Origin of the sequence: Curtobacterium sp. USHLN213, from assembly GCF_037144815.1 — a bacterium.
GTDB lineage: Bacteria > Actinomycetota > Actinomycetes > Actinomycetales > Microbacteriaceae > Curtobacterium.
On sequence record NZ_JBBCYQ010000010.1, the window covers coordinates 1 to 55,400 of the forward strand.

Sequence of the window (55,400 nt, forward strand, 5' to 3'; positions counted from 1 at the left end):
CCCCCCCCCCGCCGCCCCCCCCCCCCGCCGCCCGCCCCCCCGCCGCCCCGCGGCGGGGGCGGCCGCGCCCCGAGGTTTCGTGAGCAGAAATGGTCGGGTCATGTGCGCGCACCCGACCATTTCTGCTCACGAGATGCGTGGACGTCACGGCGCGCACGCGCGGACGGGAGGCGCGGTGCGGGCTGGCACCGTGCCTCCCGTCCGGCGGTGGTCGCGCCGCGCACTCGATGCGCCCGGTGTTCCTCGGGAACGACGAAACCCCGGTCCTGGAGGACCGGGGTTTCGTGTGCCGCGGAGACGGAGGGATTTGAACCCTCGGTCCCCTCAAAGGGGACTCCACCTTAGCAGGGTGGTGCACTCGGCCGGACTATGCGACGTCTCCAAGCACTCTCGCGAGCGCTCCCACCACCATACAGGAGGTCGAGCACTGTCTCGACACCGACCCTGCGTCGAGCGCACGGCAGGGTCCCCCGAAGTGGGGACAGTCGGGGGTTGTCCACCCGTACCCCGGTCAATAGCATCGTCGAGGCGCGGCCATCACATTCCGGGGTCTCACCCCGTCGCCGCGACACAGCACCGACGTCGCTCCTGGGCGGCGAGCCCGACGCGCGCCCGATCGCGCGAGGCTCAGACCGAGGAGTGACCAGGGGGCGCGGCCCACCACCGCGCCCCCGCTCTCGGTGGTTCGGGCGCGCGGGCTCGCGGGCGGTTCTTCGCGCTGGGCGACATCTCACGGGCCGGGGAGCGCGTGGAGTGTCGGTGGGCGCGAAACCTCGGGGACGGGGGTCAGGAGCCGAACGCCTTCGAGCAGGTCTGCTCGTCGGCGGACTGCCCCTGCAAGCCGTCGAGGGTCTCGGCCGGAGCCGTGGCCGCGGGGCTGCTCGCGGGCGCGGAGGCTCCACCGGCGGCACCGGCTGCACCTGCGCTCGCACCATCCGCACCAAGGCTCGCACCGACACCCGCCCCCGCGCCCGCGCCGCTCGCACCGGCACCCGTCCCCGTGCTCGCACCGGCACCCGCCCCCGCGCCCGCGCCGCTCACACCGGCACCCGACCCCGCGCCGGCAGCCGAGCCGCCGGCACCCGAAGCGGACCCGGCGCCCGCGGCCGCGCCAGCAGAGGCCCCCGCGGCCGACGACCCCGCGGCAGACCCCGCTCCCGCCGCGCGCTCCGCCCCGATCCCGGTGCTGTCCGCGCCGAGCGAGAACGACTGGTCCGCCCGGATCTTCGCGAACAACTGCGCCGCGAGCTCTGCCGACGGCTGCACCTTCCCCGAGTACACCCCCGTGCCACCGGTCGTCCCCGGGTACTGCACGAAGTTGACCTGCGCGAGCGGGAGGTCCTGGAGCGCCCGCCCCATCTCCACCATCGTGCCGGCATCGTTGAGGCTCTGCGACAGCTGCATGTTCGAGGCCGCTGCCCGGGCCAGCTTGTACAGGGTGGGCGGCGAGGTGAGGGTGTCGTTCGACTTCACCGTGCGGAGCAGCGAGGACAGGAAGGCCTGCTGGCTGGAGATCCGCCCGAGGTCCGAGCCGTCGCCCACACCGTGCCGGGAGCGGAGGAACGCCAGCGCCTGGTCGCCCTGCAACGTCGAGGTGCCCTGCGGCAGGTCGAGCCCCGTGTAGCGGTCGTGGATCGGCTGCGCGACGCACACCGGCACACCGCCGATCGCGTTCGACATCTCGATGACGCCCTGGAACGACACCGCCGCCGAGTACTGCACGTCGAGGCCGGTCAGTCCCTGCACGGTCTGCACGACGCAGTTCAGCCCGCCCTCGCCCCACGCGCTGTTGATCGGCTGCGCGGCCATGGCGGGGGTCGTCCCGGAGCCGTCCTGCTTGCGGCATGCAGGGATCGGCGTGACGAGGTCGCGCGGGATGCTCACCGCGGTGGCGTTGGTGTGGTCGGCCGAGACGTGCAGCAGGATGTTGACGTCGTTCAACGTGGCGTCGCGTTCGCCGTACGCCGTGCCCTGCTCGGGGTCGTTGTCCGTGCCGACGACGAGCATGTTGAAACCGCCCTGGTACGAACTCAGCGCTGCCGGTCCCGTCGCCGGCCGCGCTGGCTGCCCCTGGATCGCGACGCCGTCGCCGAAGTCGTCGGTGACCTGCTTGGCGGCGATCGCGGCGACCGACGCCGTACTCACGAGGGCGACCGTGGCCACGCCGGAGAGCACCTTCATCGCGGTGCCGACGGGGTTGCGGTGCCGGAGACGTCCGTGCCGTGCGATCCCGGTCGCTCGGTTCAGCCGGTGGGATCGGTCGCGGACGTCGTTCACGGGCACTCCTGTCGTGTGCGGACACGGTGCGTGCTCGAGCGGACGAGCACGCGGGCAGTGCCCTCCCTGTCGGGCACCGTGGGGTCCCGCGCTGGCCCGGTCGGTCCCGGTGCCGCGGGGACGGCAACCGGACCACCCTGCCATGCGTCCGCCTGTCGATTCAGTGCGAGCGGCCCCGGAATCCGCGGTGAGTGCTCAGGCGGCCGCCCGGAACCGTTCGGGCAGGCCGATCAGGGCATCGGCGAGCTCGACCAGTGCCACCGCGCACTCGTCGAGCGCGTCCCGCTCGGCCGCGGTGGTCGCGCGTTCGGCGATCTTCCGGCGTTCCCGACGAGCGACCACGGCGTCGATCCCGTTCGCCAGTGCCACGTCGTCCGTGAAGAACGCGTCGAGCACGGCACGCTGCGACAGGAGCCAGTCGGCGCTGACGGCCGCACCGCTCCGGCGGAGCCACCACGAGCCGAGCTCGACGAAGACCCCACCCTCGGTCACGCACTCGCGGAGCCAGGCGACGTCGAAGCGATCCGCGCACCGCACCGCGCCCGCCGAGGGCTCGGTGATCATCGTCCGCGCGATCCGGATCCGCTCGATCATGTGGTCGACGGTCCAGTGCGCGACGACCACCCCGACGTACCGCTGCACCGAGACGAGCCGCAGGTTCTCGAGCGGCACGAGCGCTTCGCGCACCGGGGTCCGGGACACCCGCATGTCCGCCGCGATCGTGTCGAGCCGGATCCGCTGGCCACGGCGGTAGACCCCGCGCAGCACGTTGTCGAGGAGCCGCGCGAAGACCGCGTCCCGCAGCAGACTGCGTCGGATGCCGTGCGGGTCGTCGTCGTCGCGACCCGGTCGGTGCTGTGCTCGCTCCATGCCGCCAGGATCACGCACGGCCCACGCCGCCGGCTTCGCGAGTGGTCGGCCCGTGGACCGTGCAGGACACTGTCGTGCTGTGGAGGACTGCCATGCGAGGACGATGACAGACCCCGGAGCGCGGCGCTAAACACTCCGCATACGGAATACTACTTCCGCGCCGCGTCCGCCTCCTTGGTCAGGACGGACAGGGGTTGCGTGACGTCCTCGAGCCCCTTCCGGGCCGCGTCGACGCCGAAGATCAGCGCCACGACACCGCCCGCGATCATCACCGCGGACCCGAGCAGGTACCCCCAGAACAGCGGCTCGCGGGACGACCCGTCGCCGATGAGCGCGCCGTAGATGAGCGGAGCGACGGCACCGAAGATCTGCGCCAGCGCGAAGAAGTACGAGATCGCCTGCGACCGGAGCTCGAGCGGGAAGATCTCGCTCACGGTCAGGTAGGCGCTGGACGCACCCGCCGAGGCGAAGAAGAACGAGATGCACCAGAAGACGACCTGCACCGGCGCGCTGATCGCGTCCGCCTGGAACAGGAACGCCGAGGTGGCGAGCACGAGTCCGGACACCAGGTACGTCGAGAAGATCATCTGCCGACGACCCCAGGTGTCGAAGAACCGACCGAGGATGATCGGTCCGAGCAGGTTGCCGATCGCGAACGGGAAGAAGTACACGCTCGTCTCGGCGGTCTTCAGGCCGAAGAAGTTCGTGAGCACCAGGGCGTAGGTGAAGAAGATCGCGTTGTAGAGGAACGCCTGCGTGATCATCATCGTCGCGCCGACCAGGGTGCGGGTCGGGTACTGCCGGAACAGCACCTTCACGATCGTCCGGAACTTCACGTTCTCCGTCGGCGTGACGGTCATCGCCTTGGACTCGTCGACCTCCGGAAGCCGGTGCCCGGTGGACTTCTCGACCGACTCCTCGATCTGCGTGACCGTCGCCTCGGCTTCCTCTTCGCGTCCGTGCGTCATGAGCCACCGCGGACTCTCCGGGATGTGCCGCCGCAGGAAGATGATCGCGATGCCGAGCACCGGGCCGAGGAAGAAGCCGATGCGCCAGCCGATGTTCTCGGCGAAGTTGGCCGTGTCGAGCAGGTAGATGTTCGCGAACGCGCCGAGTGCCGCGCCGCCCCAGTAGGTGCCGTTGATCGCGATGTCGACGTGCCCGCGGTACTTCGCGGGGATGAGCTCGTCGATCGCCGAGTTGATCGCGGCGTACTCGCCGCCGATGCCGAGCCCGGCGACGAACCGGAAGGCTGCGAGGAACCAGAAGTCCTGCGCGAGCCCCGCGATGCCGGAGCCGATCAGGTAGATGGCCAGCGTGAGGATGAAGAGCTTCCGACGCCCCAGCCGGTCGGACATCCGACCGAAGACGATCGCGCCGACGACCTGCCCGACGAGGTAGATGGTGCCGAGCGAGGTCACCTGCTGCGTCGACAGGTCCAGGTCGGCTTGGAACCCGGCGTTCGACACGATCTGGATCTCGAGGCCGTCGAGGACCCACGAGACACCGAGTCCCACCACGACACTCCAGTGGAACCGTGTCCACGGCAGTCTGTCCATCCTGGCGGGGACCAGGCTCTTGATCGCCCCGTTCGTCGTGCTGCTCACGAGAGGGGAACGTACGCCCAGATCGACGAGATGGTTCAGATCCGGAAACGAACGGGTTCCGGGCTCGGAGCCGGATCCCCCTAATCGAATCCGGCTCCGATGCCGGAACCCCAATCATTGCAATTGCTATGAAAACTCACAAGCAGGTGGCCTGGAGGCGCGGTGCCAGCCCGCACCGCGCCTCCAGGCCCGAACGGCGTAACGTCGAAGAGGTGACCCGACCCGACATCCGAACGGTCGGCGAGCTCCGCACCTCTGGCCACCTCCAGAAGACGGTCCGCGCCGAGATCCGCGACAACCTGCTCAGCGCCCTCCGCGAGGGCCGCGACCCCTGGCCCGGCCTCCACGGCTTCGCCACCACCGTCGTCCCGCAGCTTGAACGCGCCCTGATCGCCGGGCACGACGTCGTCCTGCTCGGCGAACGCGGACAGGGCAAGACCCGACTCCTCCGCACCCTGCAGGGCCTGCTCGACGAGTGGACGCCCGTCATCACCGGCTCCGAACTCGGCGAGCACCCCTACGAACCGATCACGACGGCGAGCATCCGCCGGGCCGCGGACCTCGGCGACGCCCTGCCCATCAGTTGGCGGCACCGCGACGACCGCTACGTCGAGAAGCTCGCGACGCCGGACACGAGCGTCGCGGACCTCATCGGCGACGTCGACCCGATGAAGGTCGCCGAGGGCCGCAGCCTGGGTGACCCCGAGACGATCCACTTCGGCCTCGTCCCCCGGGGCCACCGCGGCATCGTCGCCATCAACGAGCTCCCCGACCTCGCCGAGCGCATCCAGGTCGCGATGCTCAACGTGATGGAGGAGCGCGACGTCCAGATCCGCGGCTACGTCCTGCGGCTGCCGCTCGACGTGCTCGTGGTCGCCAGCGCGAACCCCGAGGACTACACGAACCGCGGTCGGATCATCACCCCGCTGAAGGACCGCTTCGGCGCCGAGATCCGCACCCACTACCCGATCGAGCTCGAGGACGAGATCGCCGTGATCCGCCAGGAGGCGCGGCTCACCGCCGACGTGCCGGACGCGCTGGTCGAGATCCTCGCCCGGTTCACGCGTGCCCTGCGCGGATCGAGTGCGGTCGACCAGCGCAGCGGCGTCAGCGCCCGCTTCGCGATCGCCGGCGCGGAGACGATCTCCGCCGCCGCGGTGCACCGCGCTGCGCGGCAGGGCGAGGAGCACGCGGTCGCGCGGCCGATCGACCTCGAGACCGCGATCGACGTCCTCGGCGGGAAGATCGAGTTCGAGAACGGCGAGGAGGACCGCGCCGACGAGGTGCTCGAGCACCTGCTCCGGACCGCGACCGCCGAGACCGTCCGGGCGCGCTTCCGTGGGCTCGACTTCGCGGTCCTCGTCGAGGCGCTCGACGGGGGCACGATGGTGACCACGGGTGAGCAGGTCAGCGCCCGCGCCTTCCTCGAGGGCCTGCCGTCGATCGGCGAGTCCGACCTGTACGACCAGATCTGCGAACGGCTCGGAGCGACCGACGACGGCGAGCGTGCCGGCGCCATCGAACTCGCGCTCGAGGGGCTCTTCCTCGCCCGGCGGATCAGCAAGGAGTCCGGCGGGGGCGAAGCCGTCTATGGCTAGGGCGAACCGACGCCTGGCGCGGGACGCGCGCTACGGGAAGTACGAGGACGGCCCGGACCCGCTCGCTCCCCCGGTCGACCTGGCCGAGGCGCTCGACGCCATCGGCGAGGACGTCATGGGCGGGACCTCGCCCGAGCGTGCCATCCGGGAGTACCTGCGCCGCGGCGGTCAGGACCAGCGCGGCCTCGACGACCTGGCCCGCCGCGTGGCCGAGCGACGTCGCGAGCTGACGGCGAAGAACAACCTCGACGGCACCCTGCAGCAGGTCAAGCAGCTGCTCGACGAGGCCGTGCTCGCGGAACGCGGACAACTCGCCCGCGACACCGAGATCGACGACGGCGACCGAGCCCTCGCCGAGATGCAGCTCGACAGCCTGTCACCGTCGCCCGCCACCGCGGTGCAGGAGCTGAGCGGATACGACTGGACGAGCCCGACCGCGCGCCAGAAGTACGAGGAGATCAAGGACCTGCTCGGCCGCGAGGTGCTCGACCAGCGGTTCGCCGGCATGAAGCAGGCGCTCGAGGGTGCCACCGACCAGGACCGCGAGGACGTCGCCGCGATGATGCGCGACCTCAACACCCTGCTTGAGGACCATCGTGCGGGGACGGACACGCAGGAGCAGTTCGACGCGTTCATGGCCGAGCACGGGCAGTACTTCCCGTCGGACCCGCAGAACGTCGAGGAACTGCTCGACGACCTCGCTGCCCGGGCGGCCGCGGCGCAGCGCATGCGCAACTCGATGACCCAGGAGCAGCGCGACGAGCTCGACGCCCTCGCCCAGCAGGCGTTCGGCTCCCCCGACCTGATGGGTCAGCTCGCCCAGCTCGACGACACCCTCCGCTCGCTCCGGCCGGGCGAGGACTGGGGCGGCTCCGAGCGGATGGAGGGCGAGCAGGGACTCGGCCTCGGCGACGGGACCGGGGTGTTCCAGGACATCGCCGACCTCGACGCCCTCGCCGACCAGATCGCGCAGGCCGGACCGGGCTCCGACCTCGACGACCTCGACCTCGACGCCCTCGGCCGCCAGCTCGGGAACGACGCCGTCGTCGACGCGAGGACCCTGCAGCAGCTCGAGAAGGCCCTGCGCAACTCCGGTGCGATGCGCCGCGGTGCCGACGGGCAGCTCCGGCTCACCCCGAAGGCGATGCGGCAGCTCGGGAAGAGCCTGCTCCGGGACGTCGCCGAGCGCATGTCCGGCCGCCAGGGCGCCCGAGACCTCCGCCGCTCCGGTGCGTCCGGCGAACCCTCCGGTGCGACCCGGCAGTGGCAGTACGGCGACACCGAGCCGTGGGACGTCACGCGGTCGATCACGAACGCGCTCACCCGCACCGCTGCCTCGGGACGGATGGGCCCGGGCGTCCGCCTGGAGATCGACGACGTCGAGGTGCAGGAGACCGAGGCACGGACGCAGGCCTGTGTCGCCCTGCTCGTCGACACCTCGTTCTCGATGGCGATGGAGGACCGGTGGGTGCCGATGAAGCGCACCGCGCTGGCACTCCACACCCTCGTGTCCACACGGTTCCGCGGCGACGACCTGCAGCTCATCGCCTTCGGCCGCGAAGCCGAGGTGATGGAGATCGAGCAACTCGTCGGCCTCGACGCGATGTGGGACAAGGGCACCAACCTCCACCACGCCCTGCTGCTCGCGAACCGGCACTTCCGGAAGCACCCGACCGCCCAGCCCGTGCTGCTCATCGTCACCGACGGCGAGCCCACCTCGCACCTCGAACCGAACGGCCAGGTGTGGTTCGGGTACCCGCCGGACCCGATCACGATCGCGCTGTCCGTCCGGGAGCTCGAGAACGCCGGACGGCTCGGCGCGCAGACGACGTTCTTCCGGCTCGGCGACGACCCGGGGCTGGCGCGCTTCATCGACGCGATGGCGAAGCGGGTGGACGGCAAGGTCGTCGCGCCCGAGAACGACGACCTCGGCGTCGCGGTGGTCGGGTCGTACCTGGGATCGCGCCGCGGTGGAGCGCTCTTCCGGGACGACTGGACAATCTGACGGCAGGGTCTGTTCCTCGGGCGATCTCGGTCGTATGCTGACGCCACAGCTGCCCCAGACCCCGGCCGCGATCACCGCTCCACCTGACCGACCTCGTCGGTGTACCGACCACGTCGGTGAACCGACGCTGTCGGGACACCGACAGCGTCGGTGAGGTGGTGATGACCGACCGATGGCACCTGATCCGTCCTCGGCCGGTCGACCCCCGTGGGGTCCCGGAGGACAACGGCGCCCTCCGTCCGACCGCCACGGGTCACCGCGACCCGGCAGGCGGGACGCGGTACGGGTCGGTGGGTTCCGCACCCGACGGAACCTGCCGACCCGATCTCCGCGCCGGAGGCCGAGCGGGTCGCTAGAAGAGCGGCCAGGGCACGGCGGGCCCGTGTCCCGGTGGCGGCGGGAACAGGCCGACCGCCCGCAGCGCCGCGCACCGAGCGCGCAGGGTGTCGACCTCCGCCACCGTGAGGTGTTCGTCGAGTGCGGCACCGAGATCGCCGTGCAGGGCCTCGGTCACCCGATCGATGCCCTCGAGCTCGTCCGCGTCGAGCGGTTCGCCGATCCACCCCCACAACACCGAGCGCAGCTTGTGCTCGACGTGGAAGGTCAGCCCGTGGTCGACACCGAAGCGATGCCCGTCCGGCATCGCGAGGACGTGCCCGCCCTTGCGGTCGGCGTTGTTCACGACGACGTCGAACACCGCCATCCGCCGCAGGGCGGTCGTGTCCTCGTGCACGAGGGTCACCGGACGGTCCGCTTCGTCGATCGCCTCGAGCACCGGCCGCCAGCGGGGTGCTCCGTCGCCGGACAGCTCGGCCTCGGCGTCCTCGGTGGGGACGAGGTCGACCGCGTCCTGCTCGGGATCGACGTCCTGCCACCGCTGGACCATGCCGCGGCCGAACGGCCCCTCGCCCATCCACGTCGGGGGGACGACGTCCCAGCCGAACGCCTCGGACACGAGGTACGCCGCGACCTCTCGATCGGCGAGGGTGCCGTCCGGGAAGTCCCAGAGCGGTCGCTCCCCCTCGATCGGCTTGTAGACGACCGCCTCGCCGTCGAGGTCGGCGAGGAAGGTGGCGTTCGAGGCTTCCCGGATGCGTGCCCGGATGGACAGCGACCCGTCGCTCATGCGGCCCCTGGCGGACGGCCGGCGGCCACGATCTCCCGCGTGCGCTCGACGAACGCGCGAGCGGTGCCGACCGGGATCTTCACCTGGAACAGCTCGGCGGGCTCGGGGATCTCGACCACGGCCTCGATCTCCTCGCCGTCCTCGGTCGTCTCGGCGACGATCTCGAGCTCGTCGTCGATGGGGTACGCCTCGATCACCACCTGGGCGGTGGCGGGGTCGAACCCGAGGCTCAGGGCGCCGGCACGGAACTCGGCCTCGACCGGCTGGTCGAGCGGTTCACCGTCACGGAGTTCTGCGGGCGCGGACGGCGGGACGCTGAACCGGTTGTCCTCGACGGTCGCGACCTCGTCCAGGAGCTCGTCGATCTTGTCCGCGAGGACGGCCGACTGCTCCTTCTCGAGCGCGACGCTCGTGACACGGCGGCCGTCACGCGCCTGGATGTAGAAGGACCGCTCGCCCGGACGGCCGACGGTCCCGACGACGAGACGGTCCGGCCAGTCGAAGCCGTGCACGATGGTGGGCATACCCCGCATTGTAGGAGCGCCGGGCGACAGTCGTTCAGGCTCCGGCAGGAGCCGGCCCGGTGGCGGGGTCGTCGTGGCCGGCGCCGCCCCCGACCGCGGCGTCCGCGCTCGGCGCCGGTGCGGCCGCGAGCCACGTCAGGTCACCCGACTCGGTGTTCGAGGCGACGACCTCGGGACGGTGCTCGCCGTAGCGCACGATGGACACCGACGCCGGTCCGACCGCGATGCGCTGGAACAGGTCGAGGTGCATGCCGAGGGCGTCGGCGAGCACGGACTTGATCACGTCGCCGTGGCTCACCGCGACCCAGACGGCGCCCGGACCGTGGGCGGCCTCGACCTCGGCGTCGATCCGGCGGACGGCGGCGACGGCGCGCGACTGCATCCCCTGCATGGACTCCCCGCCGGGGAACACGACGGCGCTCGGGTTCGCCTGGACCGTCCGCCAGAGCGGCTCCTTCGCGAGGTCCGCGAGCTTCCGGCCCTGCCAGTCGCCGTAGTCGCACTCCGTGATCGCCCGCTCGATGCGGGTCTCCGGCTCGCCGGGCTGGCGTCCGAGCAGCGCGCGGGCGGTCTGCCGACACCGTTCGAGCGGGCTGGACACGACCACGGCGAACGGGACCGCGGCGAGTCGTCCGGCCGTCCGTGCGGCCTGTTCGCGGCCGACGGCGTCGAGCGCCACCCCTGCCGTCCGTCCGGCGAGGACGCCGGTCGCGTTCGCGGTGGTGCGTCCGTGCCGGACGAGGAGGACGGTCGCCATGTGCCCGATCCTAGGCCGCGATGCGCCCGTCGCCCGTCGCCGCGTCGGACACCACCCGTCCGTCGACGACGGTCACGAGCGAGTCGAGCGCGCCCCGGTGCACGAGGTCGTGCGTCACGAGCATCGTCGCGGTGCCGCGCTCGTGGGTCAGCTGCGCGATGAGCGACATGATCGCCGCGCCGCGCTCCTGGTCGAGTGCGCTCGTGGGTTCGTCGACGAGCAGGACCTCCGGCTCGTGCACGAGTGCGCGGGCGATCGCGATCCGCTGCCGTTGCCCACCGGACAGCTGGGCCGGTCGCTTGTCGGCGTGCCCGGACAGCCCGACCGCGTCGATCAGGTCGTCGGCCCGATCGCGGACCGCCGCACCCCGCCGCCCGGCCCGCGGGCCCCCGAGGTGCGCCATGACGAGGAGCTGCTCGCGGGCGGTCAGCGACGGCAACAGGTTCGACTGCTGGAACACGATGCCGATGCGTTCCCGTCGGAGCGCGGTGGCCTCGTCCCGCGACAGCGCGGCGGCGTCGACCGCGTCGCCCCGCGCACCGGTGATGACGACGCGGCCGGAGTTCGGCCGGATGAGCGTCGCCGCGACGGCCAGGATCGAGGACTTGCCGGAGCCGGAGGGGCCGGTGATCCCGGTGACCTCGCCGGTGCGTGCCGTCAGCGAGACGTGGTCGACCGCGGTGACGCGGCGGTCGCCGTCGGGGAAGGTGAGGGTGACGTCGTCGAGGGTGATCATCGGTTGCTCCCGAGTGCGGTGAGGGGGTCGGCGGCGGTGACGGTGCGGAGGGCGACCGCGGCTCCGGCGAGCCCGAGGGCCGCCATCGCGATCGCCGGGACCAGCGTGGTGAGCGGGCTGAGCAGGAACGGCAGCGCACCGCCGGCGAGCGCCCCGAGACCCACGACCGCGGCGGTCCCGACGCCGATGCCGACGACGAGCACGACGAGCGCCTGGCCGAGGGCGTCCCGGACGAGCGACCGGGTACTCGCACCGAGTGCCTTCAGGACGGCGACGTCGCCCGCGCGCTGCATGGTCCACACCGTGAAGAAGGCGCCGACGACGAGGGCGGAGACGCCGAACAGCATCGCGATCATCAGGGCGAGCGAACCGACCTCCGACCGGAACGTCTCGAGGGCGGTGAGCGAGCCGAGGTGCGACGAGGCCGACGTGTGGGTCGCGGTGGCGACGGCGTCCCAGTCGGGCGACCCGCTCACGGCGAGGACGGTGGGGTCGCCGTCGCCGCCGAGCCGCCGATCGGCCGCGGACCAGGCGTCCGGGGTCATCGCGAGGACCGGCGTGTGGCTGTAACAGGCGTCGCCGCCGACGGAGGCGACCCGGTAGGTGGTGCCCGTGATCGTCACGTGGTCGCCGACGTCGACCCCGAGGTCGGCGGCCGCGCCGGCGGACAGGCCGACCTCGTCGTCCCGCGTCGGCGCGAGCGAGGCGACCGAGCCACGCGCGTCGGCCGAGCCGCCGTGGTCGGCGGCCAGCCCGAACAGGGCGACCCCGACCGCCGACCCGTCGTCGTGACCCGAGGTCGCCCGCCCCTGGACGATCCCGACCGGGACCACCTCGTCGACGCCGGCCGCCGTCTGCCAGCCGACCCGCGCCTCCTGGCCGATGGTCGACTCGCCGAAGGACGGCTGCCCGTCGGACGGTTGCTGCAGGACCAGTCGGTCACCCGGCAGGTCGAGCACGGCCGAGACGTTCTGGGCGGCGAGTCCGCCGGTGAGGCCCGCGAGGAACCCCACGAGCAGGGTGATGAGCGCGACGACGGAGCCGATGAGCACGAAGCGTCCGCGAGCGAACCGGAGGTCGCGCCAGGCGACGAACACGATGGTCCCTTCCCGGGTCACGGACCCTCCGCGACCACGACGGTCACGGACCCTCCGCGACCACGTCGGTCACGGACCCTCCGCGACCACGCCTCCAGCCTCGCCGCGCCGGTCCCTCCGGACATCGTCGACCGGACTGGTCCCCCGATCGAACTTTCGGTTGATCCGGTCCCGCACCCGGCTCCGTACGCTGGGACCGTCATGGCGCACAGCACGCTCACCCCGGTCTTCGTCGGTCTCCGGACCGGCCTGCACGTGCTGTCCGCCGCGCTCCTGGCCCTCGTCGTCATCCGTGTCCTGGTGAGCGACGACCCGAGGCCCTGGGTGCCCCTCGGGCTGAGCGTCGTCTTCGCCGGCGTCTACCTGCTCGGCGCCGTCGCCGCCCGCACCGCCGAGCGCCGTCGTGCGATCGCCGGCGCGGTCTGGCTCGTCGCGCTGAGCCTCGTCTGGATCGCCCTGCTGGTGCTCGTGCCCGAGGCCGCGTACCTCGTCTTCCCGCTGTTCTTCCTGTACCTGCACGTCCTCCCCCGCGTGGTCGGTCCGGTCGCCGTCGTGGTCGCCACCCTCGTCGCGGTCGTCGCGCTCGGTCTGCACGGCGGGTTCACGGTCGGCGGGGTCGTCGGCCCGCTCGTCGGCGCCGGTGTGGCGCTGCTCATCGGGCTCGGGTACCGCGCCCTCGCGCGCGAGGCCACGGAGCGCGAGGCGCTCGTCGCCGAACTCATCGCGACCCGTGACCGCCTGGCCGCGACCGAGCGTGAACAAGGGGTCCTCGCCGAGCGGGCTCGCCTCGCCCGCGAGATCCACGACACCGTCGCGCAGGGCCTGTCGAGCATCCAGATGCTCCTGCACGCCGCGGAACGCGCGGACGGCGAGCGCCCCGGGCTGGAGCACATCCGGCTCGCACGTGACACCGCGGCGGACGGACTCGCCGACACCCGGCGGTTCATCCGTGAGCTCACGCCGCCGTCGCTCGACCAGGGGCTCCCGGCGGCGCTCGGGCGGCTCGCCGAGCAGCAGTGGTCCGGCGACGGCCTGACCGTGACCGTCGACGTGCCCGACGTGGTGCTGCCGATGGACGTCCAGACGGCGCTGCTGCGCATCGCCCAGGGCGCGGTCGCGAACGTGGTGCAGCACGCGCACGCCACGCACGTCGCGCTGTCACTCGCGGTCGACGGCCAGGAGGCGCGGCTGACGGTCTCGGACGACGGCGTCGGTTTCGACCCGGTCACCGCGCTGTCGCGAGCGGTCGCGTCCGACTCGTTCGGCCTGCGCGCGGCCCGGGACCGCGTCGGCCAGTTCGGCGGACGGCTGGAGATCGACTCGGCGCCCGGACGCGGCACCACCCTCGTCGCCGTCCTGGAGGTGCCGTGATCCGGATCCTGATCGCCGACGACCACCCGGTCGTGCGGGCCGGCCTGCGCGCGCTGCTCGACGCGGAGGACGACCTCGAGGTCGTCGGCGAGGCCGCGACACCGGGGACCGCGGTCGAGCTCGCCGCCGACCTCTCGCCGGAACTCGTCCTGATGGACCTGCAGTTCGGCCAGGACACCTCCGGTGCCGAAGCCACCCGGCGGATCCGTGCGCTCGACGCCGCGCCGTACGTCCTCGTGCTCACGAACTACGACTCCGACGGCGACATCCTCGGCGCGGTGGAGGCCGGCGCGAGCGGGTACCTCCTCAAGGACGCGCCGCCGCACGACCTGATCGCGGCCGTCCGGGCGGCGGCGTCCGGCCAGAGCGCGCTCGCGCCCGCGATCGCCGGCCGGCTGATGGCCCGGATGCGGACCCCGCAGGTGTCGCTCTCGGCGCGGGAGATCGAGGTCCTCGAGCTCGTCGCCGCCGGCGCTGCGAACGGCGAGGTCGCGGCGCGGCTCCACATCAGCGAGGCGACGGTCAAGTCGCACCTCGTGCACGTGTTCTCGAAGCTCGGGGTCGCCTCGCGGACGGCTGCGGTGTCCACGGCGCGCTCGCTCGGCATGCTGCGCTGACCTCGCACCGGCGGTCTGCGCCGTTCCCTTGACTCGACCACGGTGGGACGTTCTGATGGACCCATGATCGAGCGCCACTGCGCGGCACTCTTCGCCACGTCGACGATGACCGGGTTCGGGATCGCCTCGTGGATCACGCGCACGCCCGCGATCCGCGACGCGCTCGGGGCCTCGATCGAGGCGATGGGCATCGTCATCCTCGGGCTCTCGATCGGCTCGATGATCGGGATCCTCGGCGCCGGTGTGCTCGTCCGGCGCCTCGGGACCCGGCCGCTCATCGTCCTCGGCGGGGTCCTGCCCGTCGTCGGCATGCTCCTCGTCGCCCTGTCCGCCCCCGCGCAGCTCGCCGCCGGGGTGTGGGGCGGGCTGTTCCTCATCGGCTTCGGGTCCGGCGTCGCCGAGATCGGCCTGAACGTCGAGGCGGCCGCGGTCGAGCGGCGGATCGGTCGGCCGGTCGTCCCGCTGCTCCACGCCTGCTTCAGTCTCGGCACGGTCCTCGGCGGGGTGGCGGGCATCGCGGTGACCGCTGCCCGGACGCCGGTCCTCACGCACCTGCTCGGCGCCACCGTCGTCATGGCCGCACTCGCCGCGTTCGCCGCCGTGAACCTCCGTCCGGTCCCCCGCGCTGCGCCCGAGGCGTCGTCCGCGGCCGCACCGGCTCCGCGGCTCCGGGCCGTGCTCACGGTGCAGGTGCTGCTCATCGCCGTGATCACCCTGGCGATGGCGTTCGCCGAGGGTGCCGCGAGCGACTGGCTCCCGCTGCTCATGACGACCGACCACGGCGCTCCCGAGGCCGTCGGGTCCCTCGTCTTCACCGGCTTCGCCCTCGCGATGTTCGTCGGGCGGACGGCCGGCACGCCCCTCGTCGCCCGGTTCGGTCGCGCACCGGTCGTTCGGGTGTGCGCGGCGGTCGGCACCGTCGGCGTGCTGCTCGTCGTGGTGTCGCCGAGCCCCGTGCTGACCGCGGCCGCCGCCGGGGTGTGGGGTCTCGGCATCGCCCTCGGCTTCCCGCTCGCGATCTCGGCCGCCGGCGACCACCCGACCGATGGTGACCGACGGGTGTCCGTCGTCGCGACCGCGGGCTACATCGCGTTCCTGGCGGGTCCTCCGGCACTCGGGTTCCTCGGCGATCACCTCGGCCTGCAGGCGGCGATGCTCGTCCCCGCCGGACTCCTCGTCGTGGCGCTGCTCGCCGCCCCGGCGACCCGGAACCGCACCACGCTCGACGTGCGGGAGCCCCCGGTCGGCGCACCGGCCCCGTCCGCGGACTGACGGGACTACGTCTAGCGGACACCATTTCGTGTCGACGGCGGCCCGCGCCAAGATGGAGCCGTGCTCGTCTCCATCGTCTACATGAGCCGGGCGGCCACCCCCTTCGACGACGCCGCCCTGACCGAGCTCCTGCGTGGGTCGCGGCTCCGGAACGAGGCGCTGGGGGTCTCCGGCATCCTGCTGGCGAAGGACGGCCGCTTCATGCAGCTGCTCGAGGGCCCGGCGTGGAGCGTGGACGACCGGTTCGCCGCGATCGCGCGCGACCCCCGCCACGGCGAGGTGAAGTCCCTCGTGCGCGAGGACATCGAACGCCGTCGGTTCGACGGCTGGTCGATGGCCTACCGGTCGCTCGACGACTCCGACATCGCCGCCGAGGAGGGCTTCAGCCCGTTCCTCACCGACGGCGTCGACTTCCCGCGGTCCTTCGACCGCACGAGCGCGGCCTGGCTGCTGAAGTGGTTCCGCGACCGCGAGCTCCACGACCGCTGACCCGCAGCGACCCGGCCCCCGGGCCGTCCCGCGTCAGTGCGCTCGTCGGCGTCGGACACGGGTGACCGCGGCCGCACTGCCCGCAGCGGCGAGCACGACCAGCCCGAGCGCACCGACGCCCAGGCCGAACACCCCGAGGATCCCGGCGCCGATGTTCGCGCCGCCACCGTCGTCGACCGTGACGAACAGGGACCAGAGCGTCACCGCGACGGCGACGAACCCGACCGCGAGCAGCACGGTCGCGACGACGTGCAGCGCGACGACGCTCGCGGACCACCCCACCCGCTCGACCCCGGACGTCGCGAGCGCGGGGTCGCCGTACGGAGGGGTGCCGTGCTCGCTGGTGTCCACGGCGTCAGTCTGCCGTGCCGAACGCGTCCGCCACGACCCCCAGCAAGCGGGGCCGGTGCCGAGGGTCCGCGACGGCGGTGAGCACCATCCGCCACATCGTCGCGACCGCGGGGAAGAGGTCCTGCCGGCCGGTCCGCACCGCCGAGACGAGCTGGACCCCGGTGAACATCGGGACGACGGTCGCGCCGAGCTGCTCGGGTGTGAGGTCCGTCCGGAGTTCACCGCTCGCGATCGCGAGGCGGAACAGGTCGCTGATCCCACCGATCCACTGGTCGTAGAAGGCGGCGGTCGCGGCACCGAACTCGCCGCGTTCGAGCGAGAGCCGGATGCCGGCGCTCACGACGGGGTCGGTCAGCAGCATGCCGGCGATGCCCCGGGAGGCCCGGACGAGCGCCTCGGCGGGCGACGCGTCGTGGTGGCTCACGACGTCGAACGTCCGCACGTTCTGTTCGTCGATGACCCCGAGCGCGAGGGACAGCTTGGTGGGGAAGTGGAAGTGCAGGGCGCCCTGCGAGACGCCCGCCTCGCGGGCGACGGCCGCGATCGTCGTGGCGGCGAAGCCGACACGCTCGAACTGACGGGCGGCGGCCTCCAGGATCAGTGCGCGTCGTTCCACGCTTCCAGTGTCACGGACTGGAGGCGCGGGGGGGGGCCCCCCCCCCCCCCCCAGCCCGAGGGGGGGTCACCGTCGGACCGCTCGCTCACCCGTGCAGCGAGTCGGTTCGTTCCTGCCGCTCCTCCGGACGTAGCCAGACCTTCACGACCGGGCCGGAATCGGGATCGGTACCGGTCGGCACCACGACCTCGAGCGCCGTGGGGGTCTGCGTCCACTGCACCTCGCCGCCGGCGCCGAGCACCTCGACGCTGCGGATCGGCCGTCCGAGCAGGTTCGTCCCGCTGCCGAACGAGCGGATGCGCGCGACGCCGTCCGTCGGGTCGGCGAGCAGGACCGCGTAGACGTACTCGCCGGTGACGTCGTGGCGGGTGGTGAACCGGACGTCCTCGGACGTGTGGGCCGGAGCGGCGCCGTCGACGAACGACCCCGCCTGGACGTGCGTCGGACCCTCGCCGAAGACGCGCCAGGGACGGGTGCCGTAGATCGCCTCGCCGTTGACGGTCAACCACCGGCCGATGCCCTCCAGCAGCCGCTGCTCGGGCTCGGCGATCGTGCCGTCCGGCTTCGGGCCGACGTTGAGCAGGAGGACGCCGTTCTTCGCGACGACGTCGACGAGCTCGGCGACGAGGTCGCGCGCGGTCTTGTAGTCGTGCCCCTCGATCCAGCACCAGGCGGACTTGGACACCGAGGTGTCGTTCTGCCAGACGACCGGCGGGATGTCCCCCATCGCACCGCGCTCGATGTCGTAGACCGCGGAGCCGTCCGCGAACGCCTGCCACTTGTAGTTGATGACGACCTCGCGCCCCCACTCGGCGGCACGGTTGTAGTAGTACGCGGCGAGGGTGCGCAGCCACGGCTCGAACGCTGGCTGCTCGATCCACCAGTCGAACCAGAGCACCTGCGGCCGGTACTTGTCGATGACCTCGACGGTCCGGAGCAGCCAGTCCTCGAGGTGTCGCTCGTTCGGCGCGGTCTCCTCGCGCTGGGCCGGGCCGTAGAAGTCGATGAACCGCGGGTCGAGCACGTCCGAGTCGAACCGGGCGCCCCCGTTCATGAAGAACCAGTGCTCGGCCCGGTGCGAGGAAGCGCCGCGGACCATGAACGCGTCGTCGACCGCCTGGAGCAGGTCGCCGAACACGTCGCGCTCCGGCCCCATCCGCGCCGCGCTCCACCGGGAGCGGTCGGTGTCGTACATCGCGAAGCCGTCGTGGTGCTCGGCGACGGGGACGACGAACTGCGCCCCCGCGCGACGGAACAGGGTCGCCCAGTCCTGCGGGTCGAAGTGCTCCATCGTGAACGACGGGATGAAGTCCTTGTAGCCGAACTGCGACTGCGGTCCGTAGGTGGCCACGTGGTGCTCGAACTCGGGGGTGCCCGCGCGGTACATGTCCCGCGAGTACCACTCGTTCCGGAAGGCCGGCACCGAGTAGACGCCCCAGTGCAGGAAGACCCCGAACTTGGCGTCCTCGTACCAGCGCGGTGGCGTGTACCCGCGGAGCGACTCCCAGGTCGCCTCGTACGGGCCGGCGGCGACGACCTCGGCGACGGCGGCGAGCGCCACCGAGTTGTCGCTGACGTCGACCGGCTCCGGCAGCGCCGCCGGGTCGATCCGTGGCAGGTCGTGGGGTTCGGGCATGACTCCTCCTCGAGTCGAGCGAAACGTTTCGTCCTGGAGACGGTTCTACGGTAGCGTGCATTGCACCCGCATGGGTGAAACGTTGAGTGATGCGCGACGACGCGCAGGAAGCAGGCCACCGTGGACGTCCCGACGAGCCGACCCCTGCGGACCGGCGCACGCATCCCGACGATCGGGCTCGGCACGTTCGGCTCCGACCGGTACGGCCCGGACGAGGTGGCGGCGGCGGTCCGCGGCGGCCTCGGCGCCGGCTACCGGTTGGTCGACTGCGCCTCGGTCTACGGCAACGAGCCCGAGGTCGGCGCAGCGATCGCGGCGAGCGGTGTCCCGCGCGAGGACCTCTTCGTGATGTCGAAGGTCTGGAACGACGCGCACGACCCGGCCGATGCGGTCGCGTCGGTCGAGCGATCGCTCCGGGACCTGCGGGTCGACCACCTCGACGCGGTGTTCGTGCACTGGCCGTTCCCGAACCACCACGCGCCGCACGCCTCGGTCGAGGACCGCGACCGATCGGCCCGCCCCTACGACCACGCCGCGTACCTCGCGCTCTGGCGGTCGCTCGAGGGGCTCGTCGACGCCGGAATGGTCCGGCACCTCGGCACGTCGAACACGACGGTCCCGAAGCTGCGGCTGCTGCTCCGCGACGCCCGGGTCCCCCCGGCGCTCAACGAGATGGAGCTGCACCCGACGTTCCAGCAACCGGAGCTGTTCGACTTCTGCCGCGCGAACGACATCCAGCCCGTGGGCTACTCGCCGCTCGGGTCACCGTCCCGCCCGGAGCGCGACCGCGAGGACGACGACCACGTGGACGTCGACCACCCCGTCGTCCGGCGGATCGCCGAGGCGCACGGCGTGCACCCCGCCGTGGTCTGCCTCAAGTGGGCGGTCGCGCGCGGGCAGGTCCCGATCCCGTTCTCGGTGAAGCCCGAGCAGTACCGCGCGAACCTCGACGGCGCGCTGACGGACCCGCTCACCGACGAGGAACTCGGGGCGATGCAGGACGTCGACCGCGGCGTCCGGCTCATCAAGGGGCAGGTGTTCCTGTGGTCGGGCGCCGCAAGCTGGCACGACCTGTGGGACGAGGACGGCACGATCCCCGGGGGCGTCGGGTGACGGCGACCTACAAGGACCTGCAGCGGGCGACGGGGCTCTCGCTCGCGACGATCTCGAAGTTCTACAACGGCGGCACCGTCCGCGACGAGAACGCACAGGCGATCGAACGGGCCGCGGCGACGCTCGGGTTCCGGCCCAACGGGTTCGCCCGGAGCCTGCGCTCCCGGCGGTCCGGCACGATCGGCGTCCTGCTGCCGGCGCTCGACAACGACTTCCACCTCACCGTGATCGCCGGGGTCGAGAGCGCACTCCGGGCGCACGGGACGAGCGTCATCGTCTCGTCGAGCCCGGACGCGGCCGCGGGCGCGGTCGACCTGCTCCTCAGCCGAATGGTGGACGGCATCATCGCGGTGCCGTCGGACCACGACGTCGAGGCCCTGGCGCGTGCGGCCGAGCGGGTGCCGGTCGTGCAGATCGACTGGCGTGCGGACGCCCTCGCCACCGACGGCGTCTTCCTCGACAACCGCGGCGCCGGCGCCCTCGCCGCCCGCCACCTGCTCGACCACGGACACCGCCGGGTCGGGGTCGTCGCGGGTGACCCCGCGGTCTCCACCATGCGGGAGCGCACCGCGGGCTTCCGTGCGTTGGTCGAACGGGAGGGCGGTGTCCTCGGACCGGACTCGGTCGTCGAGGGGCCCCTCACGGTGCAGTACGGGCAGGCGGCGATGCAGCGGCTCCTCGTGCAGCAGGACCGACCGACAGCGGTCTTCTGCGCGAACTACGAACTCACCCTCGGAGCCGTCATCGCGCTGAACGAGTCCGGGCTGACCCTCGGCCGGGAGCTCTCCGTGCTCGGGTTCGACGGCCTCGAACTCGCCCAGGCCACCGTCCCGAAGCTCACCGTCATCGTGCAGCCCACGCACGAGCTCGCCGTCCGCGCCGCCGACCTGATCCACGCGCGCCTGACGGACCCCGACGCCGACCCGGCTCCCGTCGACGTCGTCGTCGCACCCCGTCTGGTCGCCGGTGGATCGGTCGCCCGACTCGTCACCCCCACGGAGGCATGATGCTGCGCTACACCCTCACCCACCAACCGACGCTGAGCGCGCTCGCGTCGCTCGGGCACGGCTCCAAGGTGCTGGTCGCCGACGGGAACTACCCGTTCGCGACGGCGATGCGTCCCGGCGCCGCGCTCGTGCACCTCAACTTCCGCCCCGGACTGCTCGACGTCGACGAGGTCCTGACGACCCTGCTCGACGCGGTCCCGGTCGAGGCGGCGACGGTCATGCAGGCTCCGGCGGACACCGTCGTCGCGGCGCACGAGGGCTACCGGCGCATCCTCGGGCCGGACGTGCCGCTCGGTGCGCTCGACCGGTTCGCGTTCTACGACGCGGTCCGGGCGCCCGAGACCGGGTTGGTCATCGCGACTGGCGACCAGCGCTCGCACGCGAACCTGCTGCTCGAGATCGGGTTCCAGCGCGCGCCGGAGCGGTAGGGCGCGCGGGCGCGGGCGGCGGGGCGGGCGCGGTCGGGCGGGCGCGGTCGGGCGGGCGCGGGGCGCGCGGGCGGGCGCGGTCGGGCGCGGGGCGCGCGGGCGGGCGCGAGCGTGAGTGCGCGCGCTGACGACCACTGCGCGCGTTCCACCACGCGCAGTCGTCGTCAGGGTGCGCAGTCCGCGCATCGGCGTGCGCGTCCCAACGGGCGGACTGGAGGCGCGGTGCGGGCCGGACCCGCGCCTCCAGTCCCCCACGTGCGGACCGGAGGCGCGGTGCGGGCCCGACCCGCGCCTCCAGTCGGTCGACCGACGGCGGCTCAGGTGAGGGCGAGGAGGTTGTTGACCTGCTCGTTCACGTCCGTCAGCGTGCTGATCGGCTTGCCGTTCGCGTAGATGTCGTCGAACGCCGGTTGCACGAGGGCCTGCACGTCGGCCGGGTTCCGGGTCACGGGGAACAGGAACGTCGTGCCGTCCTCGACCTGCTCGGTGAAGGCCGTCACGTCGAGGCCCCGCTTCGCGTACGCCGCCACCGCTGCGTCGGTCCCCGATCGGCGTGCCGGGAAGACGATGCCCGCACGGCCGACGATCTCCTGGGCGGCAGCGCTGCCGAGGAACGCGACCCACTTCGCCGCTGCCTCCGGGTTCCGCGCCTGCTTCGTGATCGAGTCGCCGAGACCGTTGAACATCGACGCGCGGTGTCCGATCGGCCCGGTCGGCGTCGGCGCGATGCCGACGTCGATGCCCGGGAGGTTCGCGTACGTCCCGATCATCCACGAGCCGTTGAACGAGAGCGCGACCTTCTTCGAGCCGAGCTGGACGTCCGGTCCGGTCGTCGTGGAGAAGACCCCGTACTTCGGCATGTAGCCCTTCTCGGCGAGCCCGAAGTACCACGAGATCGTCTTCTGGAACCCGGCGTCGTCGTAGCGGAACCGGTTCCCCCACGGGTTCTTGTTCGTGTAGAACCAGTCGATCGACCCGGTGAACGGCGACCACTGGGTCTGCCCGAACCCGTCGCCCCCGCTGCCGTTGGCGCTCATCCCGTAGACGGCGACGTCCGTCTTGTCGAAACCCGGCTCGTCCCCGCGGCGCCCCTTGCCGTCGATCGTGAGGTGCGCGACGGCGCGCTCGAAGGTGCCACCGTCATCGGGGTTCCAGGACAGGGCGGCCAGGTCGTCGGCGGTGTACCCGGCCTTCGCGATGACCTTCTGGTCGTAGAACATCGCGACCGTGTCCCAGTCCTTCGGCGAGCCGTACCGGTGGCCGTCCCGCCCCTTCCAGAGCTGGGCGAGCCCGGACTGGTAGTCGTCGTCACGGATCCCCGACGTCGCCTCGAGCTCGTCGAGCTTGTACAGCACGTCGAGGTCGGCGAACTGCGGGAACTTCGACAGGTGGTCCGTGAACACGTCCGGCGCGGTGCCGGCGATGAACCCGGCGGTGAGCTTCGTCCAGTAGTCGGCCCACCCGAGCTGGGTGATCCTGATCGTGATGCCGGGGTTCTCGCGCTCGAAGGCCTTGGCGACGGCCTGGTACGCCGGCAGCTGGTTCGAGTCCCAGAGCCAGTAGGACACCGTGCCGGTCGCACCGCTCCGCGGGTTCGGGGTGCCCGTGGTGGAGCAGGCGGCGAGCGCACCGAGCGCCAGGGCGGACGCTCCGCCGGCGAAGAGGGCGCGGCGGGTGATGGAGTTCGTCATGTGCGGATCCCTACTTGATGCCGGAGAAGCCGATGGAGTTGACGATCCGCTTGGCGAAGACGCCGAAGAGCACGATCATCGGGAGCGCCGCCACGAGCGTCGCGGCCATGAGCCCGGCCCAGTCGGTGCCGGACTGCGGCGACTGCGACTTGAAGACCCCGAGCGCCACCGTGAGCACGCGGGAGCTGTCGGTGTACGAGACCATCAGCGGCCAGAAGTAGTCGTTCCACGCCGTGATGTACGTCAGGACGGCAAGCGTCGCGATCGGGGCGGAGGCCATCGGGAGGATGAGCCGGAAGAAGACCCGGACCTTACCGGCGCCGTCGATGAGGGCCGCCTCCTCGACCTCGCGGGAGATCCCGAGGAAGAACTGCCGGAGGAAGAACACCGCGAACGGCGTCATGAGCATCGACGGCAGGGCGATCCCGAACAGCGTGTCGACCAGGCCGAGGGACTTGATCAGCGTGAAGTTCGGCAGGAGCGTGAAGATCGTCGGCACCATCAGCCCGGCGAGGAAGACCGCGAAGACGCGGTCGCGCCCGGGCCACCGCAACCGCGCGAACGCGTAGGCCGCCCCGGCGGAGAAGAACACCTGGCCGACGGTGATCATCGTCGCGGTGAGCACCGAGTTCAGCAGGTACTGCCAGAAGTTGATGGCAGCGCCGGACCCGCCCTGGGCGAGCGCCTCCTTCGTGGACTGCAGGCCGAACACGCGCTCGAAGCCACCGAGGCTGAAGCCCGTGGGAAGGAGCGAGGTGGGGTCGGCCGAGATCGCACCGTTCGAGGACAGGGCGGTGCGGAGGATCCAGTAGAACGGGAACAGGGTCACGACGATGACGGCGATCATCGCGATCCAGGCGATGACCCGTCCGACGGAGGTCTTCCGACGAGGCGGTCGGGGGCCGCCGCGGGTGGTGATCGCGCGGGTGGTCTGCGGTTCGACCACCGGGGGCAGGGTGCTGGTCATCTTCGACTCGCTTCCGTGTGCTGTGGCCATCAGTCCAGGTCGCTCTCGCCGGAACGCGAGAGGCGGTACTGGATGATCGTGATGATGCTGAGGACGATGAGGAGGGCCACCGAGACGGCGGACGCGTAGCCGAACTGGAACCGGCCAAACGCCAGGTTGTAGATGTAGTTCTGCACGACGTTCGTGGCGTTCGCGGGCCCGCCCTGGGTGGCGATGGCGACGGTGTCGAACACCTGGAACGACCCGATGATCGTGATGATGAGCACGAGCGAGAGGATCGGTCGGAGCAGCGGCACGGTGATGCGCCAGAACATCTTCCACTCGCTGGCGCCGTCGATGCGGCCGGCTTCGTAGACCTGCTCCGGCAGCGCCTGCAGGCCCGCGAAGATGAGGAGGGCCGTGTAGCCGACGTTCCGCCAGACGTTGATGAACGCGATGGTCGGGATGCCCCAGAAGTCGCTCTGCAGGAACGGGATGCGGCCCACACCGATCGCCGACAGGATCTCGTTGCCGATGCCGAGCTGCGTGTCGAGGATCCACAGCCAGATGAGCGCCGCGACGACGTTCGACACGAGGTACGGCGCGAGGACGATGCCCCGGACGAAGGTCGACTTGGTGAGGCGGTGCATCATCACGGCGATGAACAGCGCGAGGATCGTCTGGAACCCGATGTTCAGCAGGACGTACTCGACCGTCACCGCCATCGAGTGCCAGAAGATCGAGTCCTGCACCAGGCGCTCGTAGTTCTGCAGGCCGGTGAACACCGGGGGCGTGAGCAGGTTGAACGACGTGAAGCTGAGGTAGATACCCCGGACGGTGGGCCATGCGAGGAACACGGCGAAGCCGACCGATGCCGGGGCGATGAAGATCAGCGCCAGCCAGAGGTCGTTCCTGGGCCGGCGTCGCGGGGAGGTGGTGCCGGCACGGGCGCGGTCGGTCGCCCGACTCCTCCGTCTCGTGCTGGTCGTCGTCAAGGGTGACGACACAGGGCTCTCGGTGGCCATCGCGACTCCTTCGTCTGCGGTGGACTGACGTGCAGCAGTCCGTGAGCCGGGAATCTACACGTGGGGACAGCGGGTGGCAAGAGGCTTTTTCTTCGTTTGAATCAGGGGTTGTCACGTGTAGACATCGGTGTCAGGATGGCCCTCGATCGCATCGGAGCGACCTGCCCGGCGACGCATCCCCCACCTGGAAAGGTCACTGATGATCTCTGTCGGAATGGTCGGCGCGGGCCAGTTCGCCCCCCAGTTCGCCAAGCTGTTCAAGCTGCACCCGGACGTCGACCGCGTCTTCGTCACCGACCTCGTCGACGACCGGGCATCCGAGCTCGTCGAGTCGCAGCACCTCGACGGCACGTTCCCGGACTTCGACGCCGTGCTCGCCTCGGACGTCGACGCCGTCGCGATCTTCACGCAGCGCTGGACGCACGGCCCACTCGTCGTGAAGGCCCTCCGCGCCGGCAAGCACGTCTACTCGGCCGTGCCGATGGCGATCTCGGTCGAGGAGATCCAGGCCATCATCGAGGCCGTCCGCGAGACCGGGCTCACCTACATGATGGGCGAGACGAGCTACTACAACCCCGCGACGGTGTTCGCCCGCTCGAAGGTCGCCGAGGGCGCCTTCGGCCGCGTCTTCTACGCCGAGGGCGACTACGTGCACGACATGGACCTCGGCTTCTACGCCGCGTACCAGTTCAGCGGCGGCGAGGACTGGAAGCGCACCGCCAGCTACCCGCCCATGCTCTACCCGACGCACTCGGTCGGCGGGGTCCTCGGTGCGATCCCGGGGCACGCGGTCAGCGTCAGCTGCATCGGCGTCAAGGACGACCGCGGCGACGGGGTCTTCGACAAGGACGTCAGCCAGTTCGACAACGACTTCTCGAACGCCACCGCGCTGTTCGAGCTCGACAACGGCGGGGTCATGCGGATCAACGAGATGCGCCGCGTCGGCTACCCGTCGCACATCCGCGAGTCCCGCTTCCGCTACTTCGGCACCGAGGCGAGCTTCGAGCAGCTCGCCAAGGTCAGCGTCTGGCAGGACAAGGAGGACTCGCACGACATCAGCGACCAGATCGACACCCAGGCGACGATGGAGCTCGACGACCCCCGCCTCGCCGGCGTCGACCCCTCGCTCCGCGACGCGTTCGTCTCCGGCTACGCGGCCGTGCACGACACGTCGCGCCTGCCGGCCGAGTACGCCGGGGTCCCGACCGGACACGAGGGCAGCCACCAGTTCCTCGCCGACGACTTCGTCCGCGCCGTCGTCGACCGGACCCTGCCGCCGGTGAACGCCTGGACCGCCGCCCGGTTCACACTGCCCGGCATCATCGCCCACCAGTCCGCACTGCAGGGCGGCGTCCGCCTCGAGGTGCCGGACTTCGGCGACGCCCCGGAGACGGTCGAGGCGGTGGGCTCGTCTAGTATCGCCAGCGACTAGCAAGTGGTGTTCGGGTGTCGGTCCGCACGGGCCGGCACCCGAACGCGACTTCCGACCCGACGAAGGTGGCACCCGTGACCGTCCCGACGACCCCGAGGGCGGTCACCCGCGCCGACGTCGCCCGGTACGCCGGCGTGAGCACCTCCGTCGTGAGCTACGTCGTGCACGACGGACCCCGTCCGGTCGCAGCGGCCACCGCGGCACGCGTCCGCGAGGCGATCCGCGTCCTCGGCTACCGCCCGAACGCGAGCGCGCAGGCCCTCCGCACCGGGTCCTCGAAGATGCTCGGACTCATCGTCCCCGAGCTCGACAACCCGTTCTGGTCCGAGCTCGGCGTCGCGGTCACGCACGCCGCCGCCGCGCGCGGGTACGACGTCCTGCTCGCCAACAGCGACGGCGACGCCGCGCAGGAACGGGAGCGCCTGCGCAGCCTCTCCGCCCGGCAGGTCGACGGCATCATCGTCACGAGCATCATGACGCGGCCGGACCTGTCCACCGTGACGGACCCCGGCATCCCGATGGTCCTGCTCAACACCTTCTTCGAGGTCCCCGACTACGCGAGCATCGGCGTCGACGCCCTCCGTGGCGCGTACGACGGCACGCAGCACCTCGTCGAGCACGGGTACCGCTCGATCGGCCTGGTCATGGGGCACGCCGGCTCGATGGAGCTCCGCGAGCAGGGCTGGATGCGGGCGCTCCGCGACGCCGGGCTGCCCGACGGCCCGATCGTCCGCTGCGACTTCACCCGACGGGGCGGCTACGAGGCCGGTCTCCGCATGTTCGGCGAGGGCTCCGGCCCCCGAGCGGTCTTCGTCAGCTCCGACATGCAGGCGGTCGGGCTCCTGCGCGCCCTCTTCGAGCTCGGACTGTCCGCGCCCGACGACGTCGCGATCGTCTCCTTCGACGGCGCGGTCGAGGCCGACTACACGAACCCGCAGCTCACCACGGTCCGGCAGCCGATCGAGACGATGGCGACCGCCGCCGTCGACCGGGTGCTCGGCCTCGACGCGGACAACCAGTGGCACCGGGACCTCGTCCCCGCCGAGTTGGTGCTCGGCGCCAGTTGCGGGTGCGGCGTGCGTCGCTGACGCACCCGCCTGCGGTCCAGGAGGCGCGGTGCGGGGCCGACCCGCGCCTCCCGTCCGACGCTGGTCACGCCAGCCCGCCTGCTCGCGCGAGTGCGCGCGCTGACGACGACTGCGCGCGGTCCACCGTGCTCAGTCGTCGTCCGGCCGCGCACCGTCAGTCCTCCATGACCGCCTCGAGCGCGTCGAGCGCGACGCGGCGGTGCCCGCTGCGCGTCACGGCGACCGCCTCGACCGGCTCGCCGGTGGTGGCCTCGACGAAGCGGAGGTCGGACGTGCGCTCGGACGGCCGGTGCCGGTCCGCCCACCCGCCCAGTGCGAGCAGCACGAGCGAGAGGTCGCGGCCGGCCTCGGTGAGGACGTACTCGTCCCGGACGCGTCCACCGTCCGGCTTGTAGGCGTGGCGTTCGAGGACGCCGCCCTCGACGAGGGAGCCGAGGCGTGCCGTGAGGACCTCCCGCGGGACCCCGAGGCTCTGCTGGAACTGGCTGAAGCGGGTCGACCCCGCGAGGGCGTCGCGGACGATCATGAGCGTCCACTTCTCGCCGAGGACGTCGAGGGACCGCGCGATGGGGCAGCGCTCGTCGCCGCCGAGGATGCCGAGCATGTGTTCATCCTACCTGGGTTCGGAATCCAGACACACCATGCTAGGTTCACTTCCCGTACCCAACCTCTTCGACAGGAGCACACCATGACCACCCTCACCGACGCGACCGTCCTCGTCACCGGAGCGAACGGCGGCCTCGGCGCCGCGTTCGTCCAGCAGGCCCTCGACCGCGGCGCCGCCAAGGTCTACGCCACGGCCCGGACCCCGCGCACCTGGGACGACGAGCGCATCGTGCCGCTCGCCCTCGACGTCACCGACCAGGCGAGCGTCGACGCCGCCGCCCGTGCAGCAGCCGATGCCACGATCGTCGTGAACAACGCCGGCATCGGTGGCTCCGCGCCGCTCCTCGAGACCTCGGTCGACGAGGTCGAGCACGTCTTCGCCACGAACGTCTTCGGTGCGCTCCGGGTCGCCAAGGCCTTCGCGCCGTCGCTGGCCGGAGGCACGCTCGTCGACGTGCACTCGGTGCTCAGCTGGATCGCGCTGGCCGGGGGCTACTCCGCCTCGAAGGCCGCGTTCTGGTCGATCACGAACTCCCTGCGCCTCGAGCTCGCACCCCAGGGGACCCAGGTCCTCGGAGCGCACCTCGGTTACACCGACACCGGCATGACGGCCGACCTCGACGTCGAGAAGGCCGACCCGGCGGACATCGTGGCGGCGATCTACGAGGCCCTCGAGGCCGGCGAGCACGAGGTCCTCGCCGACCAGGTCAGCCGCGACGTCCGCGCCGGACTGAGCGCCCCGCTGACCGCGCTCTACCCGGCGCTGGCGTCGGCCTGACGCCTCCGCCGTCGATGGCCTCGGCGGCGCTCGCGACCCGGCCCGCTGTTCCGCGCGACGGCGAGGCGTCGGGACGCGCGGCGGCGAGGCGTCGGGACGCGCGACGGCGAGGCGTCGGGACGCGCGGCGGCGAGGCGTCGGGACGCGCGGCGGCGAGGCGTCGGGCCGCGCGGCGGCGAGGCGTCGGGCCGCGCGGCGAGGCGTCGGGACGCGGCGGGACCGCCGGTTCCGCGGGGCGCGTGACCGTTCCGGTTCGCGAATCCCGTGATCCGCGAACCGGAACGGTCACGACGGCGGGCCGACACGCGCACGACCGCCGCGAGTCGGCCGATCGCAGCCGGTCGGGTCACACCCGCGCGTCGGGGGTCAGCCGTGGGCGCCTCGGCCGGTGATGCCCGCGGTGGCATCGGCGATCGACGCGCGCTCGGAGTCGGTGAGACCCGCCGCGCGCAACACCCGGTCGAGCACCGCGGTCTTGCGCACGAGGTAGTCGTCGATGTCCAGCGCTTCGGCGGCAGCCCGACGCTTCACGGCGGCGTACTCCTCGCGGAGTGCGTCGTCCGCGCGCAGGACATCGCGCACGCCGAGGTGGTTGCGGAGCGCGAGCGATCCCTCGACCACGACGTAGGTGTTGCTCGGGGCGAAGCGCTCGGGCGTGCGGAACGCCTGCCGCCCCGGGATGCCGAGGTCGCCGCGCGGCACGAAGCCGATCGCAGCGAGGGCCTCGACGGCCGCGTGCACGTCCGCCGCCCCGACGACCACGTCGACGTCGATGACGGGCTTCGCCGCGAGGCCGGGCACCGCCGTGCTCCCGACGTGCTCGATGCGGTGCGGGACCCCGGCGGCGAGGAGCGCCGCGCCGTACGCCGTCCGCAGCACCGCGAAGCGCCGCGGCCACTCCGCCCGGTACTCGACGACCTCGACCACACCGCCCCCTGGATCTCCTCGCGCACGGTGCACGGTACGCGTCCCGGTGTCCCGACGGTCGGCGGCCCGTGCGATCATCGATCAGTGCAACTCCCTCCCCCGATCGCGGTCGTCATCGCCGCCATGAGCGAAGAGGTGTCCGCGTTCGCCGGGCTCCTCGGCGGTGTCCCGATCCTCGACGGTCCGGTCGGCGGTCACGACGAACACCACCTGCTCGACGTCGGTGGCGCCACGGTCGCCGTGCGCCGCAGCGGCATCGGGTTCACGAACGCCACGGCAGCGGTCGCCCACGCCTTCCACGACTTCGGCTCCGGCATCCCGGTGATCAGCGTCGGGACGGCCGGTGGGCTGATGCACGGCGTCGAGATCGGCGACGTCGTCGTCGGGGACCGCTACGTCAACCTCAACGCCGACGCGACGGCCTTCGGGTACGCGCTCGGCCAGGTCCCGGGCATGCCCACCGGGTACGAGCCCGACGACCGGCTCGTCGAGCTGGCACTCGCCTCGGACGCCGGGTACCGCCTCCGCTCGGCCACGATCGGCTCGAGCGAGATCTTCGTCACCGAGGGTCGAGCGCGTCTGCTCCGGACGGCGTTCCCCACGGTCGCGGCGGTCGACATGGAGTCGGCGGCGATCGCGCAGTTCGCGCACGTCCACGCCATGCCGTTCGTCTCCGTCCGGTGCATCAGCGACCTGTGCGCGCCGGACGGCGACGAGTTCAAGGAGCACCTCGACGATGCGGCCGCGCGTGCCGCCCGGGTGGTGCACGACGTGGTGACGGGGCTCGTCAGCTGAACCGGGGGCTCACCGGTCGGTCGGAGCGAGGAGCTGGAACATGACGTGGTCGCGCCACGCCCCGGCGATCCTGAGGTACTCGGGCGCCAGGCCGTAGCGCGTGAACCCCGCTGCCTGCAGTGCACGCTGCGAGCCCACGTTCTCGGGCAGGGTCTCCGCCTGGACACGGTGGAGCCGCAGCACGTCGAACGCGTGGGCCGCAGCCGCCCGGACCGCCCGGGAGGCATGTCCCTGCCGGACCCGGTCGGAGCGATCCAGTACCCCATCGCACACGACTGCAGGGCACCGCGGGTGATGCCGCTCAGCGTGATCCGGCCGAGCAGTTCACCGTCGACCGACTCGATCACGAACGGGACGGACGTGCCGGCACGCTCGGCCGCGAGGGCCTGGACGATGACGTCGTGCTGCCCCGCCTCGGTGAAGTAGGCGGGCGAACGGGTCGGTTCCCACGGCCGCAGGTGGTCGGCGCTCGCACTGACGACGGCCGCGAGCGTCGAGGCGTCGTCGACGCGGATCAGGCGCAGGCGTGTGTCCATGGCGGAGGGTGTGGGATTCGAACCCACGAGCCTGACGTTTTTCGGGACACTTGTGCCTACTTTCGGGTGACCACCAGCCCAAACGGTCACCGTCCGGTTCGTAGGCAGTGGCATCGTGCCACAGTCTGGCACACAAGAAGAACGCCCCCACTCGCTCAGGTGGGGGCGTTCGTCGTCCCGCGCTTGATTCCCGTCCGGTAGATGGACAGCGGGGACGGGGTGAGCGTACCTGGTCGCAAGTGTGGCGGTGGTCACGACGGTTGAGGTAAACTGTTGCTATGAGCGAGACAGATGAGGCGCGCTGATGGGCATGTTCGACAGCATGATCGATGCCGACGGGCGCGAGTGGCAGACCAAGGCGTTTGGGCGCGCACTTGAACGGTGGCGCGTAGGCGACCAGGTTCCGGCAGACGACAGCGACTTCCAAGCAAGGGTGCTCGGTGACGAAGCGTTCGGCTACAAGTACGCGCTCGCGACAGTCCGTGACGGCGTGCTCACCGAAGTACCCGCCGAACGTGATCCGCTGCTGCTGCTGGTCGACTATCAGGGCGGCTACCTCGAATCACCGGCACCGATGAACGCCCCCACCCCGGAGCAGATGCGCGCGCTGGCGGATGAGCACGACGAGGAAGCTGGCGAGTACGTGCTCGACAAGGCCGAAAAGGAAGGCCAGCCCGAGTACGGGGATCTGTACGAGTACGAAGACCGAATCGTCTGGCACCGAAACACTGCGACCGCTCTCCGTGCCGCCGCTAACGAGGTGGACCGGCTGCGTGACCGCAATTCGATGGACTGGTACCAGGCAGGTCGGGATGCTGATGCGGAGAACGAGCGCCTACGTGCCCTGATCGAGAACGCCCCGCATCAACTGGATTGCAACACGGAACCGGGCGGCATCGGCGACCCAAACATCTGCACCTGCTGGAAGGCGGACGCGCTGTGACCGACTACGACGAATGGCTGGGCCAGGACGACCCCCGGTACGTGTGCATCGAAGACTGTCCACGGATCCACATCGGACGGCTGCTCGTGCACTCCGCAGAGTGCCGTGACTCAAATCTGAAGGCGGATGCGCTGTGAGCACTGTTGAGCGGCACGAACGTTGGGTAACTGATGTGCCGACCATGCATGATGCGTTCGCGTTCATCATGGAACACGTTGACAAGTACGCCGACCCGGAAGTGACCATCAAGCCTCGACGCTGGTACGACGGCGACCTGACAGGGCCGGACATGTCGCAGCCGGGTGAGCTCACCTTCGAAGTCACCGTCAGCGGATTCGAGACGATCACATGACCATGCACGTAGTGCCTAGGGGCGACCTCATCGAACACGACACAGACGACGAGTGCGTGTGCCGCCCAACGCCACGTTTCGAGGAAGGCGGGATCGTGTACGTGCACCACTCGCTCGACGGACGGGAGCTTGAAGAGTGACCACCCCCGCTACAGTTCCTCGTGTGGGTAACCCGAAGCGTGTCCTGACCGCGGAGGACGAGCAGGCGATCCGGGACGCGATGCGAGCCGCACAGTCCGCCGACACGGCCGTCCGTGAAGCCGTCCTCAGCGCTCACGGCCACGGCGCGTCGATCCGCGTCCTGTCCGAGTTCACCGGGATGAGCACCAACACGATCATGCGATGGAAGAAGGACGGACGATGAGCGAACGGCGTGGATGGCAGGTCGCGTGTGGGCTGTTCGTACTGTCGGGCGTACTACTTGTCGCCAGTGCTGTTCTCAAGGCATTCGGCCTCTGACGCAACACGTTCCGCCGACTGACTGTCGCCGGCTACTCGTACTGTGCCGCTCATGGGTGTTCGTCGCCGTGATCGTTGGTTGCCGCCTGACGCGTTCAGTCTGAGCGAGGAAGCACGTGGGGTGGTGCGGGCAGAGTTCGACCCGCCACGACCCTGCTACGCCTGGTTGCAGACGACTGACCGGCTGATCCGTGTCGACGCGATGGCACTCGCAGCGACGGATGACGCGGTGCTCGTCGAGTGGGGATCCGGGCAAGCGAAGACGAGCGCGTGGGTGTGGAGGGCTGCGGTTCGGCATCGCAGGGACGACGAAAGCCGCCCGCCCACCATGTAGGTGGGCGGGCGGCTCGTTTACTGCGTAGGGACGCATCCTGTCTGCACGCGTCCGATCTCTGCGCCGTTCTGGTCGTAGAAGACCACGTACGACGTCAAGCCATCCATGACGCACTGCACGGACGACACGGAACGACCGTCAGCGCCAGGCTTACCGTCCGCGCCATCCTGTCCTGCAGGTCCGGTAGCACCAGTCGCACCCGTGTCGCCCTTGGGGCCTTGCGGGCCTGTCGCGCCAGTCGCACCGTCAGCGCCATCCGCGCCGGGTTCACCCTGCGCTCCAGACGCACCCGCATCACCTGTGGGACCAGACTTACCAGCCGAACCGGTGCTACCAGTGTCGCCCTTCGGACCAGGTGAACCAGTAGCGCCCGTCTGACCGCGCTCACCCATGTCACCCTGCGGTCCCTGCGGCCCTGGTTCGCCACGTTCACCGCGCTCGCCAGTTGCACCCGCAGCACCTGCCTGCCCCTGCACCACCTCGTTCGGTGAGTTCACAACCGGCTTCTCGCCTGTGCTCTTCACCTGGTCGATGAGCGCCTGGTTCGTCTTGATCAGCTCATGCCGGTCGTTGTACAGCACCATAAACCCGGCGAACACGGTAGCGACGACAAGAGCGATGACCACCCACAACGTGACCAGCGACCACGCCACCTTGCCCGCACTACGGCGGACCTTCGCGAACAGCATCATCAGCCACCAGCTCCCGGGATGAAGAAGTCACGGAGGACACCGAGCAGGACAGCGAACACTGCCAAACCGATCGACGTGTACGTGGACCGTGCGGCTGCTTTGCGCTTCTCTTCCGCTTCGTCCTGCGCTCGTTTCTGGTCGCGGACTTCCTTGCGTAGGTCCACGACTTCCTGGTGCATTGCAGCAGCGGCAGTGTCTCGTGCAGCATCCAAACGGACGTGCTCCTTACCTGCTGCTTCAGCTCGCTCAGCAAGATCCTTCTGCTGTGCGATCTGCCGTTCCTCGAGGTTCTGCACGACCACGGTGAACTCCTGACGGGAAACCATGTTGCGGAGCTCTTGGCGCAGGTCCAGTACGGCTCGGTAGACCTCACCGAGTGTCACTTGCTGCTGATCGCCGTCAGCCATACCGTCCCCCTTCCGTGGGATGACGTGCGATCAGAGCGCTGCGATGACCCGGTCCGCTTCCGCGGTGACGTGTGTTTTCATCTGGTCACGCATCATGACGACGTTGCCGTTGATGGTGTTCGTCTGCTGCCCGAAGCCGATGAGCAGCTGCTGCATGATGCTGGTGATGAAGTCTTCCGACGCGCCCTGCACGGTGAGGGGGATGTCGGAGGCGGGGTAGAACCGTGTCCAGACGCTGCCCTGCGTGAGCGGGAGAACGTCGGGGTCCCATCCGTTGTGCTTGAGGACGGTGCGGCACACAGCATCCGTGACGGACGTGACTGCGTAGCCGGCGGTCGACATGTGCTGCGTTTGCGTGCCCGTCACCCAGCCGAGGATCGCGGGACTGATCGACCAGACGATGCCGGTGTCCGTGTTCCGGATCAGTTTCTGCGTCATGCGGAGTGTTCCGGGCCGCCGAGGCCGTCACCCTTGACCAGTGCGTCGTTGGGGCCGGGTGCGGGGACGACGGCCGGCTGCGACGGGAACCATGCGCCGAAGAACGCGAGGACGAACCCGCCACCCACGGACGCGATGATGCCGCCGACCTCGGGGCCGTCGATCTTCCCGTCAGCGAAGATACCTGCGAGGGAGATGGAACCGAAGCCTGCGATCGCACCGGCAACACCAGCCGTGTACGCCTTCTTGGCGCGGGCGAGCGAGAACTGGTCCTTGAGGGTGGTGCCGACGCTGGGGTCGATGATCTGAGTCATGGGTGCTCCTAGCTGATCTTCTTGAGGGCGACGCGGATGACCTCGAACTCGAGGTCGTTGAACGTGGCGCGTGCAGTGGGGACGGACGCTTCGACGCGTTCGAGCAGTTCAGCGACCTGGCTGCCGGTGAACGGCTGGCCTGCGACGGTGAGCTTGCTGATCTTCCACGTGTTGCGTGCGCCGATGGCGACCTTGTATGAGCCGGCCTGGATGACCTTCATGTCTGCCTCCTTGGGTGCCGGCCTCGTGCCGGGGACGTTGTTCGCGGTTTCGCCCATGAGGGGCGCGCCTGCGATGGGCGCTCGGGTGGCGGCGTAGATGCCGTTGCAGTGCCACGCTTCGGGTACGCGGAAGGTTGCTCCGGTGTGCACGACGCCGCGGCGGTTGAGGATCACGTACAGCTGCTGGAACTCGCTGTCGGTGAGTGCACGATTGCTGCCGTCGAGCCGGGTGACACCGAAGTCGACTGCGGTGCCGATCTGCGGCCCGTGCGTGGACGTTCCGGGGTAAGCGGCGAGCGAACCTTCGCCAGCCAGGTAAAGGTTGTAAAGGTCCCACTGCCGGTCGAGCTCGCGGACACCTTCGTTGGGGGTGAGGTGTTCGCCGTTGCTGCGGAGGACGTCGCGGTCGAACTCGAATGCTGCGGATCGGAGCTGTTGTGCGAGGTACGCGTCGGTGACGGTCTGCAGTTTGCCGCGTGGTGTTGATGCGGTGCCGTCGTGATACGACGACACCCCGATTGGGTACCGGTCGGCCATGCCGCCTCCTAGAACGACGAAAAGCCGCCCCGGATGGGACGGCTTGATGATGTGGCTGCGGTGTCAGACGTGGATTCCGTAGACGGTGAGCACAGCGGTTGAGCCGAGTGCGATACCGAGGGTGCGGACGCTGATTTTGCAACCTGTGGTGGTGATGCTGCCGGGGACGACTGCCGCGATTGCACCGAGTGCTGCACCGGATGATGTGACGGTTGCGGCGACCGCGTAGTTCGTGTCGGCCATTGCCGTGTCCCAGGCGATCATGTACGTCTGTTCGGCGTTGATGCCGAGCGGTGTCATGCCGGTGACGGTTTTGACGCGGACGACTGCGGAGTCTTTCTGCGAATGCCACGCAATGTGCCAAGCCTTGTACTGCTTCACATTTGCGATGCGTGAGAAGCAGAGTTGGCAGGTGAGGGCGGGCACGACGTAGACGTTTGCGTCTCCGGGTGCCCACCCGTTTGGTGCTGGTACTCCGTTGGCGTCGAGTGCGTATTCGTAGTCGACTTGCTGAAAGACGTCCACTGATCCCCCGTTGGTTAGTCGGTGAGGTAGGTGATGCCGTCGAGGATCGCGTAGGTGGTGGTGCCGTTTGCGATGTCTCGAATGTCGATCTGCCCGTTGGTGTTGAAGTTGAAGCGGAACGCGGTGCCGGCGGTTCCTGTTGCTGAGAAGATCCGAGTGGTGCCCCCCGAGGGGACAGAGGGTGCATATGCGGCGGGAACGGTGATGACGTTCGTTTGCGAAGCCATGTTCGCGTTCCGGTTTAGCTGCCCCGTCCATTCCACGCGGTTACCGATCTTCCGATAGCGGAGGGTGTTGACGCTATAGCCGGAGCCAGTTGCAACCGTTGGTGACAACCATTTCGAGTCCGCAGTGATCGATGTGCCGTCGAGCAGCTGGAAGTCTCCCGCTGTAACAATCACTTTCGAAAGCGGCACAACCCCATTGGAATCTGCGTAGGCCGGCTTCACGATGTCAACGACATCGCCTCCATATGGATTGATCCAAGAGAAGCGATTCCCGAAAAAGCGTGTCCCTGCTGCAGTCGTGCCTGTGGTTCCGTTGGAATCCGTTTCAATGATCGGCAGCTTTGGCACATCAGTTGCCGACGACTGCCCGGCGAAGACTCTCCGTACAACGAAGTCCGCAGTCGCCAAGCCACTCGGGATGCTTGCGGAAACCTTCACGGTGCCCGTCCACGATCCGGTCAGCGATGTATTGACGGGCGTGTAAATATTGCACGTTCCCGCACCGTTCGGCCCGTTAGCTTTCAGTTGCAAACCCGCATATGCGGATGAGCTGTAGATGATGCCTTCGATGCTGGCAGCGGAGGCCGTGGCATCGCTATAGACGTCGAGTCGCGTGTTCAGCAATTCGATTCGCTTGCCAGTTGCGGCTGAACGAATTGTCGCGCCTGTGATGGTCTGCCCGTCGACCGCTCCAGCTTTCACCGTGTCAGCGATTACGTTCCGGAGTGCCGCCCCGTCGATCGGCGTGAGCGTCCACTGCGAGTTCGATGCGGACCACCGGTACTGGGCGGTCGCGTTGCCGCCCGTGCCGTTGGTGACGTACCAGACGTCGCCTTCCGTGGTGCCGGGGTTGGCAGTGTTGTCCGGAACCGCCGTCGACCACGTGGTCTTCGTCTTCGCCGCTGCCGCCTGCTGAGCCGCCTGCGCCTGCTGCTGGGCAGTCTGAGCCGCGGTGCTGGCGTTAGCAGCGTCGTACGATGCGCCCTGCGCAACACCAAGAGCGCCAGAGGCAGTCGTCTGCGCACCGTCAGCTGTGGCCTGAGCGGTTACCGCCTTGTTCTGTGCCGTGTTTGCCGTCGACTGCGCCGAACGAGCCGACTGGTTAGCCGACGCGAACAACTCCCGCACCTGACGCTGCAGCTCCTGCACCCGAGCCGGAGTCTCCGCCTTATTCGGCATCCGAACCATCAGTCACCCGGCCCTTCCAAAACAGGAGTCACCTGCTCCAGACCATCAAGATCCAGAACCCAACCCAAAGCACGAACAACACCCGACAAGCCGCCAGGGAACGACCGCACACCAGTCACCACGTAACCGATGTCGTCACCCTCAACCCAGTCGACGCCGAGCCGTGGCGCGTCCTCCACAGCCGCCTTCAACGCCAACGTCCGTGTCCCCTCAGCCGCCTCAGCAGCACGAGCACGGGCGAACGAATCCAACCGGTCGTCCACGTCGTCAACGTTCGTGTCAGGCGTGAACCGGAGCTCGAACGTGGGCCGGTTCAGGTCCGGCGTCACCACATGGTTCGACTGCGGACGGGCAGTACCCGACGCGTTTGACGTCGCCATGACATCGTTCGCGCCGTTCCCTTCCGTGTAGTCCCGGTCCATCGACACCGACGACACAGGGCCGGGGATCTCGAACGTTGCCGGCGCGGACAGGCCAGCCGGGACACGGTTGCCGAGCTTCGTGCCCGACACGCGAAACACGGGCGTGTACGTGCGGCCCGAGTCGAGTGTTTCCCACCCGATCGTCCACTCCGGCCCGCCATCGAGCGCGGACAGGGTTTGGAGCGCCGACAGAACCGTCTTGTCGTCCGTGTCCTGATACGACTGGTCCGTCAGCACACCACGCGACGACCCCTCGACGACCACCCGCATGGGGATGCCGCCGTTTGAGCCGGTCAGCACGAACCGGTTCAGAAGGTCGATGATGATATCCACCGCACCGACCTGCGAGTAATCCACATCGCCCACGAACCGCCGCGACAGGTACCCCGTCTCATACGTCGCCAACGACACCGGCACCTTGTCCGACTCGTCCGGGATCGTGTGCGTCACCATGCCGCCCCACACAGGCACACCCGACGCATCATCCACGAGGACCAGCGCGGAACCGCCCTCGAGGATCGCACGACGCCAGTTCTCCGGCGTCTTATGCGTCAACGGCAACGTCCCCGAAGCGGTCGACCCGTCGCCAACTTCCTTTGATACGGTGCCGCACTCGAACTCCGGAAGCTCAGCAACCAGCAGTCCGGTGCGGCTCTCCACTGCCAGCCATGAGTACGTCACACGACCGCCTGCCAATAGACACCGCTGCCAACAAGGCCCGACTGCGATGCCCAGACCGACCCGTTGTAGTAGATGCGAAGAGTCACGTTCGTCGCGGTCATGCCTGCGACGCGCACGGTGAACTCACTTCCGCCAGCAGTTCCGTACCATTGGGGGAAGAACTGCGACGGAACAACCCCAAGCGAGTGCGGCACCGACACGTCACCGTTCGCGTTGCTGCCAGTGATCGCCTGCGTACCGAACTGCTGCAGCAGCGGCGAGATCCGCACCCAAGCCGTGCCCGTCCACGAGTAGACGCCGTTGTTGGTCGCAGTCGAATCACCGACGACGGTTGCGAGCTGACCCGCGTACCCGCCCGTGATGCCAGTCAGCACCGACAGGGCGTTGAACGGCAGCGTGCCGCCAGCGGCAGTCAGCGTTCGAGCAACCCACGTCACAGTCGGCGTGCCACCGCCCGACTTCGGTACGTTGATGCGCGCCAGAACCAGCGAACGGGCCGGAGTTGCCGGCGCGCTCGGAGATGCTGCAGCAGTTCCAGCCAGGTAGCCGATCGTCGCACCCGGCGTTGACGAACCATCCGACTCGGCCGGATCGTTCACCTGCACGTACACGATGTCCACACGCGGATTCGACGCATCAGCAGCCGTCAAACTCCCCGACACGGTCCCATCGTTCGAGAACGTGTACGGGCCAGCCTCAGCAGCCGCCTGAGCATCAACCACACCCGCAACCGGAGCACACGACCACGTAGTCGACGTCGCCGTCACAGTCGCAGTAGACGTACCCGGACGCACACCCGACGTCGCCCCCAACGGACGCGCTGCAGTCGCACCAGACACAAACGGCGCATTCGTCGTCTGCCGCAACTGACGGCCCGCATACGTCGGATTGTTCGAAACAGCATTCACAGGCCACACGTTGATCGCCATGCTCTACCTCCAAGCGGGGACCGCAGTGACGGTCAGTTGAGAAGATGCGTTGTACTGCGCAGCCGTAAACGACCACGTGTTCGCGCCAGGACGGAACGACGACCAACCACGCGACGTGATGTAGCCGGCACGGTTCGCCTGCCCGTTCGCGAGTGCGGTCCGGGCGTCCATGTCGATCAGCAGGTATTCGCCCGCCTGCAACGCCAGCGAGCTCGAAAACGCCAACACACGACCGGACGGCTGATGCGTGACGATCGGACCAGTGCACGGACCGTCGATCCGCAGCACCACGGTTCCGGACTCGTTGCCCGTGTTCGTCAGGCTCACCTGACCAGTCACCGTCGTCGCGTTGATGCTGAACGGCACAGTGAACGAAACCGTCAAACCGCCAGTAGTCGACGGCAGCTTCGTGGAACCGGACAGGCTCTCACCGAACTTCCGCCAGTCCGTCGCCTCCACCTGAATCGACCACGTGCCGATGTTCGTCATCAGCCAGTTCGTCAGCACATCGTCCGACTGCTGCACGTTCACCCAACGAGTACCCGCAGCATCAGTCACCGCGAACTGGCGGTCCACGCCAGCCGGGATTGCAGCGTTCAACCTGTCGAACGCGGCAGACAGTGACGCGGCGTCCGGGGCATAAATCTTTCCCGAAGCGGAGATCGACCGGGCACCCGAATACCCAGTCGACCTCCACCCGCCAGACTGACGCGGCTTCTGCGTGATCTCCGACGTTGAACGAGTGGAACCAGTCCACCCCTCCAACTGCTCAATCGACCAATCAACACCGAACTCGTCAACCTGACCGAACGGGATACCACCAAGCGTGAACGACACCTGATCGGTTTCAAGAAGCATCAGGCGTACTCCGATCGTTCACGACGTTCAACTGCCTGCACAAACGGTTCAGGATCGAGCGTGGTCAGGTGGTAATGGCGATCCCCAGTGCGGACCGGGGATGCCGGGGCAGCGGACTGCGCTCTCATCGGAGTGGCGTCCATGTACCGGACCGAAACGCCCGAGTTGATCGCCTCGAGCCAGCCACGGTTCTGAGCAGTCGCAGCAGCGTTCACCACGAACTCACGCCCATGAACAAGGCCCGCAACCTGCCCGGTGCCGTAATCGCCCGTGTACCCACCAACCGAGTACCCAGGCACGCCGAGCGCCTTACCAATCAGTCGCTGCAGCTTCTTCGACTCGGTGCTGATCGCCTTCGAGATCCCAGCCGCGTTCGCCTTCGCATCCCGCAACTGACGCTCCGCCGCGTCAATCAGCTTCCCGAAGTTCGCATCCGCCACCTGCGACCCAATCGCCGCAGACGTCGACTGAACAGCCCCATACTGCGTGTTGATCGCAGACAGTTGCCCCTTCGACATCGCCGCCAACGACTTCGCCAACGGCATGCCCTCATCGACACCCAACGACGCGATCTCGTTCAGCAAAGCCGGAGCGAGCCCGTTCTTCTGCAACGACACCAACAGACCCTGGAACTGCTTCAACTTCGCAGCACGAGACGTCAACCCAGTCAGCAGAGACGCACCCGACCGGTAGTTCCCGTACGACACGTCCGACAGCTTCGACTGCACAGCAGACGCCATCGACGTAGCCGACGACTTCAGATCACCCAGCTTCGACGACGCCTTCTCCACAGCCGCCGCAGCAGACGTTGACGACTTCTCGAGCGCCAGCATCTTCTTCTCGGACTGATCCGCAACCCGACCAACCGCGTTCCGGAACTGCTCCGGGAAGCGCGTATCCGTCGCCAACGAGAACGCCCGCTGCACCGCGTTCGACCCGGTCAGCTGGCCGGTACGCATCGCCGTGTTGAAGTCGTACACGTCAGACCAGCTCTTCCGACGAGCAGCCGCCGCACGATACTGAGCAGCACGAGCAGCCTTCAACTGCCGCTGACGTTCCTTCGCAGCCTTCTCAGCAGCCTTCTGCGCCTTCGACACTGAACCGCCCGAAGCGAACTTCTGCACGTAACCACCGCTTGCGTAGTGACCCGCGTTCACCCGATCCAGGAACGGCGTCCCATACCGGGCAACCGACGACGCCTTAATGACGTACTCGCCATTCGACAGCATCGCCGGAATCGAATCCGACGTTGCAGTACCAGGGCCATAGACAGCGCCGCCGCCAGCCTTGAAGATGCCGACCGTGTTTTCCTTGGTCGCCTTCGTCACCTGGTTCGTGGTGATCGTGATGGACTTCGACTGGATGCCATCGAGCTGCGCCTTCAGAGAAGCAACGTTCGCCTTAGCGGCAGCAACCTCCGCGTTCAGCTTCGTTGACTTCGACTTCGGAACCGTCGCCAACTTTGCCTCAAGCTCAGCCAGTTTCGCCTTCGCGTCGCTCAGGTCGCCCTTTAGCTTCGTCTCCTTGCTCGACGGCACACGATCGACGTTCTGCTTGACGTCCTTCGCCTTCTTCGAAACCTCGTCAGCGCCCTGCTCATTGAACAGGGTTTCCACATTCTCAGGAATCAGCTTGAGACCGTCAGCGAGCGCGACAGCCTGGTCCTTCGAATAGCCAAACGATTCAGCAGCCTTGATGTACGCATCCCGCGTGGTCTGCATCTTCGCAGCGGCTTCTTCCTGAGTACCGCCGTTCTCAGCGATCGCGGCCGTGGCCGCAACGCCGTCCTGGGCGATCTGGCGGAGAGCGGCGGCGTTGGCGCGGCCCTTCTCCGAGTTCAGGTCGATCGAGCCAGACGTTCTGTCGAACTGGAGCCCGTTGTCCTTCAGCGCCTGCGTAGCATCATCAATCGCCGCCTGCAGGTCGGACTCCGTGGATTCGACATCCAACTGAGTCGAACCAAACTTGCGAATCGAGTCCGCCAGCTGCGAGATACTGTCATCGGCCTCCGCAGCAGCACCAGTCAGCTGAGCCAACTGCTCCTTCTGCTTCTGTGCCGAATCAGCGGCCAACTGAGCTGCGAGCTCCCCCTTACCCTGCGCGAGGTTCAGCAATTCCTGCTCTGACACCGTCTTGCCCGCCGCGCCGGCAAGCTCAGTCAACTGTGTCTTGTACGGCTCCATCTGGTCGAGGAGCTTCTTCGCGGTGTCCTGCCCACCACCCATCTGCTTCACCAAGGAGTTGAAGCCATCGGTCGCAGAAGACAGGTCCGACGAGGCGGTGGTGGCGAGCACCGTGCCCATCTGCTTGAACTGTGCCTCAAAACGCTTCGCCGTATCCGACAGGTGCGTAAGCCCACCCGTCGCGCCGTCTGCGAACTTCGCGAATCCGATGTTGTACTTGTCGGTGTCGAGCGCTTCGAGCGCCTGTCGGGCGGTCTTCACCTTCGAAGTGATTGCGTCGAAACCAGTGAGGGCAAGGTCGCTGCCGCCAACGAACTGCTTGTTAAGCGCTGACTTGTTGCTCGTCGTCAAGGCGGCATTGAGCTTGGCGATCTGACGCTCAGAAAGCTGCGCCTCCGCGCCCATGTTGGCGAATCCTTCGGCCACAGCCGTGATTCCAAGAGCGATCAGGCCGCCCTTGAGGAACCCCTTTGCGATGCCTTCACCGGACAGCTTCAGTTCGACCATTGCCGCCTTCGCAGCCGCGATCTTTGGAACCAGAGACAGGAACCCGCCGCCAGCAAGCCCCGCAGCCGCCACGAGCCCGGTCAGAACGAAGGCGGTCTCCTGGATAGGTCCAGGCGCATCGCTGAATGCCTTCGCGAGGTCCGTGATGCTCTGCACCTGGTTGCGCAGCACATCGTTCGATGCGGACCCCGACTTGATCAGACCGGATTCAAGCGCCGCGCCGAGCTTCTTGACGTCGCCCTGCAGGTTGTCGGTCTTGCCAGCCGCCTGCTGGGCGGCAAATCCGGCCTCGTTGACCGAGTTAATCCACCGCTCGTTGCCCTTCGCTCCATCCTTGTAGAGGATGTTCGCTGCACGGATCGCGTCGGAACCGAAGATGATGCCGAGAGCCGCGTCGCGTGAAGAAGCATCGACACCCTCGAAACCCTGCGACAGCTGGTCAGCAAGACCGGTGATGCCAACAAAGTTTCCCTGCGCGTCGTACGCCTGGATGTTGTATTCCTTCATCGCCGCAGTTGCCTGCTTCGATGGGGTAGCGAGCTGCAGCAGCATCGACTTGAACGACGTACCCGCGTCCGAACCCAGAAGGCCGTTCGATGCGAACTCAGCCAGCGTGCCGACTGTCTCGTCGATCGACAGGCCGAACTGGTTCGCCACCAGACCGGACTGCTGCAGCGCCTGACCAAGCTCCTCCACGCCGCCGAGCGACTTGTCGGCTGCGGCAGCGAGCAGGTCAGCGACGTGAGGAACGTCCTTACCGGACAGCCCGAACTGCGTCAGCGCGGTTGACGCGATCTCCGTTGCACGGCCAACCTCGAGCTGGCCGGCGGCAGCGAGATCGAGCGCACCCTTCAGCGCACCCCCCATGATGTCCTTGACGGACACACCCGCCTTAACAAGCTCCGTCTCAGCCTCAGCCACCTGAGTGGCCGAGAACCCGATGCCCTGGCCCATGGTGAGGGCAGCGTTTCGAAGCGTGTCCATTTCCGCAGCGGTCGCGTGCGACAGGGACTGCACTTGCGACATCTGCGCGTCGAAGTCAGCGAACGACTTCACTGCGAGAGCTACCGCAGCAGCAGCAGCAGCACCGATGGTCAGCAGACCCGCGCCAACTTTCTCGAACGCCGCAGACTGCTTCTCGAGCTTCTGCGCCTCGTCCGACGTCTTCGCAGTCGCCGCCCGTACCTTCTCCATGCCCGCCAGGTAGCCGGCAATCTCGGCCCGGATGCTGACGCTGACAACGCGATCGGCCATAGTGGGGCTCCCGTCAAACGCTATGAAGATGTAAAGTTCGGCCCATGAGGAAACAGGGGGCCGCGGGTCCAGTCGTCGCGATCGTTATCGGAGCACTACTCGGACTCTTTGCGCTCTACGGCCTGCTCCGCGCAGCACTCACAGTCGGATCGGTAGACGCCGCTTCGGGTGCCGGCGCAGTGTTCGGGGTCATCCTTTGGGGTGGCCTGTCTGCACTGTTCATCACGCTCGGCGTCCGAGCGCTCAACCGCATCAAGCGCTCGGACGGCGCTCAATAACCTCGACCGGGAACACAAGACCGCTGAGGTTCGCGCCCTCGCCAGCCGTTTTCTTGTAGTTCTCCATCGCGTCGTCCTGCGCTCGCTGTGCGTAGTCGACCAACGGGGCGTAGATCACGTTGCCCTCAGGCGTCAAGGTGGGCACGCCCGCCTTGTAGACGCGTGCGCCGTTGCGGTTTGACGGGTCAGAGTCCGGCGACAACGCCTCGTCCATCGGCTGGCCATGACGCCCCAACGACCGCTCGTACTCTTCGACACCCATCACCAACGCGACCTGCTCAGGCGTCCACTCCGACTCACGCTCAACACGCACCGAAACAACACGCCCCGAGCCGTCATACGACGGTGTATGCGTCTCAGCCGGCTCCCAACCACGGAGCCGCTGCAGAGACACGCCCAACTTGACCGCTAGTCTGACTTCTTCTCGGAGGCGGGGGTTACGGCGCGCAGCGCTTTTCCCAGCTCCACCGCCCGGTTCGACTCGCCCTCGTTCAGCGCATACACCGCGTTCGCGATCTGCTCATGGTCGCCGCCAGACAGCAGATTGAAAAGGTCATCCCATTCCTCTGCGGCGAGCTCACGTTCCTCGCCGCCCTCGACGAGAACACCGGACTGCAGCGCTGCAGCACGAGTGACCGCGTGAAAGTCGTACCCGAACACCATTCGGTCGCTGATCGAATCCGGTCGGGGCGGGTTCGTGGTCGTCAGATCCAGCCACGCCGAACCAAGCATGCGGGTGAACTTCAGGTCCACCAGCGTCTCAGCGAACTCCGCCTTGACATCATCGACCTGCTTCAGCAACTTCGCGAGCGGTGACGACTTCGCGAGGCGGCCGTCGTCCGGCTTCCGCTTCTCAACCTCAACCTGCGCCTCGAGCTCGGCCAACCGCCCTGACACCTCAGCATCCAGGGAAACCGTCACCGTCTTAGACGGCCGGCCCTTCTCCTTCGCCGCAGCAAGCTTCTCGTTGAACGTTCCCATAAGTCTGTTCCTCACTCAGAGTCCTCACTCAGTAGGGGGGACCCGTGCGGGCGGGAGAGAGGAACCGCCCGCACGGGAGTAGAACCGCCTAGGAAGCGGTGATTGCGACGTCGCGCTGGACCTTCGCCTGAGGACGCATGGGCTGCGTCTTCGTGAAGAGCGCGTTCGCTGCAACCTGGTCACGGGACTTACGGCCCGCCTCGACGAGCCAGAAGTCGAACTTCTGACCGGCAGCGATCGGCTCATCGTGCTCGACCGCGAACCGAACGGCGAACACAAGAAGCTCACGCTCGACGAACAGCGGGTCAGCGACATCGTCCTCAGTGCCGTAGACGTACTGCAGGGACAGCGTGTTCGTAGTGCGACCGCCCTTGGCGAAGACCTCAGAGAGCGTCAGGCGCTCGTCAGTGATCTCGTCCTCGTTGGTAGCCTCAGCCCACCCCGAGCCAGCCGTGAGCGAATACGTGACGTCCACAAAGGACGCGGCAGCAAGCTCGGAGACAGTAGGTGCCTCCGGCCAGCTGGTAACCGCGCTGAGGGGCGCGCACATGATGAGCAGATTGTCGTCAGTCGCGACACTCCGCGGCTGCGAAGAAACGTTGATAGCCACTTAGGCCTCCTTCTTGGGTTCCACCGTTTTGGTTGCCGCAGATGCGGACTTGGGTGCCTCCACAAGCGGGAAGGCCTCAGGCAGAGCTGCCTGAGTGGTCTTGTGCACCTCGATGTGGCGACCGTGCGGCCCCTTCACGAGGACGTGATTCGCGTCCATGCGCGCTCCTTACATGCGAAAACCCCGCCGAAGCGGGGTCATGGATTGGGGATCGGTTGAGCCGTGAATGAGTATTCGACGGTCTGAAACCACATTGGCGGTGACGTGTCCGGGTCGATCTGCGTCGGCCCGATGTAGTCACGCCTCAGCGGCCCTGTGCTTTCGCCTGGGACGCTCAAACGCACACCGCGACCATTCGGACGCAGCACCTTGTCCAAACGCTCTGTGACGCTGATCGCCTGATCCGGTGTTGTTCCCACGCATTGGAAGGTGGTCGACGGACGGCGGTTCACATACCGGCCAGTGATGCGCTCCTGGGAATCGTCATCGGCACCGGGCTGGATAACCACATACCACGTGCCTGTGATCGGGACGTTGTTCGCACCCACGGCTCGGCCCGTGTAGACCTTGCCGGCCGCTGCGAACGTCGCGTCAGTCAGCACCAGCGCCTTCAGCGCTGCGTTCTCCGCGGCCGTCATAGACCCGCCGCCTTCAAACCATCCTCGATCGCACGCTCAATCCCACGAGTAAAGCCATCCGCTTCATCCTGCAAAGCTTTAGGGATACGCTTACGACCCGGCGTACGAGGTGCACCCTCATCCACCAGACCAACAATCGAACCCTGACCGCCGAGCTCAGGACCGATCTCAGCGCTTATGCCGCCCAGACGTGCACCCGTGCTGCCCCTCAAGTCGTACGAGATCGAACGGGCAGCACCAGGCAGCTGACGGGCACCGCTGTACTCGTCCTTGATCTGGTCCTTGATGTTCCGCGCCGAAATCTCAACCGCCTTACGGACAAACGGGGCCGTCGCCTTCGGGATCTCGCCCAGGTCACGGGCGAGTGCGTTCAGATCGTCAGCCACTGACCACCTCCGCAGCGAATCGTCGAGCAGTCGAATACGCCGACCTGAACGGTGCCTTGATCGTCGCCACAGTCCCCGGAAGCGCCGGATCAGTCAACGAACCAGTCACACGCACCTGCATGCCGTTCCGCACATCCGTAGACGTGTCGATCGGCAGCGACAGGGTGGCGAGCTGCGACACCAGCAACTGCGACGCCGACTCCACGTCGGAAGCCTGCATGTTGCCCGCCTTGAATCTGCACGGGCCGTCATACACAGGCGTGAACACGTACTCGTACTCGAGAGTCACGGGGTTCTGCACCTGATCCGTAGACACGGTGCCGATCTGGCAGGTGTCCGTCATGATCGACTCCGCTGCGTCACGGAAGCCCGGCAACAGGCGGTCGACGTCTATGCGAAGCGACATCACAGACCACCGTTCTCGTAGATCGGCCGGCCAGCGATATCAGCGCCGCACGAGCAGAACTGCGCGCCCAGCGACAGGGAACACCACGGCAGGTGATACGAGCTCGCACCGATCGTGTCGATCGCGTACGCACCACCGTTCGGCTCTGTGAGACCGAGGAACACCCACCAGTCATCAACGATCGTCACCCGACCCTTCGATGACTGATACGTCTTCGACGAGGAAGCATCGTCAACCGAGATCGTCACTTGCGTTGCGTCATCCGGCCGCTTCACCTGTGCGACAACAGCCTCACGCACCACGTAATCGATCTTCGCCTCATCGACGTCGGGTGCAGGCGACATCGCGGTACGCCGCGACTCGATGAGCATGTACGCATCATCGAGCCACAACTGCCACTGCTTCGCCGTCACCGAGTCGGGATCAGGGGCGGTCACACCAAGCGCCACCGCAACCATGTCCGGAGTCACAGCCATGACCGCCCCCTCGCCTTACTCTTCCGACTTCTTTGGACGCCCCGGAGAGCGCTTCGGCTGCTCCTTCGGCTTCCACTCCGACCCGAGCCGTGTGGCCGTCTCATCGGAGACGGAAACGGCCACGCCAGTCACCTCGTGGGTGAACTCGGGCATCAGGCGCTCGCGTTCTTGATCTGCGCGAACGCGTTCAGGTCCGCGATGCCCCAGCCGTAGACGACCTCAGCGCGGAACGCGACCTGGTTGTTGCGCTTCAGGTCGCCCTGGCCGTCCGGGTCGCCGTACTGGATCGTCTCGAGGCCGATCTGCTTCTGGATGCCCCATCGGATGCCCGAGAAGTCGCCGACGAACGCCGCCACGTTGGTGGCGGTCGCAGCGGTACCGACAGCGCCGACCGTGCGGGACACGGACGAGTTGTGGTTCTCGAGACGACCAGCCGGTGCGGTCTGCAGCGACAGGTCCGGGTACAGCTTCTGCTCCGTCTGCTGCGAACGAAGCGCAGCGAACTTCGCGGCGAACGCCGGGTCGAGCGCGATGTCAGCCGGCACGTAGCCGTCCGCCAGAACGAGCGCGTCAGCAGCGTCCACGTTCGCGTACGCCTTGTCGCCCGTGCCGATCGTCACCACGTTGGTGGTGTCCGACAGGGACTCGCTCATCGCCGTAACGGGGGCACCGTTGTTCGGGTTGATACCGTGGAACACACCGAAGTCGAGTGCACGAGACAGAGCCGGCTGGATGAGAGCCAGGATCTCGTTCACGGCACCGATCTGCGTGTCCTCGTCAGCCCACAGAACCTCTTCCGTCATACGGACGGTCTTGTGGAACTTGAACGGGGTGACGGTCTTCACGGTCGGCGTGATCGTCGACGGACCCTTGTTCGCGCCCTCACCGACGTACTCGGCCTCACCGATATCGAACGTCATCGACTGGCCAGGACCGAAACGCATCGGCGTTGCACCCGACAGGGTGGCGATCGTCGAACCGTACTGAACCTTACCAAGCCACGGGTCGAGGATCTGCGGGGGCAGGTTCAGCTGCCCGGTGTTGAGAACTGCCATGTTGTCCTCCTGGGACGGTTAGTCGGCGCGGTTGAAGACCTGCCGCGCGATGTCACGCAGTGGGTCAGCCGTGCCGGTTGTCTTCGTGCCGCCCTCGTTGGGAGCCACGTTGCCTTGCTTCTTGCGGTCCGCCTCACGCTCAGCAAGCCGCTGGGCCTGCGCGGTGAGACTGTCCGGGTCAGAACCGGTGAGGAACAGGTCACGGTCTTCAGCAGAGATGCCGAACTGGGCTGCGATATCACTGCGCAGTGCACGAGCCTCGGAGGCTGCGTACTTCTGCGTCAGATCTTCGAGCTTCTGTTCGACGGTCTTCGCGCCAGCTGCCTGCGACTTCAAGTCGTCGTAGTCCGCGAATCGTTCGGATGCCTTCCGGCGTTCCTCGCCACGGACCTTCGAGACAAGCTTGTCGACGTCGGCCTGGGTGAAGGTCTGCTGTTCTTCGCCGCCGGCTTCCGCATTCTCAGCGGGTGCAGCGGCAGGTGCGGTGTCACTCATCGGTGTTCTCCGTTTCGGTCCCGTCGGACATCAACCGGCCTTGAAACGCGGCCGTAGCGCTTCCCCGTCAACCGGGGAGGTCTGGAAAGTGCTCAGTGAGGTACTGCCGCAGCTGAGCTCGCTGGGCAGGGCTGCGGCTCCGACGCGACGCGACGTACTGCACCGTCGACGCCTGGGGGCCGTCGTATCCGACGAACGCCGGAGCAGCCGTGCAGTGGCAGTGCTCATGCGACGCGAACCGTGCGGTTGCCTCCGTGTACACAGCGCCTCGAGCGGCGAGCATCGCGCAGAACTTGCATCCGCCCGACGCCACCCGACGCCACCCAATCGCCTGCGGATCACGTTCGGTGTTCCCAGTGATCGTGTCGCGGTACGGTCGCGCCGCCTCAAGCTGCACCACCTCAGCGAGCCGTTTGCCTGCCAGCACGTCATCGCCGTCGAACAGCGGCTCGGCAGACCAGGCGATCGCCCGCCGCAGCTTCACGGTCCGGTCAGTAACAATCAGATCCGACGCGAAAGACCCCGACACGTTCGCCGCGGCACGCTCATCGTCGTAGAAGTCAGCAGCCAACGCCGCAGACCCATCCGAGTAATACGCGACCACCTCCGGGACGCCGCCGAGCAGGTCATACCGACGCTGCTCAGCGGTGCCCGACGTCGAACGCAGCAACTGCAGCGAGGTACTGACCGCAACGTCAGCTACTAGGTTCAGCGCCCGCCTGGACTCCCACGCTGTCGGCATTCACGGCCCCCTGCGTCGTCGTCCTGTTGGCCAGCGCATTAAGCACCGTTCGTCCCGCTTGTCGGCGCTTCTGCGCCAACGCACGCTCAATCTGCTGATCGTCAAGACCAACCAGCTCAAGCGCGACGTCTGTGTCAGCCAGCCATGGAACAGCCGCGATCTGCTTCTGACCCGCATCCGCCTGAGCCGACTTCGACAGGTACAGCGGATTGCGCCACTTCGGAGCCAACGACTTCCAAGCGTCAGGAATAGCATCGCGGCCGTCCTGAATCGCAAGCGCCCGCAGCACTGTCCGCTTGATCGGGATCGACCACTCGTCCGTCGCACCCTCAGCCTCAGCGATCAGAGAGTCACGGCCCTGCACGTACGAACCCTCCGACGTCGGGTTCGCCATGTCCGTCAGTGCGAAGTCCTGATCGGGAAGATCGAACTCCCGAGCCTCGAGCTTCGCCAACGCGTTCAACTGCGCAAGGTGCGGCTGCGGAGACTCCGGGGACACCTGCTGAAACTCAGCACGGGGGTTGGCGGCTTCCTCGTCGTCAGGGATGCCCATGACGCGGCCCATGACCATCTGCCATGCGGCCTTCATCGTGCCGTTCGAGTCCTTGAACATGCTGTCCGAGCCGCCCAGCAAAATCATCTTCGGGATCGCATAGATGTCCATGTGCGCCTCAAGACGCATCAGTGCACGCAACGCACTGTCCTGATGCGTCATCGACGGCCGAGTGATGCGCGACCGTCCCATGCGACGTTCAGACGACGGCTTGTACACCATCGGCTCAACCGGCACACCAAACGAATGCTCGGAACGTGTCACAGACCAGCGGTTCACGTTGTCCTGCTCGGCGCTGACCGTCAGATTCGGCAGGTACAGCACGAACCCCGTGATCCGGTTGTCCTTGCGGGACGTCACAGACAGGAAGCTTGTCAGCCGGCGACCGCGCACGCTGTACTCGCCCGTCGCATTCAACGCGTTGCGGGCATGCACCAGCGCTGCCGGCTCACCCTCACCAACACCACGCGTCGTCACCAGGAACGAGACACCGTTCACCAGGGAATCAACGCGAGCCTGAGCAAGCTCAGACAGTAGCGAGTTGTCGTCCTGAAGCTCCTGCATGCCCAACGAATCGATATCGCCTGACGGCCAGATGAAACGGTCGATGTTGCAGCGACGAGCGAGCCCGTCAACACCCTTCGCCGTCCACCCGAGCGCGAGCGCCAAATTCTCGTACTGCGGCGGAATCACCGACCCCACCTGCTGCACGGCGCGCTTGCCGTCATAGTAAGACGCACGCACGAGGTTCCGGCGCGACTTCGCGTCCAGCTGTTCGATCAGCAGGTTCAGCGTGATCTCTTCGTCATCAGAAAGAGCCGGGATATGGATCTGTTCCGTCGTCACAGAACCACCGCCGTCCTAGATCCAGTCTTACCCTGACGCTTCACGTTCTCGTTCTGCGCACCCCACAACGCCAACGACGCCGAAACAATCGGAGTGATGTCACTCATGGCATCCTTCCGATTCCAAGCCCACGCACCCGCCAACGGCCGCTTACGAGCCACCGACAGAGCCACATTCATCTGCGGCTGATCCGTGTGGACCAGCCGCTGCGACATCACACCGTCGAACAACGCCGCGCACGCAACCGCCATATCGCGACCCTCAGCAGCTGCGAGAGTCACCACAACATCGGTGCCCTTCAAGTACCAACGCCCGTTCCGACGCTTCTCTACAAGACCCGTCATCTCGTCGACGACAACGGAGTGCAGCCTGTTCTTCGCGGCCCGGACCTCGACCCAAGCCGAAACCCAATCGACGCCCTTGCGCTGCTCGTCGAGCTCCACGTGCCAACGTCCATCCGGACGCTGACCCGCCAAACTCACCGAAGCCACCTTGCGATCCGGAGCCACATCGATTGCCAGAGACAGACGCTCCACAGGCATCGACGCCGGATCGGCAACCAAATTCCACGAGTCCTCATCGATCACTCGGTGCTGCGAGTCCGCATCCCAGATGCCCATCGCTTCCCGGAGGAACGAGTCTTCGGACAACTGCTTACGCATCCGCAGAATCGCCTCGAGGGGCGTCCTGTGCGGGTACGACGGGTTCGCAACAGCAACCTGGTCAAGATCGTCCGCCGACGCTTCACGGTCAGCGGAGAACTCGACGTACAAGCCGTCACCCTTGCCGGAACCAGCATCCAAAGCGTCCTTGCGTAGACGCTCGAACACCTCGCCCGGATCGATCGGCCGCGGAGGCGTACCCGTGAACACTGCCAGAGCGTTCGGGGACGCGTTCATGGCTGGCAGCATGTCGTCCAGCGCGCGCTCCGTAAGGATCTGCGCCTCGTCGAACACCTCAAGGTCTACCCCGGCGAAACCACGACCGAAGCCCGCCTCACGTGCGCCGAACAGGATTCGCGAACGATTGCGGAAGATCACGGCTTCAGTGCCGGAACCTGTCGGCGTGCGCTCGATAAAAGGCTTAATCTTGCCACGTCCCGCGAGACTTTTCATCGATTGGAACGTCTCCTGCGCCGTCTTCAGCCGGTGAGCAGTCCACAGCACCGTGGTCCCCGGAGTGTTCAAGCACAGTGCGAAGACGATTGCACCGAGTGTGTACGTCTTCCCGGTCTGACGCGGAATGCTGACCGCAACACCGCCAACAGTGGCGGCGTACTTCCCATCAGACCGCTTCGCCAGGATCGCCCGACCCAGCCCGTCCTGCCAGTTGTCAAACGACAACCCCATCTTCCGAGCCGTGTCACGAACACCAGGCCAAGCAGTCGACGCCACATCGGCCGGCATGATCACGTGCCGAGCAGCCTCAGATAGCTTCGGCGTCCCACTCTTCGTCTGGTGTGACACCGCCATCCTCTTCCGCTTCCTGGCGCATCTTCACCTTGATCGCCTCAATCTCCTTGCCGAGCTCCTGAAGCCGACGAGACAAGGCCGCAAGATCACGCGGCGGACAATTCGGATCTTCAACCGTGACCGCCACACGACGGCGGAGAGCAACCAGTAGCTCCAACTGCTCACCCGATTCAGCAGCATCCGTGATCGACATCGGAGCCCTACGCTCCGGAGCAACCTCATCCTTACCAACCGCACGAAGCGGTGACTTACGAGCAGCCATCACGCCTCCCCGGAGGTTGGTACACGTTCGAGTGGGTTAATACAAGTACCTTGATGACCGTGGAAAAATCGTCACGGATAGACGTCATCTACACCCGGAGGTCTAAGTATCGTCGCTTGGGGGCACCCTCCCCACCGTGGGGGTTGGTACAAGTTCAGTCGAGTGCACCTGATCGTCGGACGATTGGTGCGATGATGCGTGCACGCTTGGTGGAGTTGCAGCCTCGGTGAGCGGCACGCTTGTTCTCGAGCGTGTCAGCCCCACCTCGTGCGAGCGGCATCACATGGTCGACGACGAATGACTTTGGGTCGAGCCAATCGGCTTCGTAGTTGATCGCTTCACCGCAGATGTGGCAGTTTGGTCGGCCACGCTTGATGCGTTCACGGTCTATCTGCTGCTGTCGAACGTTGCGCTTGACTGCCATCGTCAACCCCAGTTGCGTTCGTCGTCCCATGGTCGTTGGTGGTCGGTGCAGCATCGGTCGGCTGCGATGCTGGAGTTGTATTCAGCGCCGCAGTTGTCGCATCTCACCATTGTCCGGATGCTTTCATCCATGCGCTGTAGAGCACGTATCCGACGAGGGTGGTGGCGAGCAGAACGCCGATGATGTTCCAGGCGCGTTCACGTCGTCGCTGCTTTTTCATTGCACGTTCGATCTCCCGCATGCCGTCGAGGTACGCGCGCACGTCAACGCGGATGTCGACGTTCATGCGAGGCCCAGCGCTTCGACGAGCTCTTCGCGTGTGACTACGCGACGGTACTCAGGCTCGAAGATGTCGGTGGAGTGAAGTCCGAAAGGGGCAAGCTCAGCATCAAGATCGGCTGAGTTGCGTTCTGCCCACCGAGTAATGGCCTTGGCTACTTCTGTGTCGACGACAACAGATACCCGCTGATCGTCGTGACCTACTGCGACGCTCTGATTCTTCACGCCGTAGGTGAATTCACTCATTGCTTGTCCTCTATCGGCTGTTCGAAGATGGCGTTGACGGCTTCAACGAGTTGCGGGTGTGGTTGGGTAGGCCACACGTTCGACCGGACACGGTGCGAGCTCAGCGCATCGTCGTCGCGATATTGCGCAGCCATTGCTTCCTCGCTGGTGTAACGGCTACAACACCTCGGACACTGATCGCGGCACGTTCAGATTCGAATCGTGCGCGGAGTAGTTCTTCTTCGATTGCTTCCCGGTTGCTGTTGAAGATCGTTGAGTCGGCGCGATGCTTGGCCATGACGTTCTCCGTTGTTGGAAGTAGTACCCATCCGGCTCGAACCGCTGTGTTCGACATGGCGCGCCGCTCACCCGCAGCTTGCCTGTTGGCGTTGGCAGGGCGGCGCTGGTCTGTTGTGTGTCGGCCGGCGCGGATGGGAAAGGGGTCACGCTTACAACGTTCATGCGGACGGGTCAGCGCGC

63 protein-coding genes and 1 tRNA gene are annotated in these 55,400 nt (G+C 67.9%); 17 read left to right on the forward strand and 47 right to left on the reverse strand.

Features of this window, described 5'->3' with window-relative positions:
• Positions 1–292 precede the first annotated feature (292 nt).
• The 4 genes from WFH25_RS13745 to WFH25_RS13760 form a co-directional block, all read right to left on the reverse strand.
• Positions 293–382 (reverse strand) — tRNA-Ser (locus WFH25_RS13745).
• Positions 383–786: 404 nt separating this feature from the next.
• Positions 787–2,277 (reverse strand): LCP family protein, encoded by a 1,491-nt coding sequence (locus WFH25_RS13750; protein ID WP_336698136.1) that lies wholly within the window; start codon positions 2,275–2,277, stop codon positions 787–789.
• 195 nt (positions 2,278–2,472) lie between these two features.
• Positions 2,473–3,147, reverse strand: coding sequence for a GntR family transcriptional regulator (locus WFH25_RS13755; protein WP_071296032.1), 675 nt, complete (start codon positions 3,145–3,147; stop codon positions 2,473–2,475).
• A gap of 149 nt (positions 3,148–3,296) precedes the next feature.
• A complete protein-coding gene (locus tag WFH25_RS13760; protein ID WP_336698138.1) occupies positions 3,297–4,754 on the reverse strand; it encodes an MFS transporter in 1,458 nt (485 codons plus the stop codon).
• Positions 4,755–4,966: 212 nt separating this feature from the next.
• On the opposite strand from WFH25_RS13760, the gene WFH25_RS13765 reads away from it, so the two are divergent.
• Both WFH25_RS13765 and WFH25_RS13770 read left to right on the forward strand, forming a co-directional pair.
• On the forward strand, positions 4,967–6,352 hold the full coding sequence (locus WFH25_RS13765; RefSeq protein ID WP_070418142.1) for an AAA family ATPase: 1,386 nt from the start codon (positions 4,967–4,969) through the stop codon (positions 6,350–6,352).
• Positions 6,345–8,357, forward strand: a complete 2,013-nt coding sequence (locus tag WFH25_RS13770; RefSeq protein WP_156794852.1) for a vWA domain-containing protein — start codon at positions 6,345–6,347, stop codon at positions 8,355–8,357. The genes WFH25_RS13765 and WFH25_RS13770 overlap by 8 nt, the downstream gene beginning before the upstream one ends.
• Positions 8,358–8,709: 352 nt before the next feature.
• Here the strand turns inward: WFH25_RS13770 and WFH25_RS13775 are convergent, their stop codons facing one another.
• The 5 genes from WFH25_RS13775 to WFH25_RS13795 are packed head-to-tail and all read right to left on the reverse strand — an operon-like array spanning position 8,710 to position 12,597.
• The gene (locus tag WFH25_RS13775; RefSeq protein WP_336698139.1) at positions 8,710–9,483 is read right to left on the reverse strand and encodes an SCO1664 family protein; all 774 of its coding nucleotides are present in this window, start codon (positions 9,481–9,483) and stop codon (positions 8,710–8,712) included.
• Positions 9,480–10,007, reverse strand: a complete 528-nt coding sequence (locus WFH25_RS13780; protein ID WP_070418140.1) for a DUF3090 domain-containing protein — start codon at positions 10,005–10,007, stop codon at positions 9,480–9,482. Before WFH25_RS13780 ends, WFH25_RS13775 begins: the two co-directional genes overlap by 4 nt.
• 34 nt (positions 10,008–10,041) lie before the next feature.
• Positions 10,042–10,764, reverse strand: a complete 723-nt coding sequence (locus tag WFH25_RS13785) for a histidine phosphatase family protein (protein WP_336698141.1) — start codon at positions 10,762–10,764, stop codon at positions 10,042–10,044.
• 10 nt (positions 10,765–10,774) lie between these two features.
• Positions 10,775–11,500, reverse strand: coding sequence for an ABC transporter ATP-binding protein (locus WFH25_RS13790; RefSeq protein WP_336698143.1), 726 nt, complete (start codon positions 11,498–11,500; stop codon positions 10,775–10,777).
• Positions 11,497–12,597, reverse strand: coding sequence for an ABC transporter permease (locus WFH25_RS13795; RefSeq protein WP_336698330.1), 1,101 nt, complete (start codon positions 12,595–12,597; stop codon positions 11,497–11,499). Before WFH25_RS13795 ends, WFH25_RS13790 begins: the two co-directional genes overlap by 4 nt.
• Before the next feature lie 201 nt (positions 12,598–12,798).
• Here WFH25_RS13795 and WFH25_RS13800 point away from each other — a divergent pair, with 201 nt between their 5' ends.
• The 4 genes from WFH25_RS13800 (at position 12,799) to WFH25_RS13815 (ending at position 16,346) form a co-directional block, all read left to right on the forward strand.
• A complete protein-coding gene (locus tag WFH25_RS13800) occupies positions 12,799–13,968 on the forward strand; it encodes a sensor histidine kinase (RefSeq protein ID WP_336698145.1) in 1,170 nt (389 codons plus the stop codon).
• Positions 13,965–14,585, forward strand: coding sequence for a response regulator (locus WFH25_RS13805; RefSeq protein WP_070418136.1), 621 nt, complete (start codon positions 13,965–13,967; stop codon positions 14,583–14,585). Before WFH25_RS13800 ends, WFH25_RS13805 begins: the two co-directional genes overlap by 4 nt.
• Before the next feature lie 63 nt (positions 14,586–14,648).
• Positions 14,649–15,857, forward strand: a complete 1,209-nt coding sequence (locus WFH25_RS13810) for an MFS transporter (protein ID WP_336698147.1) — start codon at positions 14,649–14,651, stop codon at positions 15,855–15,857.
• A 60-nt stretch (positions 15,858–15,917) separates the two neighbouring features.
• Entirely contained in the window at positions 15,918–16,346 is a 429-nt protein-coding gene (locus WFH25_RS13815) for a BLUF domain-containing protein (protein ID WP_083295228.1), read from the forward strand.
• A 33-nt stretch (positions 16,347–16,379) separates the two neighbouring features.
• Here WFH25_RS13815 and WFH25_RS13820 read toward each other — a convergent pair whose 3' ends face one another.
• The 3 genes from WFH25_RS13820 to WFH25_RS13830 all read right to left on the reverse strand — a co-directional run bounded on the left by WFH25_RS13820 (position 16,380) and on the right by WFH25_RS13830 (position 18,949).
• Entirely contained in the window at positions 16,380–16,697 is a 318-nt protein-coding gene (locus WFH25_RS13820; protein ID WP_071302801.1) for a hypothetical protein, read from the reverse strand.
• 4 nt (positions 16,698–16,701) lie between these two features.
• Positions 16,702–17,313: a ScbR family autoregulator-binding transcription factor gene (locus tag WFH25_RS13825; RefSeq protein WP_175496035.1), complete on the reverse strand. Its 612-nt coding sequence runs from the start codon at positions 17,311–17,313 to the stop codon at positions 16,702–16,704.
• A gap of 85 nt (positions 17,314–17,398) precedes the next feature.
• Positions 17,399–18,949, reverse strand: a complete 1,551-nt coding sequence (locus WFH25_RS13830; protein WP_336698148.1) for an alpha-L-fucosidase — start codon at positions 18,947–18,949, stop codon at positions 17,399–17,401.
• Positions 18,950–19,069: 120 nt separating this feature from the next.
• Between WFH25_RS13830 and WFH25_RS13835 the strand changes: the two genes are divergently transcribed.
• From WFH25_RS13835 to WFH25_RS13845, 3 genes are read left to right on the forward strand one after another with little or no spacing between them, the layout of a single operon-like run.
• Positions 19,070–20,062: an aldo/keto reductase gene (locus WFH25_RS13835; RefSeq protein WP_336698149.1), complete on the forward strand. Its 993-nt coding sequence runs from the start codon at positions 19,070–19,072 to the stop codon at positions 20,060–20,062.
• Positions 20,059–21,069 carry a LacI family DNA-binding transcriptional regulator gene (locus WFH25_RS13840; protein WP_336698150.1) on the forward strand — a complete coding sequence of 337 codons (1,011 nt, stop codon included), beginning with the start codon at positions 20,059–20,061 and terminating at the stop codon, positions 21,067–21,069. Before WFH25_RS13835 ends, WFH25_RS13840 begins: the two co-directional genes overlap by 4 nt.
• Entirely contained in the window at positions 21,066–21,497 is a 432-nt protein-coding gene (locus tag WFH25_RS13845) for an RbsD/FucU domain-containing protein (protein WP_336698151.1), read from the forward strand. The genes WFH25_RS13840 and WFH25_RS13845 overlap by 4 nt, the downstream gene beginning before the upstream one ends.
• A gap of 317 nt (positions 21,498–21,814) precedes the next feature.
• On the opposite strand, the gene WFH25_RS13850 is transcribed toward WFH25_RS13845, so the two are convergent.
• The 3 genes from WFH25_RS13850 to WFH25_RS13860 are packed head-to-tail and all read right to left on the reverse strand — an operon-like array spanning position 21,815 to position 25,159.
• The gene (locus tag WFH25_RS13850) at positions 21,815–23,188 is read right to left on the reverse strand and encodes an ABC transporter substrate-binding protein (protein ID WP_336698152.1); all 1,374 of its coding nucleotides are present in this window, start codon (positions 23,186–23,188) and stop codon (positions 21,815–21,817) included.
• A gap of 10 nt (positions 23,189–23,198) precedes the next feature.
• Entirely contained in the window at positions 23,199–24,155 is a 957-nt protein-coding gene (locus WFH25_RS13855; protein WP_336698153.1) for a carbohydrate ABC transporter permease, read from the reverse strand.
• Between the two features lie 29 nt (positions 24,156–24,184).
• The gene (locus WFH25_RS13860; protein ID WP_336698155.1) at positions 24,185–25,159 is read right to left on the reverse strand and encodes a carbohydrate ABC transporter permease; all 975 of its coding nucleotides are present in this window, start codon (positions 25,157–25,159) and stop codon (positions 24,185–24,187) included.
• Between the two features lie 199 nt (positions 25,160–25,358).
• Here WFH25_RS13860 and WFH25_RS13865 point away from each other — a divergent pair, with 199 nt between their 5' ends.
• On the forward strand, positions 25,359–26,591 hold the full coding sequence (locus WFH25_RS13865; protein ID WP_071296046.1) for a Gfo/Idh/MocA family protein: 1,233 nt from the start codon (positions 25,359–25,361) through the stop codon (positions 26,589–26,591).
• 74 nt (positions 26,592–26,665) lie between these two features.
• Entirely contained in the window at positions 26,666–27,679 is a 1,014-nt protein-coding gene (locus tag WFH25_RS13870) for a LacI family DNA-binding transcriptional regulator (protein WP_229087208.1), read from the forward strand.
• A gap of 154 nt (positions 27,680–27,833) precedes the next feature.
• Here the strand turns inward: WFH25_RS13870 and WFH25_RS13875 are convergent, their stop codons facing one another.
• Entirely contained in the window at positions 27,834–28,283 is a 450-nt protein-coding gene (locus tag WFH25_RS13875) for a winged helix-turn-helix transcriptional regulator (protein ID WP_336698156.1), read from the reverse strand.
• Positions 28,284–28,367: 84 nt separating this feature from the next.
• On the opposite strand from WFH25_RS13875, the gene WFH25_RS13880 reads away from it, so the two are divergent.
• On the forward strand, positions 28,368–29,063 hold the full coding sequence (locus WFH25_RS13880; protein ID WP_336698157.1) for an SDR family oxidoreductase: 696 nt from the start codon (positions 28,368–28,370) through the stop codon (positions 29,061–29,063).
• 366 nt (positions 29,064–29,429) lie between these two features.
• Here WFH25_RS13880 and WFH25_RS13885 read toward each other — a convergent pair whose 3' ends face one another.
• Positions 29,430–29,990 (reverse strand): GrpB family protein, encoded by a 561-nt coding sequence (locus WFH25_RS13885; RefSeq protein WP_336698158.1) that lies wholly within the window; start codon positions 29,988–29,990, stop codon positions 29,430–29,432.
• Between the two features lie 84 nt (positions 29,991–30,074).
• Between WFH25_RS13885 and mtnN the strand changes: the two genes are divergently transcribed.
• A complete protein-coding gene (gene mtnN / locus WFH25_RS13890) occupies positions 30,075–30,785 on the forward strand; it encodes a 5'-methylthioadenosine/S-adenosylhomocysteine nucleosidase (protein ID WP_083403429.1) in 711 nt (236 codons plus the stop codon).
• A 9-nt stretch (positions 30,786–30,794) separates the two neighbouring features.
• Here mtnN and WFH25_RS13895 read toward each other — a convergent pair whose 3' ends face one another.
• Positions 30,795–30,968, reverse strand: a complete 174-nt coding sequence (locus WFH25_RS13895; protein ID WP_336698159.1) for a GNAT family N-acetyltransferase — start codon at positions 30,966–30,968, stop codon at positions 30,795–30,797.
• A 657-nt stretch (positions 30,969–31,625) separates the two neighbouring features.
• Between WFH25_RS13895 and WFH25_RS13900 the strand changes: the two genes are divergently transcribed.
• From WFH25_RS13900 to WFH25_RS13915, 4 genes are all read left to right on the forward strand, one after another.
• The gene (locus WFH25_RS13900; RefSeq protein ID WP_336698160.1) at positions 31,626–32,264 is read left to right on the forward strand and encodes a hypothetical protein; all 639 of its coding nucleotides are present in this window, start codon (positions 31,626–31,628) and stop codon (positions 32,262–32,264) included.
• Entirely contained in the window at positions 32,261–32,401 is a 141-nt protein-coding gene (locus WFH25_RS13905; protein WP_336698161.1) for a hypothetical protein, read from the forward strand. The genes WFH25_RS13900 and WFH25_RS13905 overlap by 4 nt, the downstream gene beginning before the upstream one ends.
• A complete protein-coding gene (locus tag WFH25_RS13910) occupies positions 32,398–32,616 on the forward strand; it encodes a hypothetical protein (protein ID WP_336698162.1) in 219 nt (72 codons plus the stop codon). The genes WFH25_RS13905 and WFH25_RS13910 overlap by 4 nt, the downstream gene beginning before the upstream one ends.
• Before the next feature lie 163 nt (positions 32,617–32,779).
• Positions 32,780–32,980 (forward strand): hypothetical protein, encoded by a 201-nt coding sequence (locus WFH25_RS13915; protein ID WP_336698164.1) that lies wholly within the window; start codon positions 32,780–32,782, stop codon positions 32,978–32,980.
• 446 nt (positions 32,981–33,426) lie between these two features.
• Here the strand turns inward: WFH25_RS13915 and WFH25_RS13920 are convergent, their stop codons facing one another.
• The 29 genes from WFH25_RS13920 to WFH25_RS14055 form a co-directional block, all read right to left on the reverse strand.
• Entirely contained in the window at positions 33,427–34,101 is a 675-nt protein-coding gene (locus tag WFH25_RS13920) for a hypothetical protein (protein ID WP_336698165.1), read from the reverse strand.
• Entirely contained in the window at positions 34,101–34,508 is a 408-nt protein-coding gene (locus WFH25_RS13925) for a hypothetical protein (protein WP_336698166.1), read from the reverse strand. Before WFH25_RS13925 ends, WFH25_RS13920 begins: the two co-directional genes overlap by 1 nt.
• Positions 34,509–34,538: 30 nt before the next feature.
• A complete protein-coding gene (locus WFH25_RS13930; protein ID WP_336698167.1) occupies positions 34,539–34,946 on the reverse strand; it encodes a hypothetical protein in 408 nt (135 codons plus the stop codon).
• Positions 34,943–35,260, reverse strand: a complete 318-nt coding sequence (locus tag WFH25_RS13935; protein ID WP_336698168.1) for a hypothetical protein — start codon at positions 35,258–35,260, stop codon at positions 34,943–34,945. The genes WFH25_RS13930 and WFH25_RS13935 overlap by 4 nt, the downstream gene beginning before the upstream one ends.
• 8 nt (positions 35,261–35,268) lie before the next feature.
• Positions 35,269–36,018, reverse strand: a complete 750-nt coding sequence (locus WFH25_RS13940) for a hypothetical protein (protein ID WP_336698170.1) — start codon at positions 36,016–36,018, stop codon at positions 35,269–35,271.
• 63 nt (positions 36,019–36,081) lie between these two features.
• Positions 36,082–36,444, reverse strand: a complete 363-nt coding sequence (locus WFH25_RS13945; protein WP_336698171.1) for a hypothetical protein — start codon at positions 36,442–36,444, stop codon at positions 36,082–36,084.
• Between the two features lie 113 nt (positions 36,445–36,557).
• Positions 36,558–37,919 (reverse strand): hypothetical protein, encoded by a 1,362-nt coding sequence (locus WFH25_RS13950; protein ID WP_336698172.1) that lies wholly within the window; start codon positions 37,917–37,919, stop codon positions 36,558–36,560.
• 38 nt (positions 37,920–37,957) lie between these two features.
• Positions 37,958–39,040 (reverse strand): hypothetical protein, encoded by a 1,083-nt coding sequence (locus WFH25_RS13955; RefSeq protein ID WP_336698173.1) that lies wholly within the window; start codon positions 39,038–39,040, stop codon positions 37,958–37,960.
• 17 nt (positions 39,041–39,057) lie between these two features.
• Positions 39,058–39,990 (reverse strand): hypothetical protein, encoded by a 933-nt coding sequence (locus tag WFH25_RS13960; RefSeq protein WP_336698174.1) that lies wholly within the window; start codon positions 39,988–39,990, stop codon positions 39,058–39,060.
• 3 nt (positions 39,991–39,993) lie between these two features.
• Positions 39,994–40,848 (reverse strand): phage distal tail protein, encoded by an 855-nt coding sequence (locus WFH25_RS13965; RefSeq protein ID WP_336698175.1) that lies wholly within the window; start codon positions 40,846–40,848, stop codon positions 39,994–39,996.
• Positions 40,848–44,792 carry a phage tail tape measure protein gene (locus tag WFH25_RS13970; RefSeq protein ID WP_336698176.1) on the reverse strand — a complete coding sequence of 1,315 codons (3,945 nt, stop codon included), beginning with the start codon at positions 44,790–44,792 and terminating at the stop codon, positions 40,848–40,850. Before WFH25_RS13970 ends, WFH25_RS13965 begins: the two co-directional genes overlap by 1 nt.
• Positions 44,793–45,044: 252 nt before the next feature.
• Positions 45,045–45,464 carry a hypothetical protein gene (locus WFH25_RS13975; protein WP_336698178.1) on the reverse strand — a complete coding sequence of 140 codons (420 nt, stop codon included), beginning with the start codon at positions 45,462–45,464 and terminating at the stop codon, positions 45,045–45,047.
• Between the two features lie 14 nt (positions 45,465–45,478).
• On the reverse strand, positions 45,479–46,051 hold the full coding sequence (locus WFH25_RS13980) for a hypothetical protein (protein WP_336698180.1): 573 nt from the start codon (positions 46,049–46,051) through the stop codon (positions 45,479–45,481).
• An 88-nt stretch (positions 46,052–46,139) separates the two neighbouring features.
• A complete protein-coding gene (locus WFH25_RS13985) occupies positions 46,140–46,661 on the reverse strand; it encodes a phage tail tube protein (protein ID WP_336698181.1) in 522 nt (173 codons plus the stop codon).
• Between the two features lie 197 nt (positions 46,662–46,858).
• Complete coding sequence (locus tag WFH25_RS13990; protein WP_336698182.1) at positions 46,859–47,299, reverse strand: hypothetical protein; 441 nt, start codon at positions 47,297–47,299, stop codon at positions 46,859–46,861.
• Positions 47,296–47,685, reverse strand: coding sequence for a hypothetical protein (locus WFH25_RS13995; protein WP_336698183.1), 390 nt, complete (start codon positions 47,683–47,685; stop codon positions 47,296–47,298). The genes WFH25_RS13990 and WFH25_RS13995 overlap by 4 nt, the downstream gene beginning before the upstream one ends.
• Positions 47,678–48,091 (reverse strand): DUF6093 family protein, encoded by a 414-nt coding sequence (locus tag WFH25_RS14000; RefSeq protein ID WP_336698185.1) that lies wholly within the window; start codon positions 48,089–48,091, stop codon positions 47,678–47,680. Before WFH25_RS14000 ends, WFH25_RS13995 begins: the two co-directional genes overlap by 8 nt.
• Positions 48,091–48,567, reverse strand: coding sequence for a hypothetical protein (locus tag WFH25_RS14005; protein ID WP_336698187.1), 477 nt, complete (start codon positions 48,565–48,567; stop codon positions 48,091–48,093). Before WFH25_RS14005 ends, WFH25_RS14000 begins: the two co-directional genes overlap by 1 nt.
• Positions 48,568–48,582: 15 nt before the next feature.
• Positions 48,583–48,720, reverse strand: a complete 138-nt coding sequence (locus tag WFH25_RS19380) for a DUF7302 family protein (protein ID WP_442892420.1) — start codon at positions 48,718–48,720, stop codon at positions 48,583–48,585.
• Positions 48,720–49,622 carry a phage major capsid family protein gene (locus tag WFH25_RS14010; RefSeq protein ID WP_336698188.1) on the reverse strand — a complete coding sequence of 301 codons (903 nt, stop codon included), beginning with the start codon at positions 49,620–49,622 and terminating at the stop codon, positions 48,720–48,722. Before WFH25_RS14010 ends, WFH25_RS19380 begins: the two co-directional genes overlap by 1 nt.
• 18 nt (positions 49,623–49,640) lie before the next feature.
• On the reverse strand, positions 49,641–50,117 hold the full coding sequence (locus WFH25_RS14015) for a hypothetical protein (RefSeq protein ID WP_336698189.1): 477 nt from the start codon (positions 50,115–50,117) through the stop codon (positions 49,641–49,643).
• Positions 50,118–50,184: 67 nt separating this feature from the next.
• Positions 50,185–50,859, reverse strand: a complete 675-nt coding sequence (locus WFH25_RS14020; protein WP_336698190.1) for a VG15 protein — start codon at positions 50,857–50,859, stop codon at positions 50,185–50,187.
• Positions 50,813–52,258: a phage portal protein gene (locus WFH25_RS14025; RefSeq protein ID WP_336698192.1), complete on the reverse strand. Its 1,446-nt coding sequence runs from the start codon at positions 52,256–52,258 to the stop codon at positions 50,813–50,815. The genes WFH25_RS14020 and WFH25_RS14025 overlap by 47 nt, the downstream gene beginning before the upstream one ends.
• The gene (locus WFH25_RS14030) at positions 52,255–53,670 is read right to left on the reverse strand and encodes a hypothetical protein (RefSeq protein WP_336698194.1); all 1,416 of its coding nucleotides are present in this window, start codon (positions 53,668–53,670) and stop codon (positions 52,255–52,257) included. The genes WFH25_RS14025 and WFH25_RS14030 overlap by 4 nt, the downstream gene beginning before the upstream one ends.
• Before the next feature lie 13 nt (positions 53,671–53,683).
• Complete coding sequence (locus tag WFH25_RS14035) at positions 53,684–53,923, reverse strand: hypothetical protein (RefSeq protein WP_336698195.1); 240 nt, start codon at positions 53,921–53,923, stop codon at positions 53,684–53,686.
• Between the two features lie 223 nt (positions 53,924–54,146).
• The gene (locus tag WFH25_RS14040) at positions 54,147–54,416 is read right to left on the reverse strand and encodes an HNH endonuclease (protein ID WP_336698196.1); all 270 of its coding nucleotides are present in this window, start codon (positions 54,414–54,416) and stop codon (positions 54,147–54,149) included.
• A 103-nt stretch (positions 54,417–54,519) separates the two neighbouring features.
• Positions 54,520–54,702 carry a hypothetical protein gene (locus WFH25_RS14045; protein ID WP_336698197.1) on the reverse strand — a complete coding sequence of 61 codons (183 nt, stop codon included), beginning with the start codon at positions 54,700–54,702 and terminating at the stop codon, positions 54,520–54,522.
• The gene (locus WFH25_RS14050; RefSeq protein ID WP_336698198.1) at positions 54,699–54,941 is read right to left on the reverse strand and encodes a hypothetical protein; all 243 of its coding nucleotides are present in this window, start codon (positions 54,939–54,941) and stop codon (positions 54,699–54,701) included. Before WFH25_RS14050 ends, WFH25_RS14045 begins: the two co-directional genes overlap by 4 nt.
• A 100-nt stretch (positions 54,942–55,041) precedes the next feature.
• Entirely contained in the window at positions 55,042–55,218 is a 177-nt protein-coding gene (locus WFH25_RS14055) for a hypothetical protein (protein WP_336698199.1), read from the reverse strand.
• Positions 55,219–55,400 lie beyond the last annotated feature (182 nt).

What these genes read in the sequence shown, in the direction of transcription:
- WFH25_RS13755 (WP_071296032.1), bottom strand. Translation starts at nt 3,147, where the DNA reads ATGGAGCGAGCACAGCACCGACCGGGTCGCGACGACGACGACCCGCAC.
- WFH25_RS13770 (WP_156794852.1), top strand. Translation starts at nt 6,345, where the DNA reads ATGGCTAGGGCGAACCGACGCCTGGCGCGGGACGCGCGCTACGGGAAG.
- WFH25_RS13775 (WP_336698139.1), bottom strand. Translation starts at nt 9,483, where the DNA reads ATGAGCGACGGGTCGCTGTCCATCCGGGCACGCATCCGGGAAGCCTCG.
- WFH25_RS13780 (WP_070418140.1), bottom strand. Translation starts at nt 10,007, where the DNA reads ATGCCCACCATCGTGCACGGCTTCGACTGGCCGGACCGTCTCGTCGTC.
- WFH25_RS13785 (WP_336698141.1), bottom strand. Translation starts at nt 10,764, where the DNA reads ATGGCGACCGTCCTCCTCGTCCGGCACGGACGCACCACCGCGAACGCG.
- WFH25_RS13790 (WP_336698143.1), bottom strand. Translation starts at nt 11,500, where the DNA reads ATGATCACCCTCGACGACGTCACCCTCACCTTCCCCGACGGCGACCGC.
- WFH25_RS13800 (WP_336698145.1), top strand. Translation starts at nt 12,799, where the DNA reads ATGGCGCACAGCACGCTCACCCCGGTCTTCGTCGGTCTCCGGACCGGC.
- WFH25_RS13810 (WP_336698147.1), top strand. Translation starts at nt 14,649, where the DNA reads ATGATCGAGCGCCACTGCGCGGCACTCTTCGCCACGTCGACGATGACC.
- WFH25_RS13830 (WP_336698148.1), bottom strand. Translation starts at nt 18,949, where the DNA reads ATGCCCGAACCCCACGACCTGCCACGGATCGACCCGGCGGCGCTGCCG.
- WFH25_RS13845 (WP_336698151.1), top strand. Translation starts at nt 21,066, where the DNA reads ATGATGCTGCGCTACACCCTCACCCACCAACCGACGCTGAGCGCGCTC.
- WFH25_RS13850 (WP_336698152.1), bottom strand. Translation starts at nt 23,188, where the DNA reads ATGACGAACTCCATCACCCGCCGCGCCCTCTTCGCCGGCGGAGCGTCC.
- WFH25_RS13855 (WP_336698153.1), bottom strand. Translation starts at nt 24,155, where the DNA reads ATGACCAGCACCCTGCCCCCGGTGGTCGAACCGCAGACCACCCGCGCG.
- WFH25_RS13860 (WP_336698155.1), bottom strand. Translation starts at nt 25,159, where the DNA reads ATGGCCACCGAGAGCCCTGTGTCGTCACCCTTGACGACGACCAGCACG.
- WFH25_RS13865 (WP_071296046.1), top strand. Translation starts at nt 25,359, where the DNA reads ATGATCTCTGTCGGAATGGTCGGCGCGGGCCAGTTCGCCCCCCAGTTC.
- WFH25_RS13875 (WP_336698156.1), bottom strand. Translation starts at nt 28,283, where the DNA reads ATGCTCGGCATCCTCGGCGGCGACGAGCGCTGCCCCATCGCGCGGTCC.
- WFH25_RS13880 (WP_336698157.1), top strand. Translation starts at nt 28,368, where the DNA reads ATGACCACCCTCACCGACGCGACCGTCCTCGTCACCGGAGCGAACGGC.
- WFH25_RS13900 (WP_336698160.1), top strand. Translation starts at nt 31,626, where the DNA reads ATGGGCATGTTCGACAGCATGATCGATGCCGACGGGCGCGAGTGGCAG.
- WFH25_RS13920 (WP_336698165.1), bottom strand. Translation starts at nt 34,101, where the DNA reads ATGATGCTGTTCGCGAAGGTCCGCCGTAGTGCGGGCAAGGTGGCGTGG.
- WFH25_RS13925 (WP_336698166.1), bottom strand. Translation starts at nt 34,508, where the DNA reads ATGGCTGACGGCGATCAGCAGCAAGTGACACTCGGTGAGGTCTACCGA.
- WFH25_RS13930 (WP_336698167.1), bottom strand. Translation starts at nt 34,946, where the DNA reads ATGACGCAGAAACTGATCCGGAACACGGACACCGGCATCGTCTGGTCG.
- WFH25_RS13935 (WP_336698168.1), bottom strand. Translation starts at nt 35,260, where the DNA reads ATGACTCAGATCATCGACCCCAGCGTCGGCACCACCCTCAAGGACCAG.
- WFH25_RS13940 (WP_336698170.1), bottom strand. Translation starts at nt 36,018, where the DNA reads ATGGCCGACCGGTACCCAATCGGGGTGTCGTCGTATCACGACGGCACC.
- WFH25_RS13960 (WP_336698174.1), bottom strand. Translation starts at nt 39,990, where the DNA reads ATGGCGATCAACGTGTGGCCTGTGAATGCTGTTTCGAACAATCCGACG.
- WFH25_RS13965 (WP_336698175.1), bottom strand. Translation starts at nt 40,848, where the DNA reads ATGCTTCTTGAAACCGATCAGGTGTCGTTCACGCTTGGTGGTATCCCG.
- WFH25_RS13970 (WP_336698176.1), bottom strand. Translation starts at nt 44,792, where the DNA reads ATGGCCGATCGCGTTGTCAGCGTCAGCATCCGGGCCGAGATTGCCGGC.
- WFH25_RS13980 (WP_336698180.1), bottom strand. Translation starts at nt 46,051, where the DNA reads ATGGGAACGTTCAACGAGAAGCTTGCTGCGGCGAAGGAGAAGGGCCGG.
- WFH25_RS13990 (WP_336698182.1), bottom strand. Translation starts at nt 47,299, where the DNA reads ATGACGGCCGCGGAGAACGCAGCGCTGAAGGCGCTGGTGCTGACTGAC.
- WFH25_RS14000 (WP_336698185.1), bottom strand. Translation starts at nt 48,091, where the DNA reads ATGTCGCTTCGCATAGACGTCGACCGCCTGTTGCCGGGCTTCCGTGAC.
- WFH25_RS14005 (WP_336698187.1), bottom strand. Translation starts at nt 48,567, where the DNA reads ATGGCTGTGACTCCGGACATGGTTGCGGTGGCGCTTGGTGTGACCGCC.
- WFH25_RS19380 (WP_442892420.1), bottom strand. Translation starts at nt 48,720, where the DNA reads ATGCCCGAGTTCACCCACGAGGTGACTGGCGTGGCCGTTTCCGTCTCC.
- WFH25_RS14010 (WP_336698188.1), bottom strand. Translation starts at nt 49,622, where the DNA reads ATGGCAGTTCTCAACACCGGGCAGCTGAACCTGCCCCCGCAGATCCTC.
- WFH25_RS14015 (WP_336698189.1), bottom strand. Translation starts at nt 50,117, where the DNA reads ATGAGTGACACCGCACCTGCCGCTGCACCCGCTGAGAATGCGGAAGCC.
- WFH25_RS14020 (WP_336698190.1), bottom strand. Translation starts at nt 50,859, where the DNA reads ATGCCGACAGCGTGGGAGTCCAGGCGGGCGCTGAACCTAGTAGCTGAC.
- WFH25_RS14035 (WP_336698195.1), bottom strand. Translation starts at nt 53,923, where the DNA reads ATGTCGATCACGGATGCTGCTGAATCGGGTGAGCAGTTGGAGCTACTG.
- WFH25_RS14040 (WP_336698196.1), bottom strand. Translation starts at nt 54,416, where the DNA reads ATGGCAGTCAAGCGCAACGTTCGACAGCAGCAGATAGACCGTGAACGC.
- WFH25_RS14045 (WP_336698197.1), bottom strand. Translation starts at nt 54,702, where the DNA reads ATGAACGTCGACATCCGCGTTGACGTGCGCGCGTACCTCGACGGCATG.
- WFH25_RS14050 (WP_336698198.1), bottom strand. Translation starts at nt 54,941, where the DNA reads ATGAGTGAATTCACCTACGGCGTGAAGAATCAGAGCGTCGCAGTAGGT.
- WFH25_RS14055 (WP_336698199.1), bottom strand. Translation starts at nt 55,218, where the DNA reads ATGGCCAAGCATCGCGCCGACTCAACGATCTTCAACAGCAACCGGGAA.